Source organism: Mycolicibacterium chlorophenolicum, assembly GCF_001044235.1.
GTDB lineage: Bacteria > Actinomycetota > Actinomycetes > Mycobacteriales > Mycobacteriaceae > Mycobacterium > Mycobacterium chlorophenolicum.
In genome coordinates, this window is record NZ_JYNL01000052.1 from 1 (window position 1) to 49,638 (window position 49,638).

Genomic DNA, 49,638 nt, shown 5'->3' on the forward strand with positions numbered 1-49,638 from the left:
ACGATCCCCGCTCCAAGGCGCAGCGGCGCGCCGCGGCGTGTGGCGCGCTGGGGCGTGGTGAGGGGTCGTTGGCCTGCCTGTGCGGATCAGCTGACTGCCCGGCGGTGACGGTGCGGGAGTCCGCGGCGCAGGTGGTCGTGCATGTGTTGGCTGAGCAGGCGACCGTGGAGGGGGCCAGTCGGCGGCCGGGGTATCTGTCCGGGTTCGGGGTGCTGCCGGCCGAGTCGGTCCGCAAGGCCGCCGCGACGGCGAAGCTCAAGCCGGTGCGTGTCCCGAGCGGTGAGCCCGAATCTGGTTATCGGCCTTCGGCCGGGCTGCGGGACTTCCTGCAGTGGCGGGATCTGACGTGTCGCTTTCCGGGGTGTGACCGTCCGGTGGCCGGGTGCGATCTGGACCACACGACGTCGTGGCCGTTCGGGCCGACGCACGCTTCCGGGTTGAAGCATTACTGCCGTACCGATCATTTGATCAAGACGTTTTACACCGGGCCGAACGGCTGGCGTGATGAGCAGCGTCCCGACGGCACGATCGTGATCACGGCGCCGACTGGGCATGTCTACACCACGGAGGCCCTGGGTGGGCTGCTGTTCCCCGGGTTGGCGGTATCGACCGGCACCGTAACGACCTCGACGCCGGTCGACGGTGCTGGGCGCACCGCGATGATGCCGATGCCGCGGACCACGTTGCGCAGTTCCACCAGNGATCGTGATCACGGCGCCGACTGGGCATGTCTACACCACGGAGGCCCTGGGTGGGCTGCTGTTCCCCGGGTTGGCGGTATCGACCGGCACCGTAACGACCTCGACGCCGGTCGACGGTGCTGGGCGCACCGCGATGATGCCGATGCGCAAGACCACCCGAGAACAGGACCGCCGCGAGCGGATCGCACAGGAACGCCGGCGGCGCCTGGAACTCAACGCCGAACAGGAACGCCAACGACAAGCCTGGCTGGCCGCCACCTACGAACCCCCACCGTTCTGAATGGCGTGCGGTAACGCCTCGACGAGGTAGCCGGTTGTCGGCGCTGACAGGCGAGGTCGGTCGTTGACCACGTAGAGGGGTGACCATGCTGGCGTTCCAGATGCGTTGAGGTACAACGTGATTGCCTGGGCTGACAATGCGCTGGGTTCCAGTGATGCGCGGCCCGCGCCGCGGGTGAGCTCAATCGCCTCCTCCAACAGAGCAACCGCACCAGCGATCTCGCCATCGGAGGACGCCAGCACCAAGTCCTGATCGAGCTCGACGTCGGCCGGAAAGACCCCCAGCGCGTGCGCGGGCGCTTCCCACTGCAACAAGCGCACGATCTCATCGCCGGTCAAGTGCTGCAGGGCGTCCATCGGCGGTAGCCCGACGCACCAACGACGCAGCGTCGCATAGTCGTCCGGGGTGAAGATCGGCATGCCCTGCTCGAAGTACGGCGGCGCATACTCGTTTCGCGCCCACTCATCGGCGAGCATCTCATCGAAGGCGGGCAGGAACGCGACCCCGATGCCGACGTTGCGGACGACCAACCAGCTGCCACTGGAGCAGTGCTCCATGCCGCACTGCTCGCAGAGGTGGACCTGCACCCGCGCGGCGCCCCACGACGAGAGTTCGGCGGCATTCGCAAAGACAGCGCCGTCGATGACGATCTGGGTCACTCTCTGGTGGGGCCCATCCGAGGAACTGAAATCCAATGTCACGGCGCGAGTGTCGAGGTCACCAACGATCCACATCGACGCCTCCCCGCTACGGGCGCAGTTGCGCCGGGTCGATGGAGAGCGTCAGGGTGTCCAGGCGGCGCACCAAAAGGCTACGCAGCCACCGCGCCGCGCCGACGGCCTCGAAACCGCGGGTGTGGGTCAGCAGATGTTCGAGCACGACCCGGGCCTCGAGGCGGGCCAGCGATGCGCCGACGCAGAAGTGCACCCCCCGCCCGAAAGCGATGTGTCCTTTACCGTCTCGGCGGTCGATCCGGATCTCGTCGGGGGCCTCGACATGGGCGGGATCCCGATTGGCCGCGCCCCACAGCAGGATCAGCCGGGAGCCGGCCTGAAGCGGGTAGCCCTGCAGCTCGCAGTCGCGCAGCACGTGCCGATAGTGGCCACGGAACGGCGGCTCGAAACGCAAGACCTCCTCCACGAATGCCGGGATCGAGGCAGGGTTCTCGCGGAGCGCCTGCTGCAGGTCCGGTCGGGTGGCCAGGATGTGGGTCGCCGAGCCGATGAGCGACGCGGTCGACTCGCCCCCGGCGCTGAAGAGCGTCACCATCATCATCTGTGCGGTCAGCGCATCGAGTTCGCCTGCGGCGCAGACTGTGGCGAGACTCCCCATCAGCGTGTCAGGTTCCGGCACCCCTTCGAATCGAGCCGCGATGTACGCGGCCAGTTCCATCGCTGCGGTGCCCGCCGCGGCGAGCTGGTCGGGACCCACCAGACCCTCCAGCAGTTGGGTGCTCGCGTAGCCCCACGCCGCCAGCTGGTCCGCGTCCTCGGCAGGGACTCCGATCAGCCGGCACACCACCATCATCGGCAGACGGTTGGCCACAGTTCCCATCCACTCCACGGTTCCGGCGCGCACGGCGTCGGCGTAGAGGTCAGCGACAGTGCCGGTGACATACGCCTCCAGCTCCCCGATGCGCTTGGCTGCCAACTGCGGGATCAACAGCTTCCGATGCGCGGCATGGGCCGGGTCGTCGGCGATGGCGAGCACCTGCGTCGGGCCGCCGACGACATCCATGGGGAAGAGCCCCACGGTTCCGTCCGGCTGATAGATCATCGTGCCGGTCAGGTTCGACGAGAAGTCGTCGGTGCGAGCAACCGCCTCGGCAACCGCATCCCACGTACAGACGGCGTGGAAGTCCGAGTCGCCGACGCGGTGCACGGGCCCCGCGGCGCGCATCCGCGCGTACAGCGGATACGGGTCCTGGATGAACCGGTCGTCGAACAACGCCACGCCGAGCCGGCCGTCGGCAACTGTCATGTGACTCAGGCTGAGTGGCGTGCCGCGCCCGAGTCAACGGGTGAGCGAAACATGAACTCTCCAGCTCGTGAGCGGTCTCCGGAACCGTCTCAGCGCGGCGCCTCGACCAGTGTCGACGGTGAGAAACATTGACCCATTCGTCTCACGCTGAGAACATCGATCAGTGGCTTCTCGCGGCGCGACGAACGACTGGCTGGTCGGTGACCGCCGGGCGGCGGCGGCCGAGCGGATTTACGCCGCGGCCACCGAGCTGATCGCGCGGGACGGCATCGAGGCGCTCGACATCGCTGCTCTCGAAGCCCGCGTGCACTGTTCGCGGGCCACGATCTACCGGCACGTCGGCGGCAAGGCGCAGATCCGTGACGCGGTGCTGGCACGCAACGCGGAGCGCGTCGTCGAGGCCGTCCGGACCGCGGTGGACGGGATGACCGGTCCCGACCGGATCGTGACGGCGGTGACGGTCGCGCTGGAACGCATCAGAGCGGACCCCCTCGGTCAGGCGCTGATCACCTCGATGCGCGCTGCAGCCGAGATGGCCTGGATCGTCGAATCACCGCTGACGCGAGCCCTCGCCACCGAACTGAACGGCATCGCCGAGGACGACGAGATCGCGGCGCAATGGATTGTGCGCGTGGTGCTCTCGCTGCTCTACTGGCCGGTCGCCGATCCGGCCGCCGAGCAGGAGATGGTGCGGCGCTTCCTCGGTCAGCCCGCACCCTTGCCGTTGTCCACGCGGTAGACCGCACCGTGGATCGCGGCGGCGTCGTCACTGGCCAGAAACGCGATCACCTTCGCGACATCCTCGGTCGCCATGAACCCCCGCGGTGAGGCGATGCGCATGATCAGGTCCCAGTCGGCGTTGTCGGGTGCCTCGAACTCGGTGGCCTGCGCGGTCGGCATGCCGCCCGGGCACACCGCGTTGACCCTCAGCCGCTCCTTGGTGAACTCGATGGCCAGCGCCCGGGTCAAGCCGACCAGCCCGTGCTTGGCCGCGCAGTAGCCCGCCGAGTACACCTCACCCTCGACGCCGGCGATCGACGAGACGTTGACGATGTTGCCCCCGGTTTCCAGCAGGTGCGGCAGCGCGGCGCGGCAGAGCGCGAACGGCGCGGTCAGGTTCACCGCGAGGTCGACGTCCCAATCCTCATCGGTCATCGTCGCGGTGTGGCGCATGCGGTGGAACCCGGCGATGTTGGCCAGCACGTCGAGACGGCCGAACCGTTCGACGCACTCGGCCACCGCCCCGGCGCACGCCTCCCGCGACGAGATGTCCACCGAGGCGAACGCGCTGCCCGGCACGTCGGCGAACACCTCCGCCATCCGCGACGCGTCCCGGGCGATGCCGAACACCGTCGCGCCCTTCTCCGCGAACAGCCGGGCCGTCGCCGCGCCCAGCCCCGCCGACGCCCCCGTGACCAATGCGACCTTGCCGCTGAGCTCACTCATGGAAGGACCTTCTCATGGGCCCCTCGGGGCTCAGACCGCGGCGCGCGGACGGACCGGCGGCACCGCCGCCAGCAGCGCCTTCGTGTACTCGTGCTCGGGCGCGGTGAACAGCTCGTCGGCGGGCCGGTTCTCCACCACCTCGCCGTCGCGCATCACCAGCACGTCATGGCTCAGCTGCCGGATCACCGCCAGGTCGTGCCCGATCAGCAGGTACGCCAGCCCCAGCTCGCCCTGCAGCCGCGCCAGCAAGTCCAGGACGCGCGCCTGCACCGACACGTCCAGCGACGCGGTGGCCTCGTCCAGGATCAGCAGATCCGGCTCGGCGGCCAACGCGCGCGCGATGCTGACCCGCTGCCGCTGTCCACCGGAGAGCTCGTGCGGGTAGCGCTGCGCGAACTCGGCCGGCAGGCCGACCAGGTCGAGCAGCTCCGCCACCCGCGCCCGCCGCGCCGCGGCGCCGTCGACCAGCCGGTGCACCGCCAGCGGCTCGGCGATCGAGGACTCCACGCGCGCACGGGGATTCAGCGACGAGAACGGATCCTGGAACACCAGCCCGATCCGTCGGCGCAGCGCCTTCACATCGGCCCGCTTCACCCCGAAGATGTCCGCACCGGCCAGAGTGGCTGTGCCTCGGTCGGGCTTCACCAGTCCGGTGAGCGCCGCGGCGACCGTCGACTTCCCCGAGCCGGATTCCCCGACCAGACCCAATGTGGTCCCGCGGCGGATGCGCAACGACACGTCCTTGACCGCGTGGACGGTCGACCGGCCCACCGGCGTCGACACCGTGAACGACACGTCGAGCCCGTCGACCTCCAGCAGCGGGTCGGCATCGGTAACCGCCTGTGGCCCAGACACATTCAGCACGGGTCGGGCGGCCAGCAGATCGCGGGTGTAGTCGTCGCGCGGCCGGTCGAACACGTCGAGGATCGGCGCCTGCTCCACGACGGTGCCCTCGCGCAGCACGGTCACCTCGTCGGCCACCTGACCGATGACGCCGAGATCGTGGCTGATCCACACCACGGCAGTGCCGAAGTCGCGCTGCAGCGTGCGGACCAACTCGATGATCTGGGCCTGGGTGGTGACGTCCAAGGCCGTGGTGGGTTCGTCGGCGATGAGCAGCTCCGGGTCGCACGCCAGCGCGATGGCGATCATCACCCGCTGACGCTGGCCGCCCGACAGCTGATGCGGGTAGGCGTGCAGTCGCGTCGCCGGCTCGGGCAGGCCGACCGCCTCGAGCAGTTCCAACGCCCGCGACTGCGCCTCGCGGCGCGTCACGCGGCGGTGTGTCTCCAGCGACTCGGTGATCTGGCGCTCCAGCGTCAGCAGCGGATTGAGCGAGGTGCCCGGATCCTGGAAGACGAACCCGATGCGGGAGCCGTGCACGCTGCGCAAGGTCCGCGGGCGGGCACCGACGAGCTGCACCGGCTCGTCACCACCGAGCGTGCTCGACCCGGACACCCGCGCCCCCGGCGCGTCGAGCAGACCGGTCGCGGCGAGCACCGTCATCGTCTTGCCGGACCCGGATTCGCCGACGATGCCCACCGTCTGCTCGCGGGCCACCTCGAACGACACCGCGTCGACGATCGTGCGAGCGCCGATGCGCACGCCGAGATCCTGCACGGTCAACACCGTCATCGCTGCGCCCTCCTGGCCTCGGCGATGGTGCGCTGCTTGGGATCCAGCACGTCGCGCAGCCCATCGCCGAGCAGGTTGAACGCCAGCACGATCACCACGATCGCCGCGCCCGGGAACACCGCCATCCACCAGGCCATCGTGACGAAGCCCTGTGAGTCGAAGATCATCCGGCCCAACGACGGTTGCGGAGGCTGGATTCCGAGCCCCAGGAAGGACAGCGCGGCTTCGGACAGGATCGCGAACGCCAGGGACAGCGACGTCTGCACGATCAGCGGTCCGGCGATGTTGGGCAGGATGTGGCGGCGCAGGATCATGAGATCGGGGGTGCCCATCGCGCGCGACACCGCCACGTACGGTTCGGTGCGCACGCCCAGGGTGCTCGCCCTGGCCACCCGCGCGAAGATCGGTGTGTACACGATGCCGATCGCGAGGATCGTCGTCGTCACCCCCGGCCCCAGGATCGCGACGACGGCGAGCGCGAGCAGCAGCACCGGGAAGGCGAACATCACGTCGACGACGCGCATCAGCACGGTGTCCAGCCAGCCGCCGCGATAGCCCGCCAGCACGCCGACCGTCACCCCGACCACGACGGCGAACGCGACACTGACCACGGCGATCCGCATCGAGGCCTGCGTGGCCACCAGCACGCGGGACAGCACGTCGCGGCCCAGCTCGTCGGTGCCGAACCAGTGCCCGCCGCTGGGCGGGCGCAGCGCGTTGGGCACATCGACGTCGTTGACTCCCTGCGGCGCAATCACATTGGCGCTGACCGCGATGACGGCGACGGCCAGCAGGACCAGCGCGCTGACCGCGGTGACGGGGTTGCGCAGCAGCAGCCGCCACGACGAGACGCGGGTGCTGTCGGTGGTCGTCATGCGAGCCGGATCCTCGGGTCGACCACCGCGTAGAGCACGTCGACGAGCAGGTTGATCGCGAGGAACAGCGCCGCGATCAGCAACACCGCACCCTGGATCACCGGGTAGTCGCGTGCCGCGACCGCGTTGTACACCAGCCTGCCCAGCCCCGGCCACGCGAACACCACCTCGACGACGATCACGCCGCCCAGCAGCGTCGCGAGCTGGATGCCGGTGATGGTCAGGATCGGCACGAGCGCGTTGCGCACCGTGTGCCGGAACGTCACGACGCGCGGGGACAGCCCTTTGGACCGCGCGGTGCGCACGTAGCCCATCGCGGCCACCTCCAGTACCGCCGCCCGCACGTAGCGCGTCATGATCGCCGCGGCCACCACGCCGACGGTCAGCCCGGGCAGGATGATGTGGCGCAGCCAGCCCCCGGGATCGTCGAACAGCGGGCGGTACCCGGACGTCGGCAGCCAGCCGAGCGTCGTCGCGAACAGGGCGATGAGCAGAATGCCCGTCCAGAAGTCGGGCACCGAGACGCCGAACTGACTGGTCACCCGGACGATCGCATCGCTGATACGGCCCTCCCGCAACGCCGAGTACGTTCCCGCCGGCAGCGCGATCGCGAGCGCGATGACGATGCCGGCCAGCCCCAGCGACAGCGTCGCAGGCAGCCGCTCGAGCAGCGTCACCGTCACCGGGTCGCCGTTGCGGAAGCTGACTCCCAGATCCCCGGTCAGCGCCGAGCCGACGTATCCGAAGAACTGCGACACGATCGGGCGGTCCAGCCCGCTAGCGGTGCGCAGCGCGTCGTAGGCCTCGGGGGTGTAGCGGGTGCCCAGGGCGATACGGACCGGATCTCCGGGCACCAGGTGCACCAGCGCGAAGACGACCACGGTGACACCGACCAGCACGACGAGCGAGTACAGCACCCGGCGCGCGACGAACCGGAGGATCGGATGGGTCAGGACCGTCGGCATGCTCATCGCGACGCGCTTCCGTCGGCGTCGAGCACGGCGTGTCGGAAGCGCACCGCGCCGTCGCGGCGGGCCTCGTATCCGGTCAGTGCCGGATTCCAGGCCTGGATCACCGACGAGTTGTACAGGTAGATGTAGCTGACCTTGTCGGCGATCAGCGTCGCGGCGCGCGCGTAGTCGGCCACCCGGGCGGCGTGGTCGGTCTCGACGCGGCCGGCGTCGAGCAGCCGGTCCACCTCGGGATCGGAGAACTTCTGCGCGTTGCTGCTGCCGTCGGTGTGGTGCTGGGCGTAATAGAAGTCGTCGGGATCGATGTTGCCCAGCCAGCCCAGCATGAGCATGTCGAAGTGACCGGAGTTCTGTTCGTCGAGCCACGTCGCGAAGTCGACGGTGCGGATCTTGACCGTGAAGCCGAGCGGCGCGAGGTTGTCGGCGACGATCTGCGCCGCGGTCACCGTCTCCGGATACTCGGTGGTGACCAGCATGTCGAGATCGCCCGGCGTGACACCGGCCTCGGACAGCAGCTCGCGCGCCTTGTCGACGCCGCCCTCGCGGTAGCGGTCATACGGCGTGTACCACGGGTTGCCCTCGGGGATCGCGAGCTCGTTGACCTTCGCCGTGCCGTAACTGGTCGCCGCGACGATCGCATCCCGGTCGATCGCGTAGGCGATCGCCTGGCGGACCCGCACGTCGTTGTACGGGGCGTGCGCCTCGTTGAGGGCCAGATACCAGTAGTCGTTGCTCGGGGTCACCGCCAACCGCAGCGAGTCGTCGTCGGACAGCTGCCTGACCCGTTGCGGCGGAATCGAATCCGTCCAGTCCACCTCACCGGCCTGCAGCGCGGACAGCGCTGTCGACGGCTCGGAGATGAACCGGAACGTCACGCCGGGCACCCCGGGTGGACCGTCCCAGTAGTCCGGATTGGCCACCAGCGAGATCGAGTCGCCGCTCTTCTGTCCCGCGAAACGGAACGGACCGGTGCCGATCGGATGGGTGGCGATCTGGCCGCTCTCGACGTTGCGTCGCGACACGATCGCCATGCCCTTGAAGCCGCCGATGTTGGTCAGCATGTTCGGCGTCGGCCTGCTGACCCGGATCACGACGGTCGTCGGGTCGGGCGCCTCGACGGCCGTGACCGCGCTGAACTTGTCGGAGTTGGCCAGCTTCTCGTCGATGATCCGGCGGTACGAGAACACGACGTCATCGGCGGTGAGCGGCGTACCGTCGTGGAACTTCACCCCCGGACGCAGATGGAACGTCCACACCCGCTGGTCGGGACTGACCTCCCACGACGTGGCCAGCGCCGGCCGCATCTGAAGGTTCCCGTCGGGTTCGACCAGCGTGTCGAAGACGTTCTCCAAGACCTCGAACGAGAAGTAGGCCGTGGTCTTGTGCGGATCGAGTTGATCGGGCTCCCCGGCGATCGCGGCGACCAACGAGCCTGCGGCGCCCTCACCGAGATCGACCCGTCGGCCCGTCGAACACCCGGTCACCGAGGCCACCATCATGACAATGGCGAGGACAGCGGTCCACACCGCGGTCCTCGCCATCATGTATCACCCCGGACTCGAGCCTGCTCGAAGTCTGTTACCCGATGGCCTGACACGACAAACCCGTGACTTTGTCCGTTCCCGACTGAAATACTCGTGCGCGTGACGATCCTGCGCGCTCTGGCCGCCCTCCTGGTTGCTCTCGGCGCGGCCCTGACCTTGCCGGTGCCGGCCAAAGCCGACCAGGTGATCGAGGGCATCTTCACCTACACCCCCGCCGAGGGGACGCCGGGTCTGTGGACGGTCTACCCGTCGTGTGTGCCGGTGGTCGGTGATCTGCGCGAGCCGCTGTACCTGCCCGTCGGGTGCCGGCTGCACATCCAGGGGTCCAACGGGGTGACCGGCGGCGACGCCGTGCTGACCGGAGGGATGTGGGCCTTCACCACACCGAAGGACCGCGGCATGCAATGCCCCGACGGCACCTGGGCGCCGACGGTCGAGGTGATCAAGTTCGACGACGTCACCATGACCGGCACCCGCAGCGTCACCCACACCGGCAACTGCGGCCTGCCGCCGGGGATCATCAACACCCCGTTCACGCTGGCCTTCAAGGAACCGTTGCCGATCCCGGTCGACCGCTACCCGCTGATCTGCGAGCCGGGCGGACTGCGGCGCTGCTTCTGACGATCGGGAAGGTCGCCGACATCACCGGTCCGGGCGTCTCCGATCGGTGGGGCGTGACCTGCGCCGACCTGGGTGCGTGCGTGCGGACCGCCGACGGGTCGCTGCTGGCGGTCTTCGGCGATACGTTCTCGGGCAGCCGCGTCGGCCGGGGCGACTGGCGGTCACCCGTCGCGCTGATCGGCCGCGGCGACGCCCGCGCGCCGATCGTGTGGGAGCGTGCCGGCGGCCCGGATCCGGACTACGCCCGCCAACTGCTGCCCTATGTCCACGACCAGGCGGGCGTCAGCACCGTGATCCCGTCGGATCTGCTGCGGCTCGGGGACACGATCTATCTGCACGCCATCGTCAATCGCGGGCTGGGCAACGTGCTGCGCACCGAGCTCTGGCGCTCCGACGACGGCGGGCGGCGGTGGCGCGCCGTCGGGGAGAACGCGACGTTCCCGGCGGATCTGCATCACGGTCATGCGCAATGCTGGTCATGGGACCTCGACCCGGACGGCGGCTGGGTGTACGTGATGGCCACCGGATTTCAGCGCGACAAGGGCATCATCGCGATGCGGGTGCGGCCGTCGGACATCGCTGACCGCGCGAAGTACTCGGCGTGGGGCTTCACCGGTGGCCGATGGGGATGGGGTCGCAAAGCCACTCCGATCACGCCACCCGGTGAGCGGTGGGGCGAGCTGACGTTCCGTCGGCTCGCGCCGCGCACCTGGGTCCTCGGCGGATTCCTGGCCTCGCGATACGCGCTCGGATACCGCGTCATCGACTCCCCGGTGGCCGACCTGCACACCGCGCCCCTGCAGCTGCCGGTGCGCGGCTGCGGGTGGCACGCCGAGGACCACGCCGGCAATCGCATCGCCCAGCTCTACGGTGGGTACCTGCTGCCCGGCTCGCGCCTCGACGTCCCCGGCGGGGTCGGCCTGGTGGTGTCGCAGTGGCACACCGACACCGGATGGCCTTACCGCGCCATGCAATTCAGCGTCACCCTGCACGACACCAGACAGCACGAGGAGAGGCGGAACCTGTGACGACAGCAGACACGAAGCGGGTGGTGATCTGGGGGACCGGATTCGTCGGCCGGATGGTCATCGCCGAGGTCGTCAAGCATCCCTTGTTCGAACTCGTCGGTGTCGGGGTCAGCAACCCCGACAAGGTCGGCCGCGACGTCGGGGAGATCTGCGGGCTGCCGGACCCGCTGGGTATCAGCGCAACCGACGACATCGACGCGCTGATCGACCTGAAACCCGACGCGCTGGTGCACTACGGGCCGACCGCGGCCCACGCCGACGTCAACATCGAGGTGATCACCCGCTTCCTGCGCGCCGGGATCGACGTGTGCTCGACGGCGATGACGCCGTGGATCTGGCCCACCATGCACCTCAACCCGCCCAACTGGATCGAACCCGTCACCGTCGCCTGCGAACTCGGCGAGTCGTCATGCTTCACCACCGGTATCGACCCCGGCTTCGCCAACGACCTGTTCCCGATGACGCTGATGGGCCTGTGCTCGGAGGTGCGCACCGTGCGCGCGTCGGAACTGCTCGACTACACCCACTACACCGGTGACTACGACCGCGAGATGGGCATCGGCAAGCCGCCGGAGTACCGGCCCATGCTGGAGAACTCCGACATTCTCGTGTTCGCCTGGGGCGCAACGGTTCCGATGATCGCGCACGCGGCGGGCATCATGCTCGACGAGATCACCACGACGTGGGAGAAGTGGGTCACGCCCACCGAGCGCACGACCGCCAAGGGCGTCATCGCGCCGGGCAACGTCGCGGCCGTCCGGTTCACGATCAACGGGGTGTATCGGGGAGAGACCCGCATCCAACTCGAGCACGTCAACCGGATCGGCAACGATGCGGCGCCGGAGTGGCCGTCGGGCAACCAGAACGACGTCTACCGTGTCGACATCGAGGGCACGCCGAGCATCTTCCAGGAGACGGCGTTCCGGTTCACCGACGGCTCCGGGCGGGATGCCGCCGCGGCCGGCTGCCTGGCGACCGGGCTGCGGGCGCTCAACGCCGTCCCGGCCGTCAACGATCTGTCCCCCGGGTGGGTCACCGCGCTGGACCTGCCGCTGATCCCGGGCGCGGGGACGATCCGCTGACTGCGCTCAGCCGCGGGGCCGTTTGACCAGAACCACGTACGCCAGCGGGATCTGGGTGCGCTCGGGCGCTGCGGCCAGCCGCGCGGCGATGCCCTTCTCCAGCCTGTCGTGCAGCTGCGCCACGCGGGGATCCGTCGGGCCGCCCTCGAGCGCCGTCGACAGCGCCGCGAACGTCGACGCCCGTGCGAACCCGGCCCACCGCGCGCCGAAATCCGTTGCGTCACCGTCGGCCTGGTAGCGCTCCCAGAACCGGTCCTGGGCGTCGACGATCTCCAGGTGGGAGATCTCGAGGCGTTCGAACAGACCTGACGGGGCGAACGGTGCCGCGAAGTCAGCGGCCCGGCGGGCGAAGGTCGGGATGCACATGCGGCCGGCCTCCTCGGCGCTGACCAGTCCGGCCCCCGCGATCTCGTCGAGCGTGTCGGCCATCGCGGTCAACAGCGGGCGGAACCCGAGCTCGCCGTCCTCGCCGATGCCCATCGTCGTCACGACCAGGCGTCCGCCGGGGCACAGTTCGCGGCCCCGGAACGCGACGAACTCGTGCCAGTCGCGCGCCGCCTGTTTGGCGTAGGCGGCCTGCACCTCCTCGTCGCCGCACGTGGCGACCTGCAGGTGGCCTCCGAGGATCGGGGCGGGCACCCGGCTCAACCACTGGATCGCCCAGGAACTCCAGCCCAGGTTGACGCTGTTCGACGGCAGGATCTGCGCGTAGAACGAGCGACCGACCGCCGAGGCGAACGCGGCGCGGTCTTTCGTCAGATAGGTGTCGGGATCTTCCTCCAGCGTGCGGAACAGTGCGGTGAAATCGTTGTCGGGGCGATCGGTGTGCGCGACGAGCACCGAGTGTTCCGGCCGAGTCCGGCTGCGCAGCACGCCGATTGCGGCGCCGATCGGCAGCAGCGAGTTGTGTCCGCTGGCCGCGCCGTAGTCGGCGATCACGATCGGCTGCGGCGGAGAGGGGAGCGGAACCTCCGCGGCGGCCTCGGAGAAGATCTCGATCGCCCGGGCCAGACCGGCGGCCTGCAGCCGCGACGCGGCGGTGTAGGTGCCGCTGCCGACCGGTTCCGGCCGGACCACGATGCTCGACTCGGGCATCTTCTGCACGGTAGTCCCCGAGCGTCACCCGCGCCGCCGAAAGCGCGGCGCGTGCGAAACTGTCGCCCATGACAGGACGTGTCGGGCCGCGCATCGCGATGATCAGCGCCGTCCTGGCGCTGGTGGTCGGTGTGGCGGGGGTGATCGTCACACTGGCGCTGGGCGCCTTCGTGTTCGACGACTACGACGCGTACGGCGAGGTGCGGGTCCCCGGGTCCGGGCGGGTGAGTCTGCCTGCGGGCGAGGTGACGATCAGCTTCCACACCGCGGTGACGGGCGGTGTCGGCGGCGGCTTCCCGGTGCCGCCGCTCAAGCTCGGCATCGACCCGCCCGAGGGCGTGCCGGACCCGGTGATCACCGAGACGATCGGCACCACGACATCGGTGAACAACGATGTGCACGTGCGCATCTGGGTGGCGCAGATCCCGCGCGCCGGCGTGTACGGCGTCCGCACCGGTGGTGACGTCGGCGGCTACATCAACCCGCGCCTGTCGTTCGGCCGCGACAGCTCGCCGGGGTGGCCGATGTGGGTCTTCGGCGCGCTCGCCGGGGTGGGCGCCGTCGCGCTCGCCGGAGCGGTCGCGTGGCGGGTGCGGGTGGGCCGGCGGGCGCGCCCGGTGCCCGGACCGGTGATCCTCGATGAACCGAAATGGCCGGGGCCGATTCCGCCGCCGGTGTACGAGTACCCGCCCCTCGACGAGCGGGGAGGTCAGTGACCCCTGGCGACCCACTCGTCGTAGTGCACGATCTCGTCGCCGACGGTCGTGGTGTCACCGTGGCCGGTGTAGACGACGGTCTCCCCGGGCAGCGCGCCGAGCCGGCCCGAGATCGACTCGAGGATGGTGGGGAAGTCGGAGTAGGACCGCCCGGTGGCGCCGGGGCCGCCCTGGAAGAGCGTGTCGCCGCTGAACACCGCGTCGAGGTCGGGGGCGTGCCAGCACACCGAGCCGGGGGAGTGCCCGGGAGTGTGCAGGGCGCGCAGCTCGGTGCCGGCGACGCGCAACGTCTGACCGTCGGCGATGGCGCGAAAGTCACTGTCGGGATGGGTCATTCGCCACAGCACGTCGTCGGCGGGGTGCAGGAACACCGGTGCGTCGAGGGCAGCTCCGAGCTGAGGGGCGACGGTGACGTGGTCGTTGTGGCCGTGGGTGCACACCACCGCGACGACATGACGGCCACCGACCGCGTCGATGATCGGGTCGGCTGTGTGGGCTGCGTCGAACACCACCACCTCGTTGTCGTCGCCGACGAGCCAGATGTTGTTGTCCACCTCCCAGCTGCCGCCGTCGAGTTCGAAGGTGCCACTGGTGACGAGCCGTTGGATGCTCACAACACCACCACCGAACGCAGCGCCTCGCCGGCGTGCATCTTCGAAAACGCGTCCTCGATCTGGTCCAGGCCGATGCGTTCGGAGACGAACTTGTCCAACGGGAACCGGCCCTGCAGATACAGACTGATCAGCGTCGGGAAGTCGCGCTCGGGCAGGCAGTCGCCGTACCAGGACGACTTCAGGGAACCGCCGCGGGAGAAGAAGTCGATCAGCGGCATCTCCAGCGTCATGTCCGGGGTCGGCACGCCGACCAGCACGACGGTGCCGGCCAGGTCGCGCGAGTAGAACGCCTGCTTCCACGTCTCGGGCCGGCCCACCGCATCGATCACGACGTCGGCACCGAACCCGTCGGTGAGGTCCTGGATCGTCTCGACCGCGTCGAGCTCCTTGGCGTTGATCGTGTGGGTGGCGCCGAACTCCCGGGCCCAGTTCAGCTTCCGGTCGTCCATGTCCACGGCGATGATGCGCCGGGCGCCGACCAGCCGGGCCCCCGCGATCGCCGCGTCGCCCACGCCGCCGCAGCCGATGACCGCCACCGTGTCGTCCCGGTTGACCGCGCCGGTGTTGATCGCCGCGCCCAGCCCGGCCATCACGCCGCAGCCCAGCAGACCCGCCGCGGCCGGGTCGGCCGCCGGGTCGACCTTGGTGCACTGGCCCTCGTGCACCAGCGTCTTGTCGGCGAACGCGCCGATGCCCAGCGCCGGGGTCAGCTCGGTGCCGTCGGTCAGCGTCATCTTCTGCGCGGCGTTGTGGGTGTCGAAGCACAGGTGCGGACGGCCCCGCTTGCAGGCCCGGCACTGCCCGCACACCGCGCGCCAGTTGAGGACCACGAAGTCGCCGGGCTCGACGTTGGTGACGCCCTCCCCGACGGACTCGACGATGCCCGCGGCCTCATGCCCGAGCAGGAACGGGAACTCGTCGTTGATGCCGCCCTCGCGGTAGTGCAGATCCGTGTGGCACACACCGCAGGCCTGGATGTCGACGACCACCTCACCCGGTCCGGGGTCGGGGATCACGATGTCCACCACCTCGACCGGCTGGCCCTTCGTCCGAGAGATCACTCCGCGCACCGTCTGAGTCATGCCTGAACCCTAATATGTCGGGCACACTCGATACATGCCTGTCCGCATGCCGGCGATGTTCCTCTCGCACGGCGCGCCGCCGCTGGTCGACGATGCCCTGTGGGTGTCCCAACTGCGGGCCTGGGCGGGCGCGCTGCCGGTCCCGTCGGCGATCCTCGTGGTCTCTGCGCACTGGGAGGCCGCGCCCCTGACCATCGGCTCCACCGACGCGCGCACCCCGTTGACCTATGACTTCTGGGGATTCCCCGACCGCTACCACGCCGTCACCTACGACGCGCCGGGTGCCCCGGAACTGGCTGCGGCAGTGCAGAAGTCGATGCCCGACGGCGAACCGGTGCACCACGATCGCGACCGCCGGCTCGATCACGGCGCCTACGTCCCGCTGACGGTGATGTACCCGGACGCCGCCATCCCGGCACTGCAGATCTCGCTGCCCACACTGGATCCGGCGACGCTGCTGCGGCTCGGGGAGCGGCTGCGGCCGCTGCGCGACGAGGGTGTGCTGATCATCGGGTCGGGGTTCACCACCCACGGTCTGCCGTTCCTCGAGGACCCGTCGCCCGGTGCCGTCCCGGCCGGCTGGTCGGTGGAGTTCGACGCCTGGGCACACGAGCGGACGGCCGCGGGCGATGTGGATGCGCTGATCGACTTCCGGGCGCGGGCCCCGGGGATGCCGTACGCCCACCCGACGATCGAACATTTCGCGCCGCTGTTCGTCGCGCTCGGCGCCTCCGACGACCCGGCTCAGCAGCCGCGTCAGGTGATCGACGGATTCTGGATGGGCCTGGCCAAACGCTCCCTCGAACTGGCCTGAACGGGGATACCGTCTGCAGGCATGGCAGCTCCGCACGATCCCACGATCGAGGACACCGAACGATTCGCCGAACGCATCATCGGCGCCATCGACGCCGCCAGCGTGGCGCTGCTGATGTCCATCGGCCACCAGACCGGGCTGTTCGACACGCTGGCGAACCTTTCGTCGGCGACGAGTGCGGAGCTGGCCGAGGCCGCCGGGCTCGACGAACGCTACGTCCGGGAATGGCTGGGCGGCATGACCGCCGGGCGGATCATCGACTACGACGCGGCGACACTGACGTATGCGCTGCCGCCGCATCGCGCGGCGGTGCTGACCCGCGCCGCCGGGCCCGGCAACCTCGCGCGGGTGGCGCAGTTCATCCCGCTGCTGGCCGAGGTGGAGCAGAAGGTGATCGGCTGCTTCCGCCGCGGCGGCGGACTGTCCTATGCGGAGTACCCGCGCTTCCATACGCTGATGGCCGAGCAGAGCGGTGAGGTGGCCGACGCCGCATTGGTCGAGGCGATCCTGCCGCTGGCCGACGGGCTGCCCGACCTCTTGCGCGCCGGGGCGGATGTCGCCGACTTCGGCTGCGGCAGCGGGCACGCGATCAACGTCATGGCCCAGGCGTTCCCGGCGAGCCGGTTCTGCGGCGTCGACTTCTCCGAGGAGGCCCTCGCCGCCGGGACCGAGGAAGCGCGGCGGCTCGGCGTGAGCAATGTGTCGTTCCAGCGGGCCGACCTGGCCGCGTACGACGCCGTGGCTGCCGTCGACGTCATCACCGCGTTCGACGCGATTCACGACCAGGCCCACCCGGCGCGGGTGTTGGCCAACATCCATCGCGCGCTGCGGCCGGGCGGAGTGTTCCTGATGGTCGACATCAAGTCGTCGAGCCGGGTCGAGGACAACGTCGGCGTCCCGATGGCGCCGTATCTCTACACCGTCTCGACGATGCACTGCATGAGCGTGTCGCTCGGGCTCGGCGGCGACGGCCTCGGCACCTGTTGGGGGCGCGAGCTCGCGCTGTCGATGCTCGCCGATGCCGGCTTCTCCGATGTCACCGTGCGGGAGATCGAGTCCGACCCGATCAACGACTACTACGTCGCCAGGAAGTGAGGCGTCGTCACTAGGCTCGCTCCGGTGAGCGCACTCGACGTCCTCGCCGACTGGCCCGTTCCCACCGTCGCGGCCGCGGTGGTGGGTCGGGCCGGGACCCTGGACAGCCACGGCGATCAGGCGCGCCGGTTCCCCCTCGCGTCGGTGACGAAGCTGCTCGCCGCGCGGGCGGCGCAGGTCGCCGTCGAGGAAGGCGCGGTCGAGTTGGACACCGCGGCGGGACCGCCCGGCGCGACGGTGCGTCACCTGCTGGCCCATGCCGCGGGCTACGACATGACCTCGGCGAAGATCCTCGCCGCGCCGGGCACCCGGCGCATCTACTCGAATCACGGTTTCGCCGTGCTGGCCGAGACGCTCGAGCAGGAGACGACGATCCCGTTTCCGACCTACCTCGCCGAGTCGGTGTGCGCGCCGCTGGGCATGTCGGACACCACGCTCGAGGGCGGCGCCGAGGCCGCGGGATACGGCGTGACGTCGACCGTCGCGGACCTGGTCGCGTTCGCCGGTGACCTGCTCGCGCCGGTCCTGGTCTCCGAGCAGATGCACGCCGATGCGACCTCGGTGCAATTCCCCGGGCTGGACGGCGTGCTGCCCGGATTCGGCCGGCAACGGCCCAACGACTGGGGGCTGGGCTTCGAGATCCGCGACGGAAAGTCACCGCACTGGACCGGCACGGACAACTCGGCCCGCACCTTCGGCCATTTCGGCCAGTCGGGGACCTTCCTGTGGGTGGACCCGGACGCCGGCCTGGCGCTGGTGGTGCTCACCGACCGCCCGTTCGGCGAGTGGGCGCACGATGTGATGCCGGCCCTGTCTGATGAAGTTCTGAGAGATTATCGGCCGGACTAGCGCAACATGCGCCTCACGAGGCACAATAGTCTCCGCAAGCACAATTTCATCTGCTGACTCACTCGGAAAACCACCAGGTCGTTGGGGAAGACGTCCCTCGTGGAGCCGAAGGAGCAGGAGATGCGTGCAGCGAACCAATTCGCCGACGCGACGACGGGCGTGGTGTACATCCATGCCTCACCCGCGGCGGTGTGCCCGCACGTCGAGTGGGCGTTGTCGTCGACCCTCAACGCGAGGGCGAATTTGAAGTGGACGCCGCAGCCGGCCATGCCCGGGCAGCTGCGCGCGGTCACCAACTGGGTCGGACCCGTCGGCACCGGAGCACAGCTGGCCAACGCGCTGCGCTCCTGGTCGGTGCTGCGTTTCGAGGTCACCGAGGATCCCAGTCATGGCGTGGACGGCCACCGCTGGTGCCACACCCCGCAGCTCGGGCTCTGGAGCGGGGCGATGAGTGCCAACGGCGACGTGATGGTCGGCGAGATGCGGCTCCGCACGCTGATGGCTTCGGGCGCCGACACCCTGGCCGCCGAACTGGACTCCGTGCTGGGCACCGCGTGGGATGAAGCGCTGGAGGCCTACCGCGACGGCGGCGTGGGCGCAGAGGTCAGCTGGCTGAGCAGGGGAGTCGGCTAGACCGAGAGGTGGATGCGGACGACGTCGCCGTCATCGATGCCGTCGGGTCTGCGCAGCGCCACCTTCAGCGGAACGAGGTAGGCGCCGTTGCGCGGGATCAGTGAGGTGGTCACCTCGGTGCTGCCGATCCGGACGCGCGCGGGGATGACACCCCATCCGTAGGTCAGGTGTGCCGCGTGCTCACGGAGATAGGCATCCACGTGGTCCGGGGTCGCGACGAAGAAGTACGGCGCCGGACCGTGCCACTGGAACACCTCGGCATCGAAGGCCCGCTCCACGCCTGGCAGATTACGGCCGCAGCACCTTGAGTGCGCGCGGCACCGCCGACACCTCGACCGGTAGCGGGCAGACGTATTCGCCGTCGGCGTACGCGGAGATTTTCGGCGAAGCCTGGCGGCAGGCGACGGTGATGGTCCGGGCCCGCCGCGTCGTCACCTCGTCGAGGTTCACATGGGTGCCCTTGAACACGGTCGGGAACAGCCGGATCAGCCGGGTGCGCGACGCCGAGGCGACCATCGTGACGTCGAGCAGACCGTCCGTCGGATCGGCGCCGGGGCAGATCAGCATGCCGCCGCCGTAGCTGCGGGTGTTCCCGAACGCGGCCAGCGTCAGCTCGGTGTCTACCTCGGTCCCGTCGAAGGTCAGCCGGAACGGCAGCAGCCGCAACTTCGACAGCTCGGCGACCATCGCCACGTTGTAGCGCATCCGCCCGTGCGGCCAGCGCATGCGGTTGGTGCGATCGGTGACCAGGGAGTCGAACCCGGCCGCCATCACCGTCCCGAACCAGCGGTCCGTCCCGTCGGCGCCGCGGATCCGGCCGAGATCGATCTCGTCGACCCGGCCGTCGACGACGATGTCGGCGGCCGCCTCGGGATCCTTCTCCGGGATCCCCAGCGCCCGCGCGTGATCGTTGCCGGTTCCCGCCGGAATGATGCCGAGCGGTACCGACGTCTGCGCGAGCACCTGCAGCGCCAGCGAGATGATGCCGTCCCCGCCGACCACCACCAGGGCGTCCATGCCGCGTTCGAGCGCGCCCTCGACCAGCTCGCGGGCATGGGTGGCGTCGCGGCCGGCGAGCGCGACGACGTCGACGCCGCGGGCCTGGAAGCGGCGGATCGCGCGTTCGGCGGCATGTGGTGCGTTGCCGTGCCCGGACGCGGGATTGGTCAGGACGGTGATCCTGTTCACGGAATCAGCTTGCCCGGGTTGAGGATTCCGGTCGGGTCGAGTGCGGCCTTGATCGCGCGCAGCAGGGTCACCCCGAGGTCGCCCACCTCGTCACGCATCCATGGCCGGTGATCGGCGCCCACGGCGTGGTGGTGGGTGATCGTGGCGCCGGTGCGCACCATCGCGTCCGACGCCGCGGCTTTGGCGGTGCGCCACTGTTCGATCGGGTTGCCGCGTTGCGCCGCGACGACGGTGAAATACAGCGACGCCCCGGTCGGGTAGATGTGCGAGATGTGGCACAACACCAGCGCGGGGGTGCCGGAATCCGCGAGTGAGCGGGTCAGCGCGTCGGTGACGGCCGCCTTCAGCGTCGGCACGTTCGACCAGGTGGTCGCCGTCTCGAGCGTCTCGCACAGCGCGCCCGCCGACAGCAGGGCATCACGCAGGTACGGTGCGTTGAACCGACCGTGCTCCCACGCCCTCGCGGGCGCCTCGCCCAACGACGTTGCGCCCTTGGCCAGCAACAGGTCTCGCGTCTCCGCGTGCCGGCTCGCGACGTGGGCCTCGGTGCCCTCGAATGCCGTGATGGCCAGGCAGCCGCCGGTGATCTGCTGCTCGCCGATGCTCTCGGTGGTGGCGAGATTGACTCCGGTCTCGGCTTCGTCGGAGAGTCGGATCACGGTGGGCCCGGTGCCGGTCTGCACCACCGCGCGCAGCGCGTCGGCGCCGGTCGCGAAGTCCGGGAACGACCAGGCCTCGTAGCGGGTGACCTCGGGCACGGGGTGCACGCGCACCCGCACGCGGGTGATGACGCCGAACGCCCCCTCCGAGCCGATCAGCACCTGGCGCAGGTCGGGACCCGCGGCCGAGGCCGGTGCACGGCCCAGGTCGAGCACGCCGGCCGGGGTGATCGCCCGCAGGCCGCGGACCATGTCGTCGAACCGGCCGTAGCCCGCCGAGTCCTGACCCGAGGACCGGGTCGCGGCAAAACCGCCGATGGTGGCGAAGCAGAAGCTCTGGGGGAAGTGGCCCAGCGAGAACCCGCGCTCGCCGAGCAGCTTCTCCGCCTGCGGTCCGGTCAGTCCGGCGCCGAGTTCGGCCTCCCCGGACACCTCGTCGAGTGCGTGCAGTCGGTCGAAGCGGCGCAGGTCCAGCGAGACCACCGCCTTGAAATCGCCCCGCAGCGGATCGAGGCCGCCGACCACGCTGGTGCCGCCGCCGAACGGCACGATCGCGATGCTGTGGTCGGCGCAGAACCGCAGCAGCGCGGCCACCTCGTCGTCGTCCCCGGGGACCAGCACGGCGTCCGGAGCGTCCTGCACGCCGAAGTCCCTGCGCCGCAACAGGTCCAGGGTGGACTTGCCGCCGGCGCGCAGGAGCCGTCCGCGGTCGTCGACCACCACGTTGTCGGCGCCGACGATCGCGATCATGGCGTCCTGATCGGCCCCCGACAGCGCCGACGGGCGCACCCGGACCTGGTCGAGCGTCGGTTCGGCGACGGGGTCGGCCTCGATGCCGAGCGCCTGGGTCAACAACGAGCGGATACCGGGGGACAGCGGGGTCGCCGCATCCGGATCTCCCCAGGCGTTCCACGCCATCGGCGGGTCGGAAGGCTGGTCATCATGCGCAGACATGCGTTACAGTATTACAGATGATGTCAATCCGTAACTCCGATTCGAGCGTCGAGCACCGCATCCTCGACGCAGCGGCGGCGTGCATCCTCGCCTACGGCGTCGAGCGGACGACCATGACCGAGATCGCACGGCGCGCCCGCGTCAGCCGGCCGACGATCTACCGCCGCTGGCCCGACATCCGGTGGGTGATCGCCGAACTGCTCACCGTGCGCATCGCCGGCGTTCTCGAGGAGGTGCCCGACCGCGGGCCCGGCCGGGAATCCATGGTGGACCGCGTGGTCGCGGTCGCCGAACACCTGCGCAACGACGAGATCGTGCAGTCGGTCATCCGCAACGCGCCCGGTCTCGCGATGGTCTACATCGCCGAACGGCTCGGCACCAGCCAGCAGATCCTCATCGACGCCTTGGCCGACGCGATCACGGCGGGCCAGGGCGAGGGCAGCATCCGGTCCGGCGACCCGCACGAGATGGCCGCGATGTGCCTGCTGATCACCCAGTCCACCATCCAGTCCGCGCAGATGGTCGAGAAGCTCCTCGACGGCCGGGCCCTCGGCGTCGAACTGGCCCGCGCACTGAACGGATACCTCGCCCCATGACCGGTTCGACCGCACTGAACGCCGCCCGACGCACCCAGGAACTGACCGCCCTGGGCGACGGCGCGCCGCTCGATCTGCTCGTCATCGGGGGCGGGATCACCGGCGCGGGAATCGCGCTGGACGCCGCCACGCGCGGGCTGTCGGTGGCGTTGGTCGAGAAACACGACCTTGCCTTCGGCACCAGCCGGTGGAGTTCGAAACTGGTGCACGGCGGGCTGCGCTACCTGGCCAGCGGCAACGTCGGCATCGCGCGGCGCAGCGCCGTCGAGCGCGGCATCCTGATGACGCGCACCGCCCCGCACCTGGTGCACGCGATGCCCCAGCTGGTACCGCTGCTGCCCGAGATGAACCGCGCATCGCGGGCGCTGGTCCGGTTCGGGTTCGCCGCCGGCGACGGACTGCGCAAGCTGGCGGGCACACCGGCCTCGGTGCTGCCGCGATCCCGGCGGATCGGCGCGTCGGAGGCCGTCCGGCTGGCGCCGACGGTGCGCCGCGACGGCCTCGACGGCGCGCTGCTGGCCTACGACGGGCAGCTCGTCGACGACGCCCGACTGGTGACCGCGGTGGCCCGAACCGCCGCCCAGCACGGCGCGCGCATCCTGACCCGCGTCGAGGCGGTCACCGCCTCGCGCACGTCGGTGACGCTGAGAGACACGATGTCCGGGGAGTCGATCGAGGTCCGTGCCCGCGCCGTGGTGAACGCGACCGGCGTGTGGGCCGGACAGGTCGACCCGTCGCTGCGGTTGCGGCCCAGCCGCGGTACCCACCTGGTGTTCGATGCGGCCGCGTTCGGCAATCCGATTGCGGCACTGACCATTCCGATTCCGGGTGAGCTCAACCGCTTCGTGTTCGCGATGCCCGAGCAGCTGGGCCGGGTGTACCTCGGGCTGACCGACGAGGATGCGCCGGGCCCGGTTCCCGACGTCCCGGAGCCGACGCCCGACGAGGTGGCGTTCCTGCTCGACACCGTGAACACCGCGCTCGCGACCGCTCTGGGTCCCTCGGATGTACTCGGGGCGTACGCCGGACTGCGGCCACTGATCGACACCGGCGGCGGGCGCACGGCCGACGTGTCGCGGGAGCACGCCGTCACCGAGTCGCCGACCGGGGTGCTCAGCGTGATCGGCGGCAAGCTCACCGAGTACCGCTACATGGCCGAGGATGTCGTCGACCACGCCGTCACACTGCGGGGACTGTCTGCGCAGCCGTGCCGCACCCGCAACCTCCCGCTCGTCGGCGCCCCGGCGAATCCCGTAGCCGCGCAACCGTCGTCGACGGATCTGCCCGGATCCCTCGTCGAACGCTACGGAGCCGAGGCGCCCAACGTGATCGCCCAGGCGTCCTGCCCGCGCCCCGTCGACCCGGTCGCCGACGGCATCGACGTCACCCGGGCGGAATTCGAGTACGCGGTCACCCACGAGGGCGCGCTGACCGTCGACGACATCCTCGACCGGCGCACGCGCATCGGTCTGATCGCCGCCGACCGCGAACGCGCACTGCCCGCCGCGGAGGAGATGCTGGTGAAATCGGCGCGCTGACCGACACTGAGTGTCGGCCAGCGCGCCCGATTCGCTGGTTACAGCGGGATGTTCTTGTGGCGGCCGCGGCGTGCCGGGGCCTCGGCCAGCGCCTGCGTCAGCTTCGAGCGGGTGTGAGCGGGGTCGATCTTCTCGTCCACCACACCGATCTCGATCGCGGAATCCACACCGCCGGCGATCTTCTCGTGCTCGATGGCCAGTGCCTCGTGCAGCGCCTCGCGGTCCTCGGGCGCGGCGGCGGCCAGCTTCTTCTTGTGCAGGATGCCGACCGCGGCCTTGGCGCCCATGACGGCGACCTCGGCCTCGGGCCACGCGAACACCTTGGTGGCGTTCAGCGACCGCGAGTTCATCGCGATGTAGGCGCCGCCGTAGATCTTGCGGGTCACCAGCGTGACGCGGGGCACCGACGACTCACCGAACGCGTGCAGCAGCTTCGCGCCGCGACGGACCACGCCGCCCCACTCCTGGTCCACACCGGGCAGGTAGCCCGGCACATCGACGACCACGACCAGCGGGATGCCGAACGCGTCGCACAGCCGCACGAAACGCGCTGACTTCTCGGCACTTTCCGAGTTCAGGCAACCGCCCAGGCGCAGCGGGTTGTTGGCGATCACGCCGACGGTGCGCCCGGCCAGCCGGCCCAGGCCCACCACGATCGACGGCGCCCAGCGGGACTGGAACTCCTCGAACGGCACGCCCTCGTCCAACAAAGCCTCGACCAGCGGGTGCACGTCGTAGGCGCGTCGCGCCGACTCGGGCAGCAGCGCCTTGAGGTCGGAGTCGCCGGCCTCGGCCTTGCTGCGGTCGAAATGGCCCTGCTGGCAGAACAATCCGACCAGGCGGCGGCCGCGCTCATAGGCGTCGAGCTCGTCGTCGGCGACGATGTGGCACACGCCCGACTTCTTGTGGTGCGCCTCGGGGCCGCCGAGGGAGACCATGTCGACGTCCTCGCCGGTGACACTGCGCACGACGTCCGGTCCGGTGACGAACACCTTGCTGTCCGGGGCCATCACGATCACGTCGGTCAGAGCGGGCCCGTAGGCGGCACCGCCGGCCGCGAAGCCGACCACCACCGAGATCTGCGGGATGTACCCCGACGCGCGGATCATCGCCTCGAACACCAGACCGACCGCGTGCAGCGCCTTGACGCCCTCGGCCAGCCGGGCGCCACCCGAGTGCCAGATACCGACGATGGGGCTCTGCTCGTCGATCGCGACGTCATAGGCGTCGACGATGTGCTTGCAACCGTCCACGCCCATCGCGCCACCCATGACGGTGCCGTCGGTGCAGAACGCGACCGTCCGCACGCCGTTGACGGTGCCCGCGGCGGCGAGCACGCCGGACTTGTCGCGCTCGTGCAGCAGCTCGACGCTGCCGTCGTCGAAGAAGGTCGACAGCCGCAGCAGAGGATCGCGGGGGTCGAGGGAGTCGTCGACGGCTTCGGGTAGGCGGTTTTCGATGGTCGTCATATGTTCTCCTGCTTGTCAGTACTTCCCGAAGGCGAGTGCGACGTTGTGCCCGCCGAAACCGAACGAATTGTTGATGGCGTAGTCGAAATTGCCAGGCCGAGGACCGCCCGCGACGACGTCGAGGTCGATCTCGGGATCGAGGTTCTTCAGATTGAGTGTGGGGGGAATGACGCCGTTGCGCAGCGCCTGCACCGTGAGGATGGACTCCACCGCGCCCACGGCGCCGACGGAGTGGCCCAGCGCGGACTTCGGTGCGTAGACGGCGGGCCGGTGCCCGCGCATCGCGTTGTTGATGGCCCGGCCCTCCGCGACGTCGCCGACGCTGGTGCCGGTGGCGTGCGCGTTGACGTGGTCGATGTCGGACGGCTTCAGACCGGCGAGCTCGATGGCCCGCGACATCGCGTAACCCGCCCGCTCACCGTCGGGGTCGGGCGCCACCATGTGGTAGCCGTCGGAGGTGATGCTCGCGCCCATCAGCCGGGCGAGGATGGTGGCGCCGCGCGCTTTGGCGTGTTCCTCGGTCTCGATGACCATCAGCGCCCCGGCCTCGCCGAACACGAAGCCGTCACGGTCCTTGTCGAACGGGCGGCAGGCGCCGGCGGGGTCGTCGTTGTTGGTCGACATCACGATGCGCATCTGCGCGAAGCCGGCGATCGGCACCGCCTCGATGCGCTGCTCGACGCCACCGCAGATCGCGATGTCGGCCTCACCGAGCACGATGTTGCGCCACGCCTGCGCGATGCCCTCCGAACCCGACGCGCACGCCGACACCGGGGTGACGACCCCGGCCCTGGCGTGGCGTTCGAGCCCGACCACAGCGGACGGGCCGTTGGGCATGTACATCTGCACCGACAGCGGGGACACGGCGGTGATGCCGTGATCCCGCATGCCGTCGTAGGCGAACACCAGCGCCTCGGCACCGCCGAGGCCGGTCCCGATCGACACCAGCAGACGGCTGCTGTCGACATCGGGGGACCCGGCGTTCTCCCAGACACGACGCCCCAGCACGGTGGCCATCTTCTGCGGGTAGGACATCCGCCGGTTCTCGTCCTCGGTCAGTTCCCCGACGAAGTCCTCCAGCAGATGGCCGCCGATGCGCACCGGCAGATCGAACTCCTCGACATAGGGATCGTCGAGCAGACGGATGCCGCTCTTGCCCTCCAGCAGGGCCTTCCAGGTGCCGTCGGCATCGGTGGCGACGCTCGTCGTCATCGCCATCCCGGTCACGACGACATCGGGAAGCCCGCTACCTGTTACCGGCGAAGCCATGCTGGGGCGCGTGTCCTTTCCTACTACGTGTTCTCTACTCGTCAGCCTCAGTAACGACCGAAGGCCAGAGCCACATTGTGGCCACCGAAGCCGAACGAGTTGTTGATCGCATAGCGGTAGTCGCCGTATCGAGGCTCACCCGCGACGACATCGAGATCGATCTCGGGGTCGGGTGTCTCGTAGTTCAGCGTCGGAGGAATGACACCGTCACGCAGCGCCATCACCGTCAACGCCGACTCCAGGGCACCCACCGCGCCGATCGAGTGGCCCAGCGCCGACTTCGGTGCGTACACCGCGGCGTGGTCCACACCGGCCACGCGGATCGCGTTGGCCTCGGCCGTGTCACCGATCGAGGTGGCCGTGGCGTGCGCGTTGACGTGCTGGATGTCCTTGGGCTCAAGGCCCGCGGTCTCCATCGCACGCTTCATCGCATGACCGGCCCGCAGCCCGTCGGCCGCCGGGGCGACCATGTGGAACGCATCCGACGTGATGCCGGCACCCATCAGGCGGGCCAGCGGCTTGGCGCCGCGGGCCTTCGCGTGCTCCTCGGTCTCGATGATCATCAGCGCGCCGGCCTCACCGAACACGAAGCCGTCGCGGTTCTTGTCGAACGGCCGCGACGCCCCTGCCGGATCCTCGTTGTTGGTCGACATGGCGCGCATCATCGAGAACGCCGCGATGGGCAGTGCCTCGATGCCGCCTTCCACGCCGCCACAGACCGCGAAGTCCGCGTCACCCATGACGATCGAACGCCACGCGTGGGCGATCGCCTCCGAACCCGACGAGCACGCCGACACCGGGGTGATGACCCCGGCGCGTGCGCCCAGCTCGAGTCCGGCGACGGCCGCGGCACCGTTCGGCATGATCATCTGCACGGCGAGCGGCGACACCTTGCGGGGGCCGCCCTCGTTCATCGCGTCGTAGGTCTCGACGATCTTCTCGCCGCCACCCAGACCGGTGCCGATGACCACCGCGAACCGGTCGGGGTCGACCTCGGGCTTGCCCGCGGTCTCCCACAACCGGCCCGACAGCAGCTTCGACATGCGCTGCACGTAGGACATGCGACGCATGTCGAGCCGGGACATGTGGCTGTCGACGTTGTCGACCAGGTGGCCACCGATGCGCACCGGCAGGTCCCACTTGGTGACGAAGTCGTCCTCCAGAATCCGGATGCCGCTTTCGCCTGCAAGAAGGCCCTTCCACGTGCTCTCGATGTCACCAGCGAGGGCCGTGGTGGCCTCGACGGCGGTCACCACGACGCTGGGGAAACCTCCGTTAGCAGTGGAAGGCCTGCTCATTCTGCTGCGAACTTCTCGCGCAGGGCCGCGGCGGCCTCGGGGTTCTCTTCCTCGAGCTTCTGGATGTAGGCGACGACGTCACCGACGGTGCGCAGACCGGCGAGGTCCTCGTCGGGGATCTTCACGCCGTACTTGTCCTCGGTCTGCACGGCGATCTCGACCATCGACAGCGAGTCGATGTCCAGGTCGTCGACGAACGACTTCTCCGGAGTCACCTCGGACGGCTCGATACCGGTGACCTCTTCGATGATCTCGGCGAGACCGGCGATGATTTCTTCCTGACTGGCGGCCACTGTGGCTCCTTCTATTTATCGGGTGTTACCTGGGTCGAACGATGGGGGGTCGTGCTCTCGTCACTGGGCGGCGCGCAGGGCTTCCGCGAATCCGTCCAGATCGGAGGGGGTCTTGATGGGATGCGTCGGGGTGCCCTTGAGCTCCCGCTTGGCGATGCCGCTCAGCGTGCCGGCCGGCGGGAACTCGACGAGCGCGGTGGTGCCGAGCTCGCGCAGGGTCTCGTTGCACAGATCCCAGCGCACCGGACGGGTCATCTGGGCGACGAGCTTGGTCATCGCATCGGCGGCCGACTCGACCGGGCGGCCGTCGGCGTTCGACAGCAGCGTGACGGTCGGCTCCGACGGGGTGATCCGGCCGGCGACGGCGGCGTACTCGTCCAGGGCGGGCGCCATGTAGCGCGTGTGGAACGCGCCCGCGGTCGCGAGCGGACGGACCCGGGCGCGGGCCGGCGGGTCCTCGGCGAGCTTCTCCAGTGCCGCGACGGCGCCGGCGGCGACGATCTGTCCGGCCGCGTTGCGGTTGGCCGGAACCAGGTCCAGGGCGTCGAGACGGGCGAGCACCTCGGCCTCGTCCCCACCCAGCAGCGCGGACATGCCGGTGGGCTCCAGAGCGCAGGCCTTGGCCATCTCGCGGCCGCGCGTGGCGGCCAGGCCGACGGCCTCGTCGGCGGTGATCACGCCGGCGATCGCGTAGGCGGCGATCTCGCCGACCGAGTGGCCGGCGGCGACGAGCTGCTCGGTGCCCGTCAGGATGTCTCGCTTGGTCAGCTCCTCGTAGGCCAGCAGCGTGGCGGCCACGACGAGGGGCTGGGTCACCGCGGTGTCGGTGATCTCCTCGGCGTCGGCGGTGGTGCCGAGCCGTGCCAGATCCAGGCCGCTGATCTCCGACCACGACGCGATGCGCGTCGCGGCGCCGGGAAGCTCCAGCCACTCGGCGAGCATGCCGGGAGTCTGGGAGCCCTGTCCGGGCGCGAGGAATGCAAGCACTGTTTTGTCAGGCACGTCTCTAAGAGAACATTGTGAAGACGCCTTTGCGCCGTGTAAGAGACTATGAACTCTTTCTTAGGTTTTTGTGGAGAGCCCACAAAACCGCATGTGATGCGACTGCATCGAGACCGCGTCGCAACATGTCATCTCCCAGAACGCCCCGCGGATGTGACCGATGCAACAGCAGTGACCTGCTCAGATCCCGCCCGCGCCGGTGGGGTCGACTGCGTCTGACGGCGTAGACGGCCCACCGTGGAGGCCACCCGCAACACGTAGGCATCCCGGGGAACCGTGGCGTCACGGCCCGTGAAGTCGGCGATCCGTTTGAGCCGGTAGCGGACGGTATTTGGATGAACGAACAATTTGCGTGCGCACGCTTCGATCGCGCCACCGGAGTCCAGATACGCGTCGAGCGTCTCCGTCAGCGCGGGTCCGGCATCCGCGAGCGGGCGCATCACCTCCGCCTCCAGCGCGGCGGCGGCCGTGGCGTCGCCGAGGAGCGCCCGCTCGGGGAGCAGTTCGCGGGCCGCCACCGGGCGCGGCGCGCCCGCCCATCCGGCGACGGCGTTCATCCCGGCGATGGCCTCGGTGGCGCTGATGTGGGCCGCGCCCAGCGTCGGCGCCATCGGCCCGATCACCACCGGACCGTCAGCGAACACCGTCATCAACTCCGACAGGAAGCGGTCGGTGTGCGACAGCCCGCCCGAGACGACGGTCACCAGCCAGGTGCCGTGCACGTCGGCCAGGGCTGAGCGGCCGTTGCGGGCCGCGACGTCGTGCACGTCCTCACCCGTCAGGTCCATCCGGTCGGGGCGCGGCAGCCCGACGATCACCGTCGCCGCCGCGGTGGCGTCCCAGTTCAGCGCCGCGGCCTGTGACTGCAGATCCGGTCCGATGTCGCCGCGCACCACGGCGTCGATCAGGTTCGCCTCCATCCGGGTGTCCCACGCGCCCCGGGCCTCGGCCTGGTCGGCGTAGGCGGTGGCCGCGGCGAAGGCCAGGTCACGGCTGTAGCGCAGGATGCCCGCGGTCAGCGCGGTCAGCTGCTCCTCGCTGCGCGCCAGCAGCGGCACGACCTCCTCGAAGAACTCCATCGTCACGCGCACCATCTCGACGGACTGCCGCAGCGCGATGCGACGGCGCAGGTCCTGCGGCACCACCTCGAACGCCTGCGCGGTGTAGCTGACGTCGCTGTCGGGCTGACGCATCCACTCGACGAAGTTCACCACCGCGGTCTGCACGACCAGTTGCACGCTGGCCCGCTGCGACGCCTCCAGATCGGCGAAGAAGGGCAGCCGTTCACCCATCACCTGCACGGCCTCGGTGGCCAGCCGACCCGAGTACTGGCTGAGCCGGCGCAGCACCGAGTCCGGGACGTTCTCCAGCACCTCGACGGTCGAGCGGGGCGGGACGAACCGATTGTTGTCGGCCATCCCTAAAATCTACGCCCCGCTTTGGTAGGCAGCCTCCAACTTGCTACGCGACTCCGGGGTCGCTCGTCTGCTCAGGCGCCGCCATCACGTCGTCGATCTGGTACTTGCGCGCCGCCTCGACCGCCACCGCCATGTCGATGTTGCCGTCGCGGGCCAGCCCTTCCAGCACCGCGACGGTGATCGACTCGGCGTCGGTGTTGTAGTAGCGGCGCGCGGCCGGGCGGGTGTCGGAGAAGCCGAACCCGTCGGTGCCGAGCGTGATGTAGGTGCCGGGCACCCACGGCCGGATCTGCTCCGGCACCGCACGCATCCAGTCCGACACGGCCACCACGGGCCCCTCCGCATCCGCGAGCGCCTGGGTGACGTACGGCGTACCCGCCGTGCGCTCCGGATGGCGCAACGCCTCCTTCTCGATGGCCACGCCGTCGCGGTTGAGCTCACCCCAGCTGGTCACCGACCACACGTCGGCGGCGACGTCCCACTCCTCGGCGAGCATGTCGGCGGCGTTGAGCGCCGACGGCATCCCCACCCCGGACACCAGGATCTGCGCGCGGTGACTGCGCTTGTCCGGGGCCTGCCGGTAGCGGTAGATCCCGCGCAGCAGCCCCTCGACGTCCAGGCCCTCCGGCTCGGCCGGCTGCACGTAGGGCTCGTTGTAGATCGTCACGTAGAAGTAGACGTTCTCCGGGTTCTCGCCGTACATGCGGTGCAGGCCGCTCTCGATGATGTAGGCGATCTCGTAGGCGAACGCGGGATCGTAGGCGACGACAGCCGGGTTGGTCGCGGCCAGCAGCAGCGAGTGCCCGTCGGCGTGCTGCAGCCCCTCGCCGACCAGCGTGGTGCGTCCCGCCGTCGCTCCCAGCACGAACCCGCGCGCCATCTGATCGGCCGCGGCCCACAGGCCGTCACCGGTGCGCTGGAACCCGAACATCGAATAGAAGATGTAGACCGGGATCATCGGCTCGTTGTGTGTGGCGTACGACGTGCCGACCGCGGTGAACGACGCCGTCGAGCCCGCCTCGTTGATGCCCTCGTGCAGGATCTGGCCGACTTCGCTCTCCTTGTAGGCCAGCATCAGTTCCGCGTCGACCGAGGTGTACAGCTGCCCGTTGCGGTTGTAGATCTTCAGGCTCGGGAACCACGAGTCCATCCCGAACGTGCGGGCCTCGTCGGGGATGATCGGGACGATCCGATCCCCGATGTTCTTGTCCCGCAACAGCTCCTTGAACGTCCGGACGGTCGCCATCGTGGTGGCCACCTCCTGCTTGCCCGAGCCCTTCTTGAGCGCCTTGTAGGTGTCACGGCCGGGCAGCTGCAGGGTCTTGCTCTTGGTGCGGCGCTCGGGCAGGAACCCGCCGAGGGCGCGGCGCCGGTCGAGCATGTAGCGGATCTCCGGCGCCTCCGGACCCGGGTGGTAGTACGGGGGCAGGTAGGGGTCGTTCTCGAGTTGCTCGTCGGAGATCGGGATGCGCTGGGCGTCGCGGAAGTCCTTGAGGTCTTGCAGCGCAAGCTTTTTCATCTGGTGGGTGGCGTTGCGGCCCTCGAAGTGCTTGCCGAGGGTGTAGCCCTTGATGGTCTTCGCCAGGATGACCGTCGGCTGGCCCTTGTGTTCCATCGCCGCGTGATAGGCGGCGTAGACCTTGCGGTAGTCGTGGCCGCCGCGCTTGAGGTTCCAGATCTCCCGGTCGGTCATCGGCTCGACGAGCGCCTTGGTCCGCGGATCGCGGCCGAAGAAGTGGTCACGCACGTAGCTGCCGTCGTTGGCCTTGTAGGTCTGGTAGTCCCCGTCGGGGGTGGTGTTCATCAGGTTGACCAGTGCGCCGTCGCGGTCGGCGTGCAGCAGCGCGTCCCACTCGCGGCCCCACACCACCTTGATCACGTTCCAGCCCGCACCGCGGAAGAACGACTCGAGCTCCTGGATGATCTTGCCGTTGCCGCGCACCGGGCCGTCCAGGCGCTGCAGGTTGCAGTTCACGACGAACGTCAGGTTGTCCAGCGCCTCGTTGGCCGCCACCTGGATCAGTCCGCGGCTCTCCGGCTCGTCCATCTCGCCGTCGCCCAGGAACGCCCACACATGCTGGTTGGACGTGTCCTTGAGGCCCCGGTCCTGCAGGTAGTGGTTGAACCGCGCCTGATAGATCGCGTTCATCGGGCCCAGGCCCATCGAGACCGTGGGGAACTCCCAGAAGTCGGGCATCAGCCGCGGGTGCGGGTAGGACGGCAGACCGCCGCCGGCGTGGCTGTGCTCCTGGCGGAAGCCGTCGAGCTGGTCGGAGCTGAGCCGGCCCTCGAGGTACGCGCGGGCGTAGATGCCGGGGGAGGCGTGGCCCTGGATGAACACCTGGTCGCCGCCGCCGGGGTGGGACTTGCCGCGGAAGAAGTGGTTGAACCCGACCTCGTAGAGCGCCGCCGAGGAGGCGTAGGTGGAGATGTGGCCGCCGACGCCGACGCCGGGCCGCTGCGCCCGGTGCACCATGATCGCGGCGTTCCACCGGATCCAGGCCCGGTAGCGGCGCTCCACGTCCTCGTCGCCGGGGAACCAGGGTTCGAGCTCGGTGGGGATCGTGTTGACGTAGTCGGTCGACGTCAGCGACGGAATGGCCACCCGCTGCTCACCGGCGCGTTCGAGCAGCCGCAGCATCAGGTAGCGGGCCCGCGACGGCCCGGAACGCTCCAGGAGATCGTCGAACGACTCGAGCCACTCGCCGGTCTCGTCGGGGTCGATGTCGGGCAGATAGGACGCCACCCCCTCCCGGATGACGCGAACGCGATCGTGTTCGGCTGTGCTGCTGGAGTTTTGGGCCAGATCCTGGCGCACGAACTCGGTGGTCAACTTCCGCTCCTTGTCAGGCGGTTTTGCGCACGCGATCGGCCGAGTGGGTCTGCTCGCTCTTCATGTGCACAGGTGGGTTCCATCCTTCTCCAATCCTGCCCCATGTGCAGCACCGGGTGTGAACGGTTGCATTTAGTACACCGGACCCGCTGATCGGCCGGTAACGTCTGCAGACCGTGCTGATCGGTTGGGGGAGCGCCGCGCGTGTGCGGCTGGGCGCCTTCGCGACCGGCACCGTCGCGGCTATGGCGATGGTGGTCGTCGGCTGCACGCACGTCACCGACGGCGCCGCCTCGGCACCCCAGGGCGAGGCGCCGCTGTACCGGGCGTCGGTGTCGGCGTCGCTCCAGGAGTCCGCGGCCAGTTCCTCGGCACGCGAATCGGAGCGCCAGGCCTCGGTGACCACCCAGGCGGTACAGAGCACCTGCGAGACGATGAGCTCGAGCAGTGCCGACGCGATCGCCGCGGTGAACACCTACGTCGACTCGTTCAACGCCGATCCCGGGGGCTCGGCGAGCAACGCCGGTCCCGCCGTCGACGCGCTGAACCAGAGCGCGGACCTGGTGTCGAGCGGCCTGAGCGATGCGCTTCCCGGGGATCTGCGTGACGCGCTGACCGGCTGGGTCGACGCCGCCCGGGCCGTCGCGACTGCGATCGCCGGCAATTACCCGGCCGAGGATTTCAACGCCGCGATCGCCCGCCTCAACGACGCGAAGACCACCGCGCTGGACCGTTGCGATGCGGCGTTCCGGTGACGTTGCCGCCAGATGGCTTGCCGTCGTCACCCGGCGTGCGACGATAGGGGGCAACGTGGCACAGCGCACAGCGCACAACGTGCCGAACAGACGCAAGGAGGACTGACCGTGGTGTCGGCGGGTGACCCCCCGAACTACGCCCGCAAGCTGGGCATCCAAAAAGATCAGGTTGTGCAGGAACTGGGCTGGGACTCCGACGTCGATGACGACATCCGGGCCGATATCGAGGACGAGAGCGGCGGTGAGCTGCTCGACGAGGACGCCGACGAAGTCGTTGACGTGGTGCTTCTGTGGTGGCGCGACGACGACGGTGACCTCGTGGACACGCTGATGGACGCGATCACCCCGCTCGCCGAGGATGGCGTCATCTGGGTCGTCACGCCCAAGACCGGCAAGCCCGGCCATGTGCAGCCCGCCGAGATCGCCGAGTCCGCACCCACGGCCGGCCTGATGCAGACCTCGTCGGCCAACCTGGGTGACTGGATCGCCAGCAGGCTGGTGCAACCGAAGGCCAAAGCGATCACGAAGCAGCGATGATTGTCGCCGGCGACCCCGCGCCGGACTTCACGCTCGCCGATCAGAACAACCAGCGGGTGTCGCTGAGCGCGTTCCGCGGCACCAAGAACGTGCTGCTGGTGTTCTTCCCGCTCGCCTTCACGGGGATCTGCCAGCGCGAACTCGACGAGATCCGCGACCACATCGACGACTTCGTCGACGACACCACGGCCACGCTGGCGATCTCGGTGGGTCCGTCGCCGACCCACAAGGTGTGGGCCGCCCAGCGCGGGTTCACGTTCCCGGTGCTATCGGACTTCTGGCCGCACGGCGCCGTGAGTCAGGCCTACGGCGTCTTCAACGACGCGTCCGGCTTCTCCAACCGGGGCACCTTCGCCGTCGACCGCGACGGAGTCGTCCGTTTCGCGGAGTGCAAGCAGCCGGGGGAGGCGCGCGATCAGGCGGTGTGGACGGCGGCGCTGGCCGCGGTGCGCGGCTGACTCTCGCGCCTAGTGTGCGCTCAGGGCGGGATTCTCGCTGTATCGGCGCCCTGGACGCACACTGGCGTGAATTTCAGGTTCGCCGGGCTCGCCGACTAAGCTCCCGTGCGATCGGGCGCGTAGCTCAGTGGTAGAGCTCTGGTTTTACACACCAGCGGTCGGCGGTTCGATACCGTCCGCGCCCACCGTCAGAACACCAGCTCAGAGGCTTGCGACCGTGAAACTGAGCTCTTTTCAAAACCCCCGGTGTGCCAAGAGTGTGCCAGGAGGTATCGAACGGGTGAGCCAACATCGGCGCGTCGCGCTGGCTACTCGGGCACAGCGACTCGGTGTGAGATGCTGCCGCGGTGGGGGAGGAGCAAAACGGAACTATCAAGGACCGCGCGGTTGCCTTCAACTTTGGGTTGACGGTGCTGGGTGTTCTGACCGCTGCGGCAACGTTCGCCATAAGTCTCATCGCACCGGGTGACTGGCTGGTCGCGGCTCGCGTCCTGGCCGCGGGCCTCGCTGTGTCGACCGCTGTCGTTGGTTTCTTCAAGTTCAGAAATGAACGTGCGTTCAAGCGTCAGCAGGAGGAGGAGCGGGTCGCCCTGGATCAGGCGCTGAAGGCAGAGTCTAGACGTACGTCATTGCTCATCAATGGAGCGATGCTGGGCACCGCCGATAAGTTGCGCCGGCTCTCCGTGATGGATCAGGCGTCCAAGGATGCGGAGATCAGCGGCTTCCGGACCTCGATCGTAAGCAAGGTCTGCGACCTCGTTCAGAGCGAAGCGCCGCGAGCCGCTTACTTCCGCGTCCAGGATTTGAACGCTCAACCGCGGGTGATGCAGTCAGGCGGCTATAGCGACTCGCGGAATCGCGAAGACTCGTTCACCAGCGAGTTCGTGGAGGGCCAGGGCGGTGATCAGGGGGTATGGGACCTGATCGACAACGGCGACGTCGCGATGAGCAATGACACGACTGCCGCTGTCCCCGATTCCTGGGATCTGACCAGAAACCGGCAGTACAAGTCGTTTGTGTCGGTCGCTGTTCGCGCGGACCGGATTGCGTTCGGAATGCTGACAGCCAATACACTCGAAGCTGACGGGTTCTCCAACTCCGATGTTGCATCCATCAAGGTGTTGGCACACTTGCTAGCCGCCGCCGAGGCGACAACGATGACCGCCGCCCGCATCACTCGGGCTGGTCACCGGCGTGGAGACTAGGATGTGCCTGACACGTTTTGTCGGGAGGCGCAGCTATGCTGGCGTCGTCCGAAAGGGGTGAGTGATGGCGAAGACTGTGGAATTCCGTGACGCTGACATGCGTCGCGCCTGGGAGGAAGCCGACGCAGCCGAGCGTGACGCAGAGCGAAATCCTGAGCTGATCGCAGAACGCCGCCGCCGACTCATCAAATGGGTTGAGGCACGCGCTGACACTGGCGTCTAGCCCTAGCGATCGCCCCCGACCACCGGAAACTAACGTTGTTGTTCTCCGTTACTGCGCGACCGCCCCATCAGCGCGTCACCCGCCGCGGCGAGAGCATCGTCATAGACATGCCCATACACCCGCAGCGTGATCGCCGGATCATGGCCGAGCCACTTTGCCGTCGCTGATGGTGTGGTGCCGCCGTCGAGCAGCATGGTGGCTGCAGTATGTCGCACGTCATGCAGCCTAATCACTGGCACGCCAGCGTCTTTCGCGCGCCGAGCGAATTCCGATGAATATGTCTCCGGCCGAATCGGAGAACCGTCTGCGTTGACAGCAACGAGTCCGGTGTCGGGATACTGCGAACCGAGGGCAAGCCGTTCCTCGGCTTGCCGCAACTTGAAGGTCCGAAGCGCTGTCAGGACGTCGACGGGCATCGGCAGGGCCCGTCGCGAGCGCTTCGACTTCGGGTCGCCGGTGACTGTCCCGGAGCCTTTGACGACCACGCGGCCTTGAGCGACGGACACCGTCCCGGCATCGAAATCGACGTCCGACCAACGCAGCCCGAGAACTTCCGAGCGGCGAAGTCCGGCGAGCGTCAACAACCAGCAGGCGTTCAGACGGTCGTCGCGCACGTGCTGCCGGAACTGGCCGGCCTGTTCGGGTGTCCAGCTTCGCATTTCGTGATGCTCGACGGTCGGGCGCTTCACCAAGCGCGCCACGTTCCGCGCCACCAGACCCTCTCGCATCGCGTCGTCGAGAGCAGACGACAGCACCACGAGCATGGTGACGACGGTCCGGGGGCTGACGCTCCCGGCAATCCGAGGGCGCGGTAGATCGCTTGGTTCGGCCGCGACATAGTGACCACGCCCTTTCCGCACCACACCACCAGAGGCCACGAGCCGGTCGAGGGATTTGATGCCTGGTTCGCCGAGAGCAACCAGAATTTCGTTGTATCGCGCACCTTCGGGCCGTCCACGCAAGAACGTGAGTACTTCAGCTGCGCGACGGCCTCTCTTGTCGCGTTGCATGATCGGCGTGCCGTTCAGTCGCACAGTCACCAGGGCGTCGATGTCAGCGGAGCGTAGCTGTTGAAGACCCATGCTGCCGAGCGTGTCGATGACCGGCTTCAGTGAATGCCGGTATCCGGCAAGGGTGTTGGCGCGCACATCGCGTCTGCTGTCCAGCCACCGAGTCAGGTACTCCGCGACAGTCGTGGGATCGCGTTTCACGAATGCGCCGGCTGCCACCTCGGTGGTGATTCGCCGGTATTCGCGGCGCGCTTCGGCAAGCGTGCGAAAGGTGAATCGCTGGCGGTCGCGGGTGCCGTTGGGCCGAATGCCGACGTCGGCCTGAAACCTATAGCTGACCGCACCGTTCCTGGCGGTGTGTCTAGTGATCGGCTCGGCGCGACGGGTGCGTGTGGCACCTAGCTCGTCAGTGGTAGTCATCTGCCCTCCTGCGACACAGTCTGCGGCCGACTGGCTTGTCCCACTTCGCCTCACCTTTGCGACACGCGGGCATGCGATGTCGGGCCGCCTCAGCTAACGCTGAGTCTAGTGGTCTGTGTGTTACTCGTAGACGTATTCGAGGGGTACGACGGGTTACGATGCAATCAGCTGTTGTAGCTCCGCGGTGACGACGTAGACGCGGCCGCCAAGTCGCCGCACCGGCAGTTCGCCCGATGCGGCCAGCCGATAAGCTGCCGCCCGGCTGATACCCAGAATCGCGGCAGCTCGAGGGACCGCGAGTAACAGCGGTAGATCGTCAAAGACGTTGTTGCCCAATTGTTTCACCTCCTCAACCTGGAGGTCTTCCGAGCTCACGGAAGGCGATTAAGTGCTGCTCAAGCAGCGGTCTGATCGCCGAGTTCATGGACAGCTGGCGCAGTGCGATAAGAAGGATCACGGAAGGGACGATTTCGCCACAGGACAGCGGGTCGCTACTCGGCGTATCGTCCTGGGCGTGGTATCGCATGACGTGAACGTATGACTCCGGGCGGAATGGAGTCCACCAGCTGAGCCATATTCGATCCGCCGTGGGGGCAAATTCTTCCCACGTCCCCGGCTGTCGTCGTAGACAGACGAATTCGGTCGTGACCGACGCTCAGGACCGGCACTGGGTCAGGCGCCACCTCGAGTCAGAAATCGGTGTCGTCAGCTATCAGCTCGTAGAGCTCGGTGCTGAGGACGCGATCAAACGCCTGGACGCGGGCTGCAGCTCTCAACGCAGTCTGCTCTCTGTGATTCGGTCTCGTACCCCCGGATTGGCGCCACAGGGCCGTGACGAGCCGGTTGCCGAGGGTGCTGGCTTCCGCACGCACCATCCACGTGATCTTGTCTGCCTCTGCCGCGATGAAATCCGCCCGTTGTTGGTCAGACCAGTCCTCGGGTACTTCGAGGTCCGTTGAGTACACGGTGCTGACTGCGTCAAAGATCTGCGGGTCGACGCTAAGCGGCATCGATTCGGACGTGCAGGCGCGTATACGAGCCGTTGGTGGACGTGCTCGAAGCCTTCGCCGCCGAGTCATTGGCGGCCTGTAGACAAACTGTGCAAGCCCGACCGAACGTTTCCCGCCTGTCGTGAGCTGCTCAGCGCTGAGAAAGCCATGGCAGGAACGGTACCTGCGGCGGTTCAGATCGAGCCGAGTGTCCCTCGCGTGTCGCCCGCGTCGACGCTGGAGTTCCTTGTTTCAGGCGACGGTAGCGCGGCCCACGACATCGACGACCGATACCGCATCGCGGCGATGTCCGACCGCATTATCGCGATGCCTAACGTGCACCTAACGGTGTCCCCTAGGGCGGCGAGTTTCGTGCTGACATCGTCAATATCTGAAGCCATTGTCGGCACGGCCGTGTACCGTGAGCAAACCTCGGCAACGAGGCAAGGGGAGGGAAACCCATGCGGACAACTGCTGGCTGGTACGACGATCCATGGAACCAGGCGGATTTGCGGTGGTGGGACGGACGACAGTGGACCGGGCGCACTGCGACAACCAGCCCGGCCGCTGCGAGCACCGTCGAACGGCCAGAATCGGCTGAAAGAGCCTCGAGCATCTGATCGGTCGCGACGGGCGTCTCGCGGTGATCGACGTCGAGACAACCGGTGTGTACAACACTGACCGGATCGTCGAGATCGCAATCCTGACGATGGACTGCGACGGACGCATTCACGACGAATTCGAAACGCTCGTACAACCGCGCCGCGACGTCGGCCCCACGTGGATTCACGGCATCGAGGCGATCATGGTGCGCACCGCTCACGTGTTCGCCGATGTCGCTCATCACGTCGCCGCAAGGCGGGATGGTGCTGTAGTCGTTGGTCATAACGTCACATTCGACACGCGGATGATCGGCAACGAGCTGACGGCAGCGGGCATCGACATCGACTGGGGCTCCGCCCTCGACACCCTGCGTGTCACTCGCTGCAAGCTCGGCCAAGCGTGTGTCGAACACGGCATTGCGCTCGACAATGCGCACCGCGCCATCGCCGACGCGCGCGCCACTGCGCGCCTGCTATTCGCAACCTGCAGTCGATTTACCGATTCTTGTTCGCCGGCGGCCGCTAGACCACTGCACGTCACGCCACTACGTGTGCACGCGCGGGAGGGTCGTGTCGTCGTTCTCCCGCCCGCGCCCTATCTGGCCGAACTCGCCCGCGGAATGCACACCAGCATCGACGTTGCTCCTTACGTTAGGGCTCCTCGATCGCGCTATGGCGGATCTGAAGCTGACACCACACGAGCGGCAGGCTCTCAGCCAACTCGCCTCTGACGTCGGACCTGACGAACGGGCAGTCGCCCGAGCCCACCGCGAGTTCATCAATGGACTCGTCGACGCGGCACTTGAGGACCATGTCGTCACCGACGACGAATACGACCAGCTCTGCCGCGCCGCCGCGCTGCTGAATGTCGACAGCGAGTCTGTAAAAGCCGCTTAGAGCCGTTCCGCGCGGTAGTACCGCGTAAAGCTCACACCCGGCCTGACCGCGTGCTTCACCGGTCAAGGGCACCTAAACGGCGAAAGCGTCGGCCGCGCAGATCAAGAGGAGATGGCCCGAACGCACGGGTTGGTGGTCGCGAAGTCAATCACGAAGAAGGGGCCCGACCTTGTCGGCGCGGCTGACGGGGACTCCCGATCCACGAAAGCACGCAAGGCCAGCCAAGAAGGAATTCCGATCTGCACATTCGCAGGATTCGTTCAAGCAGTCCGAACCGGCGCTCCCGTGCCGGCAGCTCGCGCGGCGTCGGCGTGCGTCGCAATTGTCTGCATCAAGTGCGGGGGCTCGTGGATAGCTGCGCGGCATTCCGTCGGCGCGATCTGCGTCGATTGCTCGAGAGACGGCCTTCTCCAGCGCAATACCCAAACGGCGCAGCGGACTCCTAGCCTGGAGTCGACGGCTGTGGCAACGGCCGTTGTTGTACTTGTATGCGCCGATTGCGGGTCCGAGTGGCGGCGACCGAAGGTCCGCGGCCGACGGCCAACGTCGTGCCCTGATTGCACACCAAAGCCGCAGGCTTCATGACGATCGACCACCAATCGGTGGTCGTTGTCGACAGCTGCGACCGGCACACAGTCGTATGGCAAGTCGACATTAGCGCCGACACCGGAATGACGCGCATGTGTGGCGCCTGGGTGATCGACACGACCGAACTGCAAAAGCTGAAGAACCTGACGTTAGGTAGATACCTCATCGCGACAGCCTCGGGAGCCGAGACGTGCACCAGCGCTGAAGCAGAACGTCATCGCGGAGTCATCGACGTGTCACAAACCGTCGAGTCCGTCGGGTCCGAAACTAACCGACTGCAAGAGGCATTTGACGCCGCACTGGCGAAATCGAAGTCGAAGCTTATTGCGCCAACGTGGCCCCGGATGCCGAGGATGATCGACCTGGAGGCTCCGCCGCGCCGACGCCAAGGCGCCTGACGACGCCGCCGTTGCCCTGGGCATCGCGCGCTGGTTCGAATCCGTTGCCCGAGCGCGGGAATCGCTCGAGCGGCAGCGCCTCGCCCGCAAGTACATCCGGGTGGAGATGCGGGGCAGCGGCCGCTTCCGATCCATCTCGCGACTTAATCCCGGTATTCGGCTGTCAGTCATCGGCGCCGGCACCGAGCGTGTGCTCAGGATCGCCGATTGCGAGGTTGTTGGCGCGCCACCCAAGGGCGAGGTGGCGTCGTTGGGCGGAGCGGACGACGCGGGCAGCGGTGTCGTAGTGGGTGAGCAGTTGTAGCCATGGTTCGCTGAGGCGTTTGCGGCCGAGGCGGTCGGCCAGGGCAACCGCTGGCACCGGCTCCAGCAGCGGGTCTGAGGGCTTGGTGGGCGCGGTGGTGAGGGTCGTGCACCAGGGCAGGGATTGGGTTAGCAGCCGCACCGCCGAGGAGCTGGCCCCGGCATTGGTGCTGTGGTCGATGAGGATGACCCGGGCGTCGGCGGCCACGGCGTGGCGGGCGAGGTCGATCAGCTGGCCGGGGTCGGCGGTCGCGGGATCGTCGATGACGACGATGGCCCGGGGCGGCAGCATCCACTGGTGCCCGCTGACCTGCTCGTGGGCGTGGCTGATGGTGGTGATGGTGTCGGCCAGTTCGGCATCGCGGGCCGGGGCTGAACTGGACTCAGATGCCGCCAGCCACAACACCTTCCGGTCGTCGGCGTTGGCGGTGCTGCGCAGGGTGTAGAGCGCTGCGGCGGTTTCACTGTCCTCGATGTCGGCACCGACGACGGCGAGCCGGTAGGGGAGTGCGGCCAGGGACTTGAGCCGATCGCCGGTCTGAGGTTCGAGGCCGGACAGAGCGGAGCCGGGGATGAGCAGCGGAACGCTCTTGGCNCGGGGGGGAGCCGGTAGGGGAGTGCGGCCAGGGACTTGAGCCGATCGCCGGTCTGAGGTTCGAGGCCGGACAGAGCGGAGCCGGGGATGAGCAGCGGAACGCTCTTGGCGTCGAGGTGGCCGGCGAGCTGCAGGAGTTCCACTTCCGCGCGGGCGGATTCGAGGAGCTGTTCGAGGGCTTCGGAGGTGGCGGTTTGGGCGGCGGCGAACGCGGTGGCGATGTCGCGGTCGGCGCGTTCGATGTCGCGGTGCAGCTCGCGTCGACGCTGGCGCAGTGCGNTCGGAGGTGGCGGTTTGGGCGGCGGCGAACGCGGTGGCGATGTCGCGGTCGGCGCGTTCGATGTCGCGGTGCAGCTCGCGTCGACGCTGGCGCAGTGCGGCCAGTTCAGCTAGGTCCGCGCGCTCGGCGTCGCCGCGGGCGATGACGATGCCGTTCTCGGTGACGATCGTGCCGCCGGCCGCCGCAGCTCGGGCGGCTTGAGCGTCGGCGAGGGCCTGCCGGAACTGCAGCGACGGCGGTTGAGCGGGAAGCAGTCCGGTGTAGAACGCGATCTGTTGGCGGGCCGAGATGAGGTCGAGTTCATCGGCGTCGGGGGTGGCTAGGAGGAGGTCGAGCTGGGTGCGCGAGTGTTCGACCAGACGCAGGGTGTCGTTGTAGGCGGAGTCGGCATCGGCCCACTGCTCCATCACGTTGGTGACGGCGTGGCGGTAGGGGCGGTCGGCGTCGACCTGGCGGCGCATGCGCAGCAGATCGCCGGTGGCCGCGCGCGTCGCGGGACCATTTCCGGCGCGAATTTGGGCGGCCAACGTTTTGATGTTTTCGTGAACAGTGCGGTATTCGGCGCGCAGGGCAGAAAGTGATTCCATGGTGATGCCCAATTCCGGGGTAGAGCGATTTGCTGAGAAGTCTTCAAATTCAAGACCGGCATATTCTTGCGATCCGTGTTCGAGGGTGTCGATGTCTTCGGGCGGGGCGATGTCGAAATGGTCGTCGCAGGGTGAATACTCATCGAGGCTGTGGGTGGAGGGGTCTTCGGGGTCCGGGGGGAACAGTGCTTCCTCGGCGGGATCGGGCGGCGCGTCCTGCGGGGTGGGCAGGTCGTCGAAGTCCGCGCCGAGGCGGGCGTGCAGGCGATGGGTGAACGCGTCGACGGTGTAGGTGATCAGGCGCGCATAATCGCCGGGCGGGATCGGCTGGTCGTCGTGTGCGGCGTCGGCGAGGTGCTCGGCGGCGACGTGGAGCAGGTCGCGCGGTGTCCACTTGCGCGGGTCCGCGGCGCTGATGGCGGCGACCAGGCCGGGCCAGGCGGGGTCGGAGGTGATGGTCTCGGCGAGCGCGGTCCCGAACACGACGTCGAGGTCGCTGACCCAGGGCGGGCGTAGCCGCGAATGGGTGGTGGCCAGGGTGGCGGTCGGGGACAGGGCGCCGGCGATGCGCCACCAGAGTGCCGCGGCGGGCAGCTCGTCGGGCAGCGAGCCTTGGTGGGCGGCGGTGGTGATGATCTGGCGCAGGTCGGGTGTGGTGCGGGCGGCCTGGACCAGTTGGGTGGCCAGTTGCGGCCAGTAGGCGTCCGAGCGCAGCCGTGGGTCGATGCTGTCGATGAGGTCGTTCCAGCGGGTGGTGTCGGCGCTGCGGCGGCCGATGNTGCGGCCAGTAGGCGTCCGAGCGCAGCCGTGGGTCGATGCTGTCGATGAGGTCGTTCCAGCGGGTGGTGTCGGCGCTGCGGCGGCCGATGTCGGCGGAGGCGTGGCGGTGCAGTGCGGACTGGACGTCGCGGGTGCGCACCGGGAATTGGCGGGCACCGGTGAGGCGGGTGTCGGCCTCGTCGACTCCGGTGCAGGCGCGGAACACCGCGATTTCGGCGGTCAGGACCGGGTTGACGGTGATCAGGGGGCGCGCCCAGGCGGGGGCGTTGGCGTTGGTCCAGGCGCGGGCACGTGTGCGGATCTCGGTGGCCAGTCCCTCGACTAGCGCCTCGCGCCGGGCGAGATAGGCGCCCCATTGCGGATCGTNTGGCGTTGGTCCAGGCGCGGGCACGTGTGCGGATCTCGGTGGCCAGTCCCTCGACTAGCGCCTCGCGCCGGGCGAGATAGGCGCCCCATTGCGGATCGTTGGCTAGGGCTTGGGGGATTGCGGGCAGCCAGCGCAGCGCTCCGATGCTGGCCGAATGGGTTCCCGCGGGGTCGATGCGGTGATCGAGAACCGCGGCGGGGTCGGCGGCATCGGCGACGCTGCCTTTGGCCAGCGCCTCGGTGAGTAGCTCGCGCGGGTTCGCGCCGCGAAGGGCCAGGATGGACAGGTTGCGGCGCAGCACTGGCCAGGCTTCGCGCTGGTTGAGCGCCGGAATGATCTCGTCGGCCAACGCATCGAGGCGGTCGCGGGCGCCGACACCGAGGCGGTTCTCGGCGGCCGCGCCGAGTGCGTCGTAGTACATGTCGGCCGCAGCCTTGAGGCGCGCGGCGGGGTCGGCGGCTNTCGCGGGCGCCGACACCGAGGCGGTTCTCGGCGGCCGCGCCGAGTGCGTCGTAGTACATGTCGGCCGCAGCCTTGAGGCGCGCGGCGGGGTCGGCGGCTTGGCGGGCGGCGGTGGTGGCTGAGACTTGGGCGCCGTCGCGGGCCAGCGTCCTGGTCAGGACGTCGACTGCGGTGTCGGGGTGGGTGGCCTTGGGCGAGAGCAGGCGGTGGGGGTCGCCCTCGGCGGTCGACAGGTAGAGGGGNGCGCCGTCGCGGGCCAGCGTCCTGGTCAGGACGTCGACTGCGGTGTCGGGGTGGGTGGCCTTGGGCGAGAGCAGGCGGTGGGGGTCGCCCTCGGCGGTCGACAGGTAGAGGTGGTTTTCGTCGGTGCCTCGGGTCATGGCGACGTAGAGGTGCTGGCGGGTGAGCATGTCTGAGCCGACGATGTGGCAGGTGCCTCGGGTAGCGCGCCCGCCTGCGGTCAATCCCTGCGCGGAGTCGATGGTGGCCGCGTAGCCGAGTGTGACGTGCTCGGCGATGTAGTCCGCCGGCAGCGTGACGATGCGCCCGCTGCGCAGATGCCGGGCTTTCACGCCGCCTTCGGGCAGGACTTCGGTGATGGTGTAGCGGTAACCGTTGCGCACGAAGTCGTTGCGTCCGATCGTGATCCGCCGGTTGTTCTTGCGGGTGCGGATGGTGTCGCCGACGCTGGCGTGCAGCTGGTCGGCCAGCATCACCGAGGGGGCCGTCGCAGCGTCCGGATCGGCGGCGAGGCGATCGGCGCGGGCCCGGGCGTTGAGCTCGTTGATGATGTCGTTGGTGGGGGCGAGCAGGATGGAATCTCCGCCGGCGGCAAGGTCGGCGCGCCACGCTTGATAGGCCATGTCGGCGGCGGTCTCGTCGGTGCCGACATGGATGCGGTGATGGTCGATGTAGAAGCCGATTCCGGCCGGGTCGGCGTCATGCAACGCGAGTCCGGCTGCGGCCTCGGCGGGCGAGGTGAACCGCACCACTTCGCTCAAGGTGAGCGCGTCGGTGGCTTCGGCGATGTCGCGCAGAATGCCGCCGGCCGAGATCGAGGAGAGCTGCCNTGAACCGCACCACTTCGCTCAAGGTGAGCGCGTCGGTGGCTTCGGCGATGTCGCGCAGAATGCCGCCGGCCGAGATCGAGGAGAGCTGCCCGTCATCCCCGACCAGGCGCACGCTGGCACCCTTGCGCAGCGCGTCGGTGATCATGGCGTCCAGCCCGGCAGTGGCGGCTTTGCCGGCCTCGTCGACCACGATGAGGGTGTCGGGTCCGACCTGGGTGAACCAGTCGGGTACACGGGATGTCGCGGCCTTGTCGGGATCGGCCGACCAGACGTACTTGTCGAGGGTGTCGGTGACCGCGCCCAGGTCCTCCCCGAGCACGATCGCTGCATCGGCGGTGGGGGCCAATCCGATCACGTGGCCGCCCGAGCTGCGCCACGCATGGGCTAGCGCCGCCATGGCCGTGGTTTTGCCGGTTCCGGCCGGGGCGAGCGCGAGTGCGACACGGCGCCCCGCGGTCGCCATCTCCGAGACCAACGCGGCCTGGCCGGGGTTGAGGGTGCGCCCCCGCGCGGCCGAGTCGGCTAGTGCGAGTTCGACATCCGCCGCAGATGCGACACGGCCGTCGCTGCGGTGCACCGCGTCCAGAATCCGGCGCTCGGCAGCCAGGGTTTCGCGGCTGGTGTAGGCCTCGACGCCGTGGCGGCGGTAGACGCTGGCACCGTCGCGGCGACGCAGCGCCACGGGCTCGCCCAGCTCGGCGTCGGCGACGCGGGCATGCGGTATGGAGAACGTGTTCCCGAGGGCGGTTTCGGTGAGCTTGTCGACCAATGCGACATCGTGCGCCACGTCGTGGGCGCGGGCCATGCGCAGCGCTTCGGCGCGCACATGGTGGCGCTGCCAGGTGGAGCGCGTTTCGGCCACCGTNCCAATGCGACATCGTGCGCCACGTCGTGGGCGCGGGCCATGCGCAGCGCTTCGGCGCGCACATGGTGGCGCTGCCAGGTGGAGCGCGTTTCGGCCACCGTGGCGATGAGTTCGCCAGCGCGCGACGCGATCCATTTCTCGTCGATCGTCACGGTCTCGCGGGTGGTCTGCGGTGCGGCCAACGTGTCGGCCAACATCTGGCTCACACCGTGGTGCCCGAGGACTTCGACAGCCTGGGTGCGCCACACGTGGCGCTGCTCTGCCAACGAGCGCGGCTCGTGCTTGGCTTCGCGCGATTCCAGCGTCGCCTGCTGAGCCAACGAGATGATCTCCACGTTGGTCAGATCGGAAGAGCACACGTCTGNTTCGACAGCCTGGGTGCGCCACACGTGGCGCTGCTCTGCCAACGAGCGCGGCTCGTGCTTGGCTTCGCGCGATTCCAGCGTCGCCTGCTGAGCCAACGAGATGATCTCTACGTTGGTCGGTTCGCGGCCGTGATCGGCCTGAAACTGCTTGGCCAGCTCGGCGGTGCGGGCCTTGATCGCTGCGCGTCGGCTCGACCACCGGGACATCAATTCCGTCGACATTCCGGCGATTTCGCGCACCGCCCGCTTACCGCGCCCGCGCGATTGTTCGACGAACCGCACACCCAGGCTGGCGATCAAGTGCGCTTCCAGGCGGGTGTTGTACAACTCCGAGGCCGCGACGGTGGCGCGGTGCAGGGGTTGGCCGTCCAACGCGAGCCAGCGGCGTACCCCGTTGGCGTCGACATAGGACACCTTGTTCGAGATTGCGACATGGGTGTGCAGATCCGGATCTCCGGCGCGGGAGTCGCGGTGGGTGAACGCCGCGGCGATGAGTCCTTCGGTGTCGACCTGGGCGACGCCGCCGGCGCCGGTGCGGGTGAATGCGGCCTGGTCCTGCAGCCATTCCAGGACGTCGGCGACCGCCGCATCGTGGGCTGCTTCGATCTGTTCGGCCACCGACAGCGGGGCGATGGCCCACAGTGCGGACACCGATTTCACCGGCGAGAACGTCAGGTCATACCCGGCGACCGCGGTGGTCTTCGCGCGGGTGTTGCGGGCGATAAACCCCGACAGTTCCCGATCATCGGCGGGCNCACCGGCGAGAACGTCAGGTCATACCCGGCGACCGCGGTGGTCTTCGCGCGGGTGTTGCGGGCGATAAACCCCGACAGTTCCCGATCATCGGCGGGCGGGCGCCCGTACTCCTCGCCGAACAACTTCACAGCCACGCGGGTGCGGATCTGCGCGCGATCCTCTGGGGAGATGGTGGAGTTCCAGTGCGCACCGATCTCGGCGTTGTGGTCACGAAAGGCGACCGCCAAACGGCACGCGAACTCCGGCTCGCCATCGCGGACTTGACACTCACGGCCCAGGCGGCTGGCTGCGCGCTGGCTGCCCATGCCGCGGTTGATGACGTAGGTCTGAATGCGCTCGGCGTTGGGGTGCAGACCCACCCCGTAAAGGGCGCGCATCTGGGCCTCGCTGACCGCCGAGCCTTCCTCGACCGTCCAAATCTCCTCGCGGACAGCCGCACTGACGTCGCAGCGGCCGGTGTCCGAGAGGGCGGCCAGTCCGCGGCCCATCCAGCGGCCCGGCGACTCGCCCTTGGCGGAGTAGTAGTCGGCCAGGGTGGAGCGGCCCCGTTCGGTGCTGTCGGCGGCAGCGACCTGCCGCACCAGGTACAGGTAGCCGTCCCCGGCGGTCAGCTTGTGCAGCGTCATCACCATGACGCGCACGCCGGTGTCCGCATGCGCCGCACGCTACGAACTCCGGGGCTGGCGAAGCCACCNCCGTCCCCGGCGGTCAGCTTGTGCAGCGTCATCACCATGACGCGCACGCCGGTGTCCGCATGCGCCGCACGCTACGAACTCCGGGGCTGGCGAAGCCACCACCAAACCGGGGGTTCTTAGAAAAGTCTCAGACAGCCGGGTTTCCTGAGTGCAAGAGGTGTGTGGTCTGTCGGTGGGCCGTGGAACGGGGGTGTGAGGGGTGAGCTGAGGGGGCGCAGCGGCGGTGGTGAGGGGACGGTGCGACGGCGGGTGAGCGGAGGGCGCCGCTGCGGGAGAGCGGCGAGGAAAGAGATTGGTGGAGGGCGAATGTGGCTGTGGTGGTGGTCAGCTCGGCCCGGCCGGTTTTAGTGTCCCGGTCATGACAGCAGCAGGAACGTCCAAGTTGGAGGCCCGACGACGGGCCGTGGAAGCGAACCGGCGCGCCAACGAAGCGCGCGCTGCGCGAGACAAGGCGAACATCAAAGACGCGACCGAATTCATGTACGAGGTCGGCAAGATCGCCGAAGTCGAACAGTGGAAGAAGGAGCGCCTGGCCCAGCTGCGCGCGCAGGTCGACGCCGAGGCAGCCAAGAAGGTGGCCGGCCATCGAGCCAAGGCCGGCGCGGCGGTCGCACGCATGCAGGACCGCGGTGAGACGCTGACGACGATCGCCGAGAACACCGAAGTTGGGATCGGCATCGTGCGAACGATGCTGCGGCACGCTCCGAAGAACGAAAAGACCGCTCCCGGCTGGCTGTGTCAACCCGATCTGGGACCACGATGACGGCCTGACTGGGACCCACCTGGCACCGGCTAATCACGCCCTTGGTCTCGGTGGTCACTGCCGAGTGGCGAGGGCTATAGGTATCTGCAG

General features: G+C 68.7%; 44 protein-coding genes, 1 tRNA gene and 8 pseudogenes. 23 read left to right on the forward strand and 30 right to left on the reverse strand.

Annotated features, from left to right (window positions below; genetic code table 11):
• Nucleotides 1–47: 47 nt before the first annotated feature.
• Both MCHLDSM_RS37365 and MCHLDSM_RS40505 read left to right on the forward strand, forming a co-directional pair.
• Nucleotides 48–700, forward strand: a 653-nt coding sequence (locus MCHLDSM_RS37365; protein WP_412178260.1) for an HNH endonuclease signature motif containing protein, incomplete at its 3' end; no start/stop codon positions are given.
• Nucleotide 701: 1 nt separating this feature from the next.
• A pseudogene (locus MCHLDSM_RS40505) lies at nt 702–981 on the forward strand (HNH endonuclease); the annotation flags it as partial.
• On the opposite strand, the gene MCHLDSM_RS20440 reads toward MCHLDSM_RS40505, so the two are convergent.
• A complete protein-coding gene (locus tag MCHLDSM_RS20440) occupies nt 960–1,715 on the reverse strand; it encodes a hypothetical protein (protein WP_048471755.1) in 756 nt (251 codons plus the stop codon). The pseudogene MCHLDSM_RS40505 and the gene MCHLDSM_RS20440 sit on opposite strands and share 22 nt — an antisense overlap.
• A 13-nt stretch (nt 1,716–1,728) precedes the next feature.
• Nucleotides 1,729–2,961, reverse strand: a complete 1,233-nt coding sequence (locus MCHLDSM_RS20445) for a cytochrome P450 (RefSeq protein WP_048471756.1) — start codon at nt 2,959–2,961, stop codon at nt 1,729–1,731.
• 163 nt (nt 2,962–3,124) lie between these two features.
• Here MCHLDSM_RS20445 and MCHLDSM_RS20450 point away from each other — a divergent pair, with 163 nt between their 5' ends.
• Nucleotides 3,125–3,700, forward strand: a complete 576-nt coding sequence (locus MCHLDSM_RS20450) for a TetR/AcrR family transcriptional regulator (RefSeq protein ID WP_048471757.1) — start codon at nt 3,125–3,127, stop codon at nt 3,698–3,700.
• On the opposite strand, the gene MCHLDSM_RS20455 is transcribed toward MCHLDSM_RS20450, so the two are convergent.
• From MCHLDSM_RS20455 to MCHLDSM_RS20475, 5 genes are read right to left on the reverse strand one after another with little or no spacing between them, the layout of a single operon-like run.
• Nucleotides 3,667–4,407, reverse strand: coding sequence for an SDR family NAD(P)-dependent oxidoreductase (locus MCHLDSM_RS20455; RefSeq protein WP_048471758.1), 741 nt, complete (start codon nt 4,405–4,407; stop codon nt 3,667–3,669). The two genes, MCHLDSM_RS20450 and MCHLDSM_RS20455, sit on opposite strands and share 34 nt — an antisense overlap.
• Nucleotides 4,408–4,437: 30 nt before the next feature.
• Nucleotides 4,438–6,042 carry a dipeptide ABC transporter ATP-binding protein gene (locus MCHLDSM_RS20460; protein WP_048471759.1) on the reverse strand — a complete coding sequence of 535 codons (1,605 nt, stop codon included), beginning with the start codon at nt 6,040–6,042 and terminating at the stop codon, nt 4,438–4,440.
• Entirely contained in the window at nt 6,039–6,917 is an 879-nt protein-coding gene (locus tag MCHLDSM_RS20465) for an ABC transporter permease (protein WP_048471760.1), read from the reverse strand. Before MCHLDSM_RS20465 ends, MCHLDSM_RS20460 begins: the two co-directional genes overlap by 4 nt.
• A complete protein-coding gene (locus MCHLDSM_RS20470; RefSeq protein WP_048471761.1) occupies nt 6,914–7,882 on the reverse strand; it encodes an ABC transporter permease in 969 nt (322 codons plus the stop codon). The genes MCHLDSM_RS20465 and MCHLDSM_RS20470 overlap by 4 nt, the downstream gene beginning before the upstream one ends.
• Before the next feature lie 2 nt (nt 7,883–7,884).
• Entirely contained in the window at nt 7,885–9,429 is a 1,545-nt protein-coding gene (locus MCHLDSM_RS20475; RefSeq protein ID WP_048471787.1) for an ABC transporter substrate-binding protein, read from the reverse strand.
• Between the two features lie 102 nt (nt 9,430–9,531).
• Here MCHLDSM_RS20475 and MCHLDSM_RS39605 point away from each other — a divergent pair, with 102 nt between their 5' ends.
• The 3 genes from MCHLDSM_RS39605 to MCHLDSM_RS20490 are packed head-to-tail and all read left to right on the forward strand — an operon-like array spanning nt 9,532 to nt 12,163.
• The gene (locus MCHLDSM_RS39605; protein WP_048471788.1) at nt 9,532–10,053 is read left to right on the forward strand and encodes a hypothetical protein; all 522 of its coding nucleotides are present in this window, start codon (nt 9,532–9,534) and stop codon (nt 10,051–10,053) included.
• Nucleotides 10,044–11,081 carry a glycoside hydrolase family 183 protein gene (locus MCHLDSM_RS20485; protein WP_048471789.1) on the forward strand — a complete coding sequence of 346 codons (1,038 nt, stop codon included), beginning with the start codon at nt 10,044–10,046 and terminating at the stop codon, nt 11,079–11,081. The genes MCHLDSM_RS39605 and MCHLDSM_RS20485 overlap by 10 nt, the downstream gene beginning before the upstream one ends.
• Before the next feature lie 53 nt (nt 11,082–11,134).
• Nucleotides 11,135–12,163, forward strand: a complete 1,029-nt coding sequence (locus MCHLDSM_RS20490) for an NAD(P)H-dependent amine dehydrogenase family protein (protein WP_048471790.1) — start codon at nt 11,135–11,137, stop codon at nt 12,161–12,163.
• Nucleotides 12,164–12,169: 6 nt separating this feature from the next.
• Here MCHLDSM_RS20490 and MCHLDSM_RS20495 read toward each other — a convergent pair whose 3' ends face one another.
• Nucleotides 12,170–13,258, reverse strand: a complete 1,089-nt coding sequence (locus MCHLDSM_RS20495) for a class I SAM-dependent methyltransferase (protein WP_048471791.1) — start codon at nt 13,256–13,258, stop codon at nt 12,170–12,172.
• Between the two features lie 68 nt (nt 13,259–13,326).
• On the opposite strand from MCHLDSM_RS20495, the gene MCHLDSM_RS20500 reads away from it, so the two are divergent.
• Nucleotides 13,327–13,974, forward strand: coding sequence for a hypothetical protein (locus tag MCHLDSM_RS20500; protein WP_053083041.1), 648 nt, complete (start codon nt 13,327–13,329; stop codon nt 13,972–13,974).
• On the opposite strand, the gene MCHLDSM_RS20505 is transcribed toward MCHLDSM_RS20500, so the two are convergent.
• Together MCHLDSM_RS20505 and MCHLDSM_RS20510 are read right to left on the reverse strand one after the other, a co-directional pair.
• Nucleotides 13,968–14,588: an MBL fold metallo-hydrolase gene (locus MCHLDSM_RS20505; protein WP_048471762.1), complete on the reverse strand. Its 621-nt coding sequence runs from the start codon at nt 14,586–14,588 to the stop codon at nt 13,968–13,970. The two genes, MCHLDSM_RS20500 and MCHLDSM_RS20505, sit on opposite strands and share 7 nt — an antisense overlap.
• Nucleotides 14,585–15,670, reverse strand: a complete 1,086-nt coding sequence (locus MCHLDSM_RS20510) for an S-(hydroxymethyl)mycothiol dehydrogenase (protein WP_048471763.1) — start codon at nt 15,668–15,670, stop codon at nt 14,585–14,587. The genes MCHLDSM_RS20505 and MCHLDSM_RS20510 overlap by 4 nt, the downstream gene beginning before the upstream one ends.
• Before the next feature lie 34 nt (nt 15,671–15,704).
• Between MCHLDSM_RS20510 and MCHLDSM_RS20515 the strand changes: the two genes are divergently transcribed.
• The 4 genes from MCHLDSM_RS20515 to MCHLDSM_RS20530 all read left to right on the forward strand — a co-directional run bounded on the left by MCHLDSM_RS20515 (nt 15,705) and on the right by MCHLDSM_RS20530 (nt 19,061).
• A complete protein-coding gene (locus tag MCHLDSM_RS20515) occupies nt 15,705–16,484 on the forward strand; it encodes a dioxygenase family protein (protein ID WP_048471764.1) in 780 nt (259 codons plus the stop codon).
• A gap of 21 nt (nt 16,485–16,505) precedes the next feature.
• A complete protein-coding gene (locus tag MCHLDSM_RS20520; protein ID WP_048471765.1) occupies nt 16,506–17,579 on the forward strand; it encodes a class I SAM-dependent methyltransferase in 1,074 nt (357 codons plus the stop codon).
• A gap of 24 nt (nt 17,580–17,603) precedes the next feature.
• A complete protein-coding gene (locus MCHLDSM_RS20525) occupies nt 17,604–18,428 on the forward strand; it encodes a serine hydrolase domain-containing protein (RefSeq protein WP_048471766.1) in 825 nt (274 codons plus the stop codon).
• A 120-nt stretch (nt 18,429–18,548) separates the two neighbouring features.
• Nucleotides 18,549–19,061 carry a DUF3145 domain-containing protein gene (locus tag MCHLDSM_RS20530; RefSeq protein ID WP_048419299.1) on the forward strand — a complete coding sequence of 171 codons (513 nt, stop codon included), beginning with the start codon at nt 18,549–18,551 and terminating at the stop codon, nt 19,059–19,061.
• Here the strand turns inward: MCHLDSM_RS20530 and MCHLDSM_RS20535 are convergent.
• From MCHLDSM_RS20535 to MCHLDSM_RS20545, 3 genes are read right to left on the reverse strand one after another with little or no spacing between them, the layout of a single operon-like run.
• Nucleotides 19,058–19,339: a DUF1905 domain-containing protein gene (locus MCHLDSM_RS20535; RefSeq protein WP_048471767.1), complete on the reverse strand. Its 282-nt coding sequence runs from the start codon at nt 19,337–19,339 to the stop codon at nt 19,058–19,060. The two genes, MCHLDSM_RS20530 and MCHLDSM_RS20535, sit on opposite strands and share 4 nt — an antisense overlap.
• Nucleotides 19,340–19,349: 10 nt before the next feature.
• Nucleotides 19,350–20,249, reverse strand: coding sequence for a diacylglycerol kinase (locus MCHLDSM_RS20540; protein WP_048471768.1), 900 nt, complete (start codon nt 20,247–20,249; stop codon nt 19,350–19,352).
• Nucleotides 20,246–21,826 (reverse strand): FAD-binding oxidoreductase, encoded by a 1,581-nt coding sequence (locus MCHLDSM_RS20545; RefSeq protein WP_048471769.1) that lies wholly within the window; start codon nt 21,824–21,826, stop codon nt 20,246–20,248. The genes MCHLDSM_RS20540 and MCHLDSM_RS20545 overlap by 4 nt, the downstream gene beginning before the upstream one ends.
• 53 nt (nt 21,827–21,879) lie before the next feature.
• Between MCHLDSM_RS20545 and MCHLDSM_RS20550 the strand changes: the two genes are divergently transcribed.
• Together MCHLDSM_RS20550 and MCHLDSM_RS20555 are read left to right on the forward strand one after the other, a co-directional pair.
• The gene (locus tag MCHLDSM_RS20550) at nt 21,880–22,458 is read left to right on the forward strand and encodes a TetR/AcrR family transcriptional regulator (protein WP_048471770.1); all 579 of its coding nucleotides are present in this window, start codon (nt 21,880–21,882) and stop codon (nt 22,456–22,458) included.
• Nucleotides 22,455–23,996, forward strand: a complete 1,542-nt coding sequence (locus MCHLDSM_RS20555) for a glycerol-3-phosphate dehydrogenase/oxidase (protein ID WP_048471771.1) — start codon at nt 22,455–22,457, stop codon at nt 23,994–23,996. Before MCHLDSM_RS20550 ends, MCHLDSM_RS20555 begins: the two co-directional genes overlap by 4 nt.
• Nucleotides 23,997–24,034: 38 nt before the next feature.
• On the opposite strand, the gene MCHLDSM_RS20560 is transcribed toward MCHLDSM_RS20555, so the two are convergent.
• The 7 genes from MCHLDSM_RS20560 to aceE all read right to left on the reverse strand — a co-directional run bounded on the left by MCHLDSM_RS20560 (nt 24,035) and on the right by aceE (nt 33,578).
• On the reverse strand, nt 24,035–25,465 hold the full coding sequence (locus MCHLDSM_RS20560; RefSeq protein WP_048471772.1) for an acyl-CoA carboxylase subunit beta: 1,431 nt from the start codon (nt 25,463–25,465) through the stop codon (nt 24,035–24,037).
• A gap of 15 nt (nt 25,466–25,480) precedes the next feature.
• On the reverse strand, nt 25,481–26,734 hold the full coding sequence (gene kasB / locus MCHLDSM_RS20565) for a 3-oxoacyl-ACP synthase KasB (RefSeq protein WP_048471773.1): 1,254 nt from the start codon (nt 26,732–26,734) through the stop codon (nt 25,481–25,483).
• Nucleotides 26,735–26,781: 47 nt separating this feature from the next.
• Nucleotides 26,782–28,032: a 3-oxoacyl-ACP synthase KasA gene (gene kasA / locus MCHLDSM_RS20570; protein WP_048419175.1), complete on the reverse strand. Its 1,251-nt coding sequence runs from the start codon at nt 28,030–28,032 to the stop codon at nt 26,782–26,784.
• The gene (acpM, locus tag MCHLDSM_RS20575) at nt 28,029–28,325 is read right to left on the reverse strand and encodes a meromycolate extension acyl carrier protein AcpM (protein ID WP_048471774.1); all 297 of its coding nucleotides are present in this window, start codon (nt 28,323–28,325) and stop codon (nt 28,029–28,031) included. The genes kasA and acpM overlap by 4 nt, the downstream gene beginning before the upstream one ends.
• A 60-nt stretch (nt 28,326–28,385) precedes the next feature.
• Entirely contained in the window at nt 28,386–29,312 is a 927-nt protein-coding gene (locus MCHLDSM_RS20580) for an ACP S-malonyltransferase (protein WP_048471775.1), read from the reverse strand.
• A gap of 143 nt (nt 29,313–29,455) precedes the next feature.
• A complete protein-coding gene (locus MCHLDSM_RS20585) occupies nt 29,456–30,745 on the reverse strand; it encodes a PucR family transcriptional regulator (RefSeq protein ID WP_048471776.1) in 1,290 nt (429 codons plus the stop codon).
• Between the two features lie 43 nt (nt 30,746–30,788).
• Nucleotides 30,789–33,578: a pyruvate dehydrogenase (acetyl-transferring), homodimeric type gene (gene aceE, locus MCHLDSM_RS20590; protein ID WP_048471777.1), complete on the reverse strand. Its 2,790-nt coding sequence runs from the start codon at nt 33,576–33,578 to the stop codon at nt 30,789–30,791.
• A 176-nt stretch (nt 33,579–33,754) separates the two neighbouring features.
• Here aceE and MCHLDSM_RS20595 point away from each other — a divergent pair, with 176 nt between their 5' ends.
• The 5 genes from MCHLDSM_RS20595 (at nt 33,755) to MCHLDSM_RS20615 (ending at nt 36,533) form a co-directional block, all read left to right on the forward strand.
• Nucleotides 33,755–34,333 (forward strand): Rv2240c family protein, encoded by a 579-nt coding sequence (locus tag MCHLDSM_RS20595; protein ID WP_082168993.1) that lies wholly within the window; start codon nt 33,755–33,757, stop codon nt 34,331–34,333.
• A 108-nt stretch (nt 34,334–34,441) separates the two neighbouring features.
• On the forward strand, nt 34,442–34,870 hold the full coding sequence (locus tag MCHLDSM_RS20600) for a DUF3052 domain-containing protein (RefSeq protein ID WP_048471778.1): 429 nt from the start codon (nt 34,442–34,444) through the stop codon (nt 34,868–34,870).
• Nucleotides 34,867–35,328: a peroxiredoxin gene (locus tag MCHLDSM_RS20605; RefSeq protein WP_048471779.1), complete on the forward strand. Its 462-nt coding sequence runs from the start codon at nt 34,867–34,869 to the stop codon at nt 35,326–35,328. The genes MCHLDSM_RS20600 and MCHLDSM_RS20605 overlap by 4 nt, the downstream gene beginning before the upstream one ends.
• Before the next feature lie 113 nt (nt 35,329–35,441).
• A tRNA-Val gene (locus tag MCHLDSM_RS20610) sits at nt 35,442–35,513 on the forward strand.
• Nucleotides 35,514–35,675: 162 nt separating this feature from the next.
• Complete coding sequence (locus tag MCHLDSM_RS20615; protein ID WP_048471780.1) at nt 35,676–36,533, forward strand: hypothetical protein; 858 nt, start codon at nt 35,676–35,678, stop codon at nt 36,531–36,533.
• 252 nt (nt 36,534–36,785) lie between these two features.
• Here MCHLDSM_RS20615 and MCHLDSM_RS20620 read toward each other — a convergent pair whose 3' ends face one another.
• The 3 genes from MCHLDSM_RS20620 to MCHLDSM_RS20630 form a co-directional block, all read right to left on the reverse strand.
• A complete protein-coding gene (locus tag MCHLDSM_RS20620) occupies nt 36,786–38,186 on the reverse strand; it encodes a site-specific integrase (protein WP_048471781.1) in 1,401 nt (466 codons plus the stop codon).
• Between the two features lie 153 nt (nt 38,187–38,339).
• On the reverse strand, nt 38,340–38,561 hold the full coding sequence (locus MCHLDSM_RS20625; protein WP_234714132.1) for a helix-turn-helix transcriptional regulator: 222 nt from the start codon (nt 38,559–38,561) through the stop codon (nt 38,340–38,342).
• A 314-nt stretch (nt 38,562–38,875) separates the two neighbouring features.
• On the reverse strand, nt 38,876–39,151 hold the full coding sequence (locus tag MCHLDSM_RS20630) for a hypothetical protein (protein ID WP_131722663.1): 276 nt from the start codon (nt 39,149–39,151) through the stop codon (nt 38,876–38,878).
• A 485-nt stretch (nt 39,152–39,636) separates the two neighbouring features.
• On the opposite strand from MCHLDSM_RS20630, the gene MCHLDSM_RS40510 reads away from it, so the two are divergent.
• The 4 genes from MCHLDSM_RS40510 to MCHLDSM_RS20645 all read left to right on the forward strand — a co-directional run bounded on the left by MCHLDSM_RS40510 (nt 39,637) and on the right by MCHLDSM_RS20645 (nt 41,660).
• Nucleotides 39,637–39,795: a DUF2510 domain-containing protein gene (locus MCHLDSM_RS40510; protein WP_082168994.1), complete on the forward strand. Its 159-nt coding sequence runs from the start codon at nt 39,637–39,639 to the stop codon at nt 39,793–39,795.
• A 23-nt stretch (nt 39,796–39,818) separates the two neighbouring features.
• Nucleotides 39,819–40,508 carry a 3'-5' exonuclease gene (locus MCHLDSM_RS36440; RefSeq protein WP_158023733.1) on the forward strand — a complete coding sequence of 230 codons (690 nt, stop codon included), beginning with the start codon at nt 39,819–39,821 and terminating at the stop codon, nt 40,506–40,508.
• The gene (locus MCHLDSM_RS37800) at nt 40,450–40,674 is read left to right on the forward strand and encodes a hypothetical protein (RefSeq protein ID WP_131722664.1); all 225 of its coding nucleotides are present in this window, start codon (nt 40,450–40,452) and stop codon (nt 40,672–40,674) included. Before MCHLDSM_RS36440 ends, MCHLDSM_RS37800 begins: the two co-directional genes overlap by 59 nt.
• A 581-nt stretch (nt 40,675–41,255) precedes the next feature.
• The gene (locus tag MCHLDSM_RS20645) at nt 41,256–41,660 is read left to right on the forward strand and encodes a hypothetical protein (protein ID WP_048471784.1); all 405 of its coding nucleotides are present in this window, start codon (nt 41,256–41,258) and stop codon (nt 41,658–41,660) included.
• Between the two features lie 163 nt (nt 41,661–41,823).
• On the opposite strand, the pseudogene MCHLDSM_RS39610 reads toward MCHLDSM_RS20645, so the two are convergent.
• The 7 pseudogenes from MCHLDSM_RS39610 to MCHLDSM_RS39645 all read right to left on the reverse strand — a co-directional run.
• Nucleotides 41,824–42,558: pseudogene (locus MCHLDSM_RS39610) on the reverse strand (MobF family relaxase); the annotation flags it as partial.
• Between the two features lie 2,476 nt (nt 42,559–45,034).
• A pseudogene (locus MCHLDSM_RS40515) lies at nt 45,035–45,276 on the reverse strand (hypothetical protein); the annotation flags it as partial.
• A gap of 1 nt (nt 45,277) precedes the next feature.
• Nucleotides 45,278–46,074, reverse strand: a pseudogene (locus MCHLDSM_RS39620) (MobF family relaxase); the annotation flags it as partial.
• Between the two features lie 30 nt (nt 46,075–46,104).
• Nucleotides 46,105–46,909 (reverse strand): annotated as a pseudogene (locus MCHLDSM_RS39630) (AAA family ATPase); the annotation flags it as partial.
• Between the two features lie 61 nt (nt 46,910–46,970).
• Nucleotides 46,971–47,333 (reverse strand): annotated as a pseudogene (locus MCHLDSM_RS39635) (hypothetical protein); the annotation flags it as partial.
• Nucleotide 47,334: 1 nt separating this feature from the next.
• Nucleotides 47,335–48,088: pseudogene (gene mobF, locus MCHLDSM_RS39640) on the reverse strand (MobF family relaxase); the annotation flags it as partial.
• 1 nt (nt 48,089) lies between these two features.
• Nucleotides 48,090–48,722, reverse strand: a pseudogene (locus MCHLDSM_RS39645) (relaxase domain-containing protein); the annotation flags it as partial.
• Between the two features lie 421 nt (nt 48,723–49,143).
• Between MCHLDSM_RS39645 and MCHLDSM_RS20660 the strand changes: the two are divergent.
• On the forward strand, nt 49,144–49,548 hold the full coding sequence (locus MCHLDSM_RS20660; RefSeq protein WP_234714133.1) for a hypothetical protein: 405 nt from the start codon (nt 49,144–49,146) through the stop codon (nt 49,546–49,548).
• Nucleotides 49,549–49,638: the final 90 nt, after the last annotated feature.

Bases quoted from the DNA above. Each gene is read 5' to 3' on its own strand.
- MCHLDSM_RS20530 (WP_048419299.1), top strand. From the start codon at position 18,549: ATGCGTGCAGCGAACCAATTCGCCGACGCGACGACGGGCGTGGTGTAC.
- MCHLDSM_RS20495 (WP_048471791.1), bottom strand. From the start codon at position 13,258: ATGCCCGAGTCGAGCATCGTGGTCCGGCCGGAACCGGTCGGCAGCGGC.
- MCHLDSM_RS20585 (WP_048471776.1), bottom strand. From the start codon at position 30,745: ATGGCCGACAACAATCGGTTCGTCCCGCCCCGCTCGACCGTCGAGGTG.
- MCHLDSM_RS20515 (WP_048471764.1), top strand. From the start codon at position 15,705: ATGCCTGTCCGCATGCCGGCGATGTTCCTCTCGCACGGCGCGCCGCCG.
- MCHLDSM_RS20445 (WP_048471756.1), bottom strand. From the start codon at position 2,961: ATGACAGTTGCCGACGGCCGGCTCGGCGTGGCGTTGTTCGACGACCGG.
- MCHLDSM_RS20455 (WP_048471758.1), bottom strand. From the start codon at position 4,407: ATGAGTGAGCTCAGCGGCAAGGTCGCATTGGTCACGGGGGCGTCGGCG.
- MCHLDSM_RS20555 (WP_048471771.1), top strand. From the start codon at position 22,455: ATGACCGGTTCGACCGCACTGAACGCCGCCCGACGCACCCAGGAACTG.
- MCHLDSM_RS20440 (WP_048471755.1), bottom strand. From the start codon at position 1,715: ATGTGGATCGTTGGTGACCTCGACACTCGCGCCGTGACATTGGATTTC.
- MCHLDSM_RS20550 (WP_048471770.1), top strand. From the start codon at position 21,880: ATGATGTCAATCCGTAACTCCGATTCGAGCGTCGAGCACCGCATCCTC.
- kasA (WP_048419175.1), bottom strand. From the start codon at position 28,032: ATGAGCAGGCCTTCCACTGCTAACGGAGGTTTCCCCAGCGTCGTGGTG.
- MCHLDSM_RS20490 (WP_048471790.1), top strand. From the start codon at position 11,135: ATGGTCATCGCCGAGGTCGTCAAGCATCCCTTGTTCGAACTCGTCGGT.
- MCHLDSM_RS20520 (WP_048471765.1), top strand. From the start codon at position 16,506: ATGGCAGCTCCGCACGATCCCACGATCGAGGACACCGAACGATTCGCC.
- MCHLDSM_RS20645 (WP_048471784.1), top strand. From the start codon at position 41,256: ATGACGATCGACCACCAATCGGTGGTCGTTGTCGACAGCTGCGACCGG.
- MCHLDSM_RS20560 (WP_048471772.1), bottom strand. From the start codon at position 25,465: ATGACGACCATCGAAAACCGCCTACCCGAAGCCGTCGACGACTCCCTC.
- MCHLDSM_RS37800 (WP_131722664.1), top strand. From the start codon at position 40,450: ATGGCGGATCTGAAGCTGACACCACACGAGCGGCAGGCTCTCAGCCAA.
- MCHLDSM_RS20545 (WP_048471769.1), bottom strand. From the start codon at position 21,826: ATGGCGTGGAACGCCTGGGGAGATCCGGATGCGGCGACCCCGCTGTCC.
- MCHLDSM_RS20500 (WP_053083041.1), top strand. From the start codon at position 13,327: ATGACAGGACGTGTCGGGCCGCGCATCGCGATGATCAGCGCCGTCCTG.
- MCHLDSM_RS20460 (WP_048471759.1), bottom strand. From the start codon at position 6,042: ATGACGGTGTTGACCGTGCAGGATCTCGGCGTGCGCATCGGCGCTCGC.
- MCHLDSM_RS20605 (WP_048471779.1), top strand. From the start codon at position 34,867: ATGATTGTCGCCGGCGACCCCGCGCCGGACTTCACGCTCGCCGATCAG.
- MCHLDSM_RS20510 (WP_048471763.1), bottom strand. From the start codon at position 15,670: ATGACTCAGACGGTGCGCGGAGTGATCTCTCGGACGAAGGGCCAGCCG.
- kasB (WP_048471773.1), bottom strand. From the start codon at position 26,734: ATGGCTTCGCCGGTAACAGGTAGCGGGCTTCCCGATGTCGTCGTGACC.
- MCHLDSM_RS20660 (WP_234714133.1), top strand. From the start codon at position 49,144: ATGACAGCAGCAGGAACGTCCAAGTTGGAGGCCCGACGACGGGCCGTG.
- MCHLDSM_RS20620 (WP_048471781.1), bottom strand. From the start codon at position 38,186: ATGACTACCACTGACGAGCTAGGTGCCACACGCACCCGTCGCGCCGAG.
- MCHLDSM_RS20475 (WP_048471787.1), bottom strand. From the start codon at position 9,429: ATGGCGAGGACCGCGGTGTGGACCGCTGTCCTCGCCATTGTCATGATG.
- MCHLDSM_RS20470 (WP_048471761.1), bottom strand. From the start codon at position 7,882: ATGCCGACGGTCCTGACCCATCCGATCCTCCGGTTCGTCGCGCGCCGG.
- MCHLDSM_RS40510 (WP_082168994.1), top strand. From the start codon at position 39,637: ATGCGGACAACTGCTGGCTGGTACGACGATCCATGGAACCAGGCGGAT.
- MCHLDSM_RS20465 (WP_048471760.1), bottom strand. From the start codon at position 6,917: ATGACGACCACCGACAGCACCCGCGTCTCGTCGTGGCGGCTGCTGCTG.